A 57,172-nucleotide genomic window follows, 5' to 3' on the forward strand; every position below is an offset into this window, starting at 1 on the left:
TCGCTGTAGCCCGGGCACCGCCGTTTGGCCGCCGGCCGGGCGCTTTTCCTTGCGCCCGTAGAATCCGCCCCATGACCACTGAAAAGAAGCAAACCGCGTTCACGCGCGCTCTGACCCCCAGCAACGAACTGGCAGCCATCATTGGCGCCACGCCTCAGCCTCGTACTCAGGTCACCAAGCTGCTGTGGGACTACATCAAGGCCAACAACCTGCAAAACCCCGCCAACAAGCGCAACATCCTTTGCGATGCCAAGCTCCAGGCGGTGATGGGCAAGCCTGAAGTCACGATGTTCGAGATGTCCGGCCTGGTCGGAAAGCACCTTTCCTGATCCGAACCCGCAGTGCGGGAGACGACGCAGGAAGCCGCCGACGCCTGTCGGCCCGTGCTTGCATGCAGTATTGGCACGCGCTGATGCACAGACCCCGCCACTGTTGAGACACTGACTTCACGGCGCCGGCCAAGCCCTCACGGGTACCCCGGAGTCGCAGGGGCCCTCCGACCAAGACCACTTGGCGGAGGGCTTTCTGTTTTGTGGCGCCCTGAAAGCTGAACGCCGCAAAGTGGCAAGGCGTTACATCCCGGGTTCGCAAAGCCGAACACCCCATGACGCATGGCGTCCTAGACTTTTTGGCTGCCGCAAGGGCAGAACCAAAGAGAGACAAGACCCATGAGATCCAAGACCGCCACCCTGACTGTCACCTGCACGGCCATTGCCGCCGCATTCCTCTGCCTCAGCGCAGCCGCGCAGTCCCCCGCCCCGCTCGACGCCGCGGCCTCCGACCCGGCCGTGATGGGCTGGATGAAGGGCGCACCGCCGCCGGCCGACAAGACCATCCAGCGCGCCGACGCCAGCTACTACAAGTTTCCCCAGACCCGTTGGTCCTTCTCCAACTGGAGCCAGTTCATGCCCACCCACAGCGTGTGGCGCGGCGAAGGAGCGGTGGCCAAGCTTTCGGGCGCTTCTGACGGCAAGCTGGAGCAGCTGCACTTCAAGCCCATGAACGGCGGCCAGGACATGACCGTCGCGCAGGCCCTGGCCGCCGGCTATACCGATTCGGTGGTCGTGCTGCACAAGGGCAAGATCGCCTACGAGCGCTATTGGGGCGTGACCAGCGCGCACACGCAACACATCGCGATGTCGGTCACCAAGTCCTTCGTCGGCACCCTGGCCGCGACGCTCATCGCCGAGGGCAAGCTCGACCCCAAGGCCCTGGTCACGCAATACATCCCCGAACTCAAGGAGTCAGGCTTCGCCCAAGCCACGGTGCAGGACGTGCTGGACATGACCAGCGGCGTGCGCTTCTCCGAAAACTACGCCGACCCCAAGGCCGAGATCTGGACCTACGTGCGCGCGGGCGGCATCTTGCCGCGCCCCGCCGACTACAGCGGCCCGACCAATTTCTACGACTTCGCGAAGACGGTGGACAAGGCGAACGAACCCGGTTCGACCTTCGCCTACCAGACCGTCAATTCGGATGTGGCCGGCTGGCTGGTGCGCCGCGTCTCGGGCAAGAACGTGGGCGAGCTTTTGTCGGAGCGCATCTGGAGCAAGCTCGGCGCGGAGCGCGACGGCATCTTCGCGCTCGATTCGGCGGGCAACGAGTTCGCCGGCGGCGGCCTGAATGTGACCACCCGCGACCTGGCCCGCTTCGGCGAGATGATGCGCCTGGACGGCCGCTACAACGGACAGGTCATCGTGCCCAAGGCCGCCGTCGACAGCATCCGCGCCGGCGGCAACCGCGAAGTGTTCGCGACGCCGGCCAACGCGCTGCTTAAGGGCTGGAGCTACAAGGACATGTGGTGGATCTCGCATGACGACCACGGCGCCTACATGGCCCGCGGCGTTCATGGCCAGGCCATCTACATCGATCCGAAGGCGCAGGTCGTGATCGCCCGCTTTGCCTCGCACCCCGCGGCAGCCAACTCGGCGAGCGATCCGGTCATGCTGCCGATGTACCGCGCGATCTCGGACGAACTGATGCAGCACTGAGGCGAAGCGACGGCGCGGCCGGATGGGCGCCATCGCCCATACTCCACGCATGATCTGGATCGCACTCTACTTCGCCACCGGCGCCTTCGTGGGCTTTCTGGCGGGGCTTCTCGGCATCGGCGGGGGGATGACGCTGGTGCCTGTGCTGGCGGCGATGTTCACGGCGCAGCAGTTCGCGCCGGACCATGTGGTGCATCTGGCCTTGGGAACGGGCATGGCGTCGATCATGTTCACTTCCAGCGCCAGCGTGCGTGCGCACCATCGCCTGGGCGGCGTCGACTGGGCCCTGGTGAAGCGCCTGGGCCCGGCCATGGTCGTCGGGGCGCTACTGGCCACCGCGATGTCGGCATGGGTGCCGCAGCGCGCACTGGCCCTGGCCTTCAGCGCCATCGTCTACGCGGGGGCCACGCAGATCCTGCTGGGGCGCAAGCCGTCGGCCGCGCGCACGCTGCCGGGCACGCCTGCCCTGGTCGGTATCGGGCTCGTGATCGGCGTGATCTGCGGGCTCGTCTCGGCGGGCGGCGCTTTCCTCACCGTGCCGTTCATGCTGTTCTGCGGGGTCTCGATGACCACCGCGATCGGCACCGGCGCCGCCCTGGGCGTTCCGGTGGCCGTGATGGGCACGCTGGGCTATGTGTTCAGCGGCTGGAGCGTCCCGGGCCTGCCGCCCCTCGCACTGGGTTTCGTCTACGGCCCCGCGCTCGCCGGCATCGTGGCCGGCAGCGTGCTGACCGCGCCGATGGGTGCCCGCGCCGCGCATCGGCTGCCCATCGTCCTGCTGCGCCGCGTCTTCGCCGGCCTGCTCTACCTGCTGGCGACGAAGATGCTGTGGACCTACCTGTAGGGCCCGCCTGCCTGCAGTGCCCGCTGGGGCCGCCCCGTCAACGTCTTTCAGATCGTGCCGTGCGCTCAGTGCCGCCCGACAACGCCCGAATCCTCAGTCCAGGTTCTTGCGGGCCAGAAAGTCCGACATCAGATCGGCAATCTGCACGTTGTTCAGATCTGAAAATGGAAAGTGCGTGTTGCCCCGGATGCCGATCTGGGGCAAGTGCACCAAGGTGGCATCGCCCCCGTGTCGATTGATGGCCTCGACCCAGAGCCGGGCCATCGCGAGCCGAACCCGCCAGTTGTCTTCGCCGGGATTCGGCGAGGGCTGCGCGGGAATGTTGTCGCCATAGAAGACCACGATGGGGACGCGCGTCAGCTTGTCGAACTCGGCCTTTGCCACCTCGACCGCTTCGAGCGGCCCCGCCGCGCTAGGCATCGCGGGCGGCGCTTCGCCGGAAGGAAAGACGAAGCCGCTGCCGGGCTCATAGGCGACGACCCCGCGCACCTGCGGGTTCATCATGGCCACGGTCCATCCAAGTCCCCCGCTGTGCGAATGTGTCACAAGCACACCCGGCCCGATCTTGTCGAACAATGCGGACACCGCCTGGGTGGCCACCTGAGGGTCGAAGGGCCCTGTGTCGGGAACCATCTGGCGGAAATACTGATTGAGCGCCTCGGCGTCCCGCGAGAACTGCACACCCGCAAAAAACTCCGGCCAGCGGCCCAGCCTGAACATGTTGAACCAGCGCTGATCGTCGGGCGTTGCGCTGACACTCCCGGCGACCGTGCTCCGCCCCGCCCCTGCCCGGCGCGGCTGATCGACCAGATAAACCGGGAAGCCCCGACGCAGGAAGATCGTCTGGTAGCCCTCCCTGCCGTCAGCCGTGGTCTCCCACGTCTTTCCGAACTGGCCAAATCCATGCCACATGACGAGCGGAAGCTGGCGCCGGTTCTGCGGCACCTGATAGAAGACGCGCGCATGGTCGCCGTGCAGGGTCTGCCCCTGCGGCATGACGGGACGAGCCGGGTCAAACGTGCCCGGCTGCCGCACCACCGTGCCACCGACCGCAAAGCTGCCTTGTGCCTGAATCACCAACGGCGCCTGCTCGACCACCCTGCCAGGTGCAGTGACTGCAGCCATTGGCGCCGCCGCATTCTCCGCAGCGACTGCCACGCCGGAGAGGATCAGGCTGGCCGCCGCGCACGCGCGCAGGAACCTTGAAGCTTGCTCGCCAAGCGGCAGCCCGGCGATCAGGCAAATTGGGTTCGCCATCAGACGTCCAGCCGCCGTTCGCTCATCCACTTGACGATGGCCGGATCGCGGTGCGAGAAGAAGCTGCTCGTGCCTGCTTCCAACGTCCCGATCTGCGCCATGTCCTCTTCGGCCAACGCAAAGTCGAAAATGTCCAGGTTCTCCACGATGCGCTCCTTGCGCACGGATTTCGCCAGTGCCACGACCCCCCGCTGCACGAGCCATCGAAGCACAACCTGCCCGATCGACTTGCCATGCTTTTCCGCAATCGCCCCCAACACAGGGTTCTGGAACAGGTGGTTGCGCCCCTCGGCGAACGGTGCCCACGCTTCGGCCTGAACGCCGTTCTCACGCATGAAGGCAACGGCGTCTTCCTGCTGATGAAATGGATTGATCTCGATCTGGTTGACCGCCGGGGCAATCTCGTTGAAGGCCTTGATGTCCATCACTCGATCCGGGTGGAAGTTGCTCAGGCCGATCGCGCGCAGCTTGCCGGCCTTCTGCGCTTCTTCCATGGCGCGCCACGAACCATGGACGTCGCCGAAGGGCTGATGGATGAGGTAGAGATCGAGATGGTCGAGTCGCAACCGCTGCAGCGACTTGTCGATGGCCGCTCGCGTGCGCTCGAAGCCGGCGTCTTGCACCCAGAGCTTGCTCGTGACGAACAGCGACTCGCGTGGCACGCCGCTGGCACGCAGGCCGCGGCCCACGGCTTCTTCGTTCATGTAGGACGCCGCGGTGTCAATGAGGCGATAGCCGGCCGCGATGGCATCCGCAACGCTGCGCTCGCATTCTTTGGCGTCGGCGATCTGGAAGACACCGAAGCCGACGATGGGCATCTCGATGCCGTTGTTCAAAGTGACGTGTTGCATGGCATGTTGCCTCTCTCAGGGGTTGTGACGTATGTCGGCTATCGCCGAAAAGGTTGTTGGCGAAGCCAGTGATCCACGCGCTCCATGACCTGGCGCTCCTGCTCGCCCTGCATCACGAAGCCTTCCTGAAGGCGCGCCGCCGGCGCATGCCGGGCGATCACGTCGCGGCTGTTGCCCACGCCGTAGCCGCCATGCGTGATGAAGGGAATCAGCGTCTTGCCCGCCAGATCGTGCGCCGCCAGGAAGCTTCGGACAATCGGCGGCGCTGTCTCGCCCCAGATCGGAAAGCCCAACAGCACGGTGTCGTAGCGGTCGATGTCGGCCACCTTCGCCCTGAGCGCCGGCTGGGTGGCGCGGTCGCGCTCCTGACGTGCCTGTTCAACGGTGGCCAGGTAGTCCTCGGGATAAGCGGTCGCCGGTTCGATCTCGAACTCCTGCGCGCGCAGCGCGCGCCGAAGCAATCCGGCCACGACACGCGTATTGCCTGTGCGAGAGAAGCAGGCGACGAGTACGGTCGAGTCCGTCGTCGACGGCGCTGCGTCTTGCGCTTCGGCCAGCGTCGAGCGGCCGAACGCGACGCCTGCCAGCGAAGACAGCAGCAGGCGGCGAGTCGGGTCATTCATCGAAGGCATTCGCCGATCCCCGAGATCTAGCGGCCGACCCGAGCTTGCAGCGCAGCCGGATAGCGCTCGCCCTTCACCGCGACCTGCGCCAAGGCGTCGGCCATCTTCTTCAGGTCGGCCGGCGAAAGCTCCAGCCTCGCGGCGCCCATGTTTTCTTCGAGGCGCGGCAGCTTCGTCGTGCCCGGAATCGGCACGATCCACGGCCTTTGCGCCAACAGCCAGGCGAGCGCCACCTGCGCGGGCGTGGCCCCCATTTCCTTGGCAATGCTGCGCAGCAATTCGACGAGCGCTTGGTTGGCCTGCAGCGCTTCGCTGGCAAACCGGGGCACGACGCTGCGGAAGTCGTCACTGCCGAAGGTGGCATCCGGCCCTACCGTGCCGGTCAAAAAGCCCTTGCCCAGCGGGCTGAAGGGCACGAAGCCGATGCCCAACTCCTCCAGCGTGGGAAGCACGTCCTTCTCCGGCTCACGCCACCAGATCGAGTACTCGCTTTGCAAGGCGGTCACCGGCTGAACGGCATGCGCGCGCCGGATCGTCTGCACGCCGGCCTCGGACAAGCCAAAGTGCTTCACCTTGCCGGCCTGGATGAGGTCCTTGACGGCGCCGGCCACGTCTTCGATCGGCACGTCCGGATCGACGCGGTGCTGGTAAAGCAGATCGATGACGTCGGTCCGCAGTCGTTTGAGAGAACCCTCGACCGCCTTCTTGATGTGCTCGGGACGACTGTTCAGGATCTGCTGCTTGCCGTCGTCGCCAAAAGTGAAGCCGAACTTGGTGGCAAGCACCACGCGGTCGCGCACCGGTTCAAGTGCCTCGCCCACGACTTCCTCATTGAGATAGGGACCATAGACTTCGGCGGTGTCGAAGAAAGTCACGCCGCGTTCGACCGCGGCGCGGATCAGGGAGATGGCCTGCCTGCGGTCGGTCGCAGGACCATAACCGTGGCTCAGACCCATGCAGCCGAGGCCGAGGGCCGAGACCTGCAGGCCGCTACGGCCCAGTTGTCGAAGTATCACGAATCGACTCCTTCTCTTACTTTTTCTGAAAGACGTCCTTGGCCACCGAGATGGCGGTGACGGAACTTGGCCAGCCGGCGTAGAAGGCCAGGTGGGTAATGGTTTCGACGACCTCGTCCTGCGTCACGCCGTTGTCGCGTGCGCGGATCAGGTGCGAGCGCAACTGGTCGGGCCGGTTCATGGCAACCAGCGCACTCACGGTGACCAGGCTGCGGTCGCGCGGCGACAGTCCGGGGCGTTTCCAGACGTCGTCGTAGAGCACGTCGTCGGTCAGTTGCGCAAACTTCGGCGCGATGTCGCCGAACATGCGCTGCGCTGGCGTTTGCGTAGGGGCAACCGGCGCCTGGGCCTGCGCATTGGCGCCGAAGGCAACAGCCACGGCCAGTGTGCCGACGGCCAGGAGAATGGGATTCGATGTCATGGGCGTACTCCGTATTGGGCGTCGCTGACTTTTTCCAGCCAGTTGACCGACTTGCCATCGACCGGTTCGGTGATGGCCATGTGCGTCATGGCCGTGGTGGCGCTGGCGCCATGCCAGTGCTTTTGGCCAGGTGGAATCCACACCACGTCGCCGGGCCGGATATCGTGCACCGCGTCGCCCCAGCGCTGCACATGGCCCGAGCCTGCCGTGACGACCAGGGTCTGCCCCGCCGGATGCGTGTGCCAGGCCGTGCGGGCGCCGGGTTCGAACGTCACGTACGCGCCGGTCGCATGGGTCGTGGGGCGAGTCTGGAAGAGCGGATCGACCCGCACCGCGCCCGTGAACGATTGCGCGGGCCCTTTGAACGAAGCCTGTGTACCGTTGCGGCTGACCTGCACGCTGCTTTCGGACTGCGCGAATCCCGATGCCGCCATGGACAGGGAAATGGCCGTCATTGCCATGGATTTCAATGCATGCTCCTTGCTTGATGTCGAGGTGGGCTCAGGCGGACGTCACCGGCGGCATCTTGCCGATCAGCTTGTCCAGCGTGACCGGGTAGTCCCGCACACGCACGCCGGTTGCGTTGTAGATGGCGTTGGCCACGGCCGCCGCCACGCCGCAGATGCCCAGTTCGCCCACGCCCTTGGCCTTCATCGGTGAAGAGATGGCGTCGGTCTCATCCATGAAGACCACTTCCTGATGCGGAATGTCGGCATGCACCGGCACTTCGTAGCCGGCCAGATCGTGGTTGACGAAAAAGCCCAGGCGCTTGTCGATCGCCAGCTCTTCCATCAGCGCCGCGCCCACCCCCATCGTCATGGCGCCGATCACCTGGCTGCGCGCGGACTTGGGGTTAAGAATCCGGCCCGATGCGCACACGGCCAGCATGCGGCGAACCCGCACCTCGGCGGTGTAGGCATCCACGGCCACCTCGACGAAGTGCGCGCCGAAGGTGGACTGCTGGAAGCGCTTGTTCAGCTCGGCGAATTCGATGGTGTCTTCGGCCACGATGGGGGTGTCGCCGGCCAGGCCGGCCAGAGGCACGCTGCGTCCGCCCGCGGTGACCAGGCCATCGGAGAAGCTCGCACCCGACACGTCCACGCCCACGCGCGCCGCCACGGCTTCGCGCAGCTTCACGCACGCCGCATACACGCCGGCGGTGGAGCAGTTGGCGCCCCATTGGCCGCCCGAGCCCGCCGAAACCGGGAAGGTCGAATCGCCGAGCCGAACGACCACCCGCTCCAGCGGCACGCCCATCATCTCGGCCGCGGTCTGCGCGATGATGGTGTAGCTGCCCGTGCCGATGTCCGTCATGTCGGTTTCCACCGTCACCAGGCCCTGGCGGTCGAGCGCAACGCGTGCGCCGGACTTGGTGACCTGGTTGTTGCGGAAGGCCGCGGCCATGCCGGTGCCGATCCACCAGCGGCCTTCGCGCCGCTGCGCCGGCTTGGTGCTGCGCTGTGCCCAGCCGAAGCGCTCGGCGCCGACGCGCATGCACTCGACCAGTTGGCGCTGCGAGAACTTGCGTTCGGGCTTTGCCGGGTCGACCTGCGTGTCGTTGATCACGCGCAGTTCGAGCGGGTCCATGCCGAGCTTTTCGGCCAGTTCATCCATGGCGATCTCCAGCGCCATGAGACCGGGCGCCTCCCCGGGGGCGCGCATGGCGTTGCCCTCGGGCAGGTCGAGCGTGGCCAGGCGCGTGCCGGTCAGCCGGTTCTCGCCTGCGTAGAGCCAAAGCGTCTGCTGCACCGCGTTCTCCGGCTTGCCGCCGACGAGGTTGCCAGACCAGCTCTCGTGTCCGATGGCAGTGAGCTTGCCGGCCTTCGTCGCGCCAAGGCGGATGCGCTGGATCGTCGCAGGCCGGTGAGTGCTGTTGTTGGCCATCAACGGACGTTGCATCGCCACCTTCACCGGCCGCTTGACTGCGCGCGCGCCCAGGGCCGCCAGCAGCGCGTCGGCGCGCAAGAACAGCTTCGCGCCAAAGCCGCCGCCGACGTAGGGCGAGACGACATGCACCTTGTCGCGGCCGATGCCCAGCGTGGTCGCCAGCTCGGACGCGTTCCACTCGATCATCTGGTTGGAGGTCCAGATCGTGAGCTTGTCGCCGCTCCAGGCCGCCGTGGTGGCAAACGGCTCCATCATCGCGTGCGAATGGTCGGGCGTGGAATAGGTCGCGTCCAGTTGCACCTCGGACTTGGCGAACGCACCGGGGAAGTCGCCGATGGCGCTGTTGCGGTCGATCGTCTTGCGGTCGGTCGCGGCCCTCGCATCGGCCAGGTCGTAGACGCCGTCGGCGTGGGTGTATTGCACCTTCAGCAAGTGCGCCGCGGCGCGTGCCTGCTCGAAGCTCTCGGCCACCACCAGCGCGATGGCCTGATGGTAGTGCTCCACGTTCGGCCCGCCCAGCAGCCTCGCGGTGTTGTAGCTGCCCTTGCCGAGCTTGCCCGCGTTATCCGCCGTCACGATGGCCAGCACGCCGGGCGCAGCCTTGGCGCGCGCCTGGTCGATGGCAGCGATGCGGCCCTTCGCGACGTCGGCGCCGACGATATAGCCATAGGCGGCGTGGGGAGCCACGTCCTGGCGCTCGTAGGCATAGCGCGCCGTGCCGGTGGTCTTCAGCGGACCGTCGATGCGGTCCACCGGCTTGCCGACGACCTTGAGCTGATCGATGGGGTTGGTGGTGGCGGGGGTGTCGAACCTCATCGTTCAGCTCCTTGCTTCGGCCAGTACGGCCTCAAGCGTGCGCTCGGCCAGAGCCAGCTTGAATTCGTTGTGCTCGGTGGGCCGGGCGCCCGCGAAGAGCGCGGTGATCACGGCGCTGGCACCGCGTGGCAGCCGCGCTTCGGCGGACTCGAGCCGCCACGGCTTGGGCGCAACGCCGCCGAGCGCCACGCGGCCGGTGCCGCCCGGCTGCACGATGGCCGCCACCGACACGAGTGCGAAGGCGTACGACGCCCGGTCGCGCACCTTGCGATAGACGTGCTTGCCGCCCACCGGTGCCGGCAGCGTGACGGCGGTGATCAGTTCGCCCGGCAGCAACGCGTTCTCCACATCCGGCGTCTGGCCCGGCAGCTTGTGGAAGTCCGCAATGGGGATCACGCGCCGGGCGCCGCCGCCGCGCAGGGTTTCGACCTTGGCGTCGAGCACTCGCAATGCCACCGCCATGTCGCTGGGGTGCGATGCGATGCAGGCGCTGCTCGTGCCCACCACGGCGAGTTGGCGGCTGACGCCGCCGATGGCCGCGCAGCCGCTGCCCGGCTTGCGCTTGTTGCACGCCTGGGCGGTGTCGTAGAAGTACGGGCAGCGCGTGCGCTGCAGCAGGTTGCCGGCCGTGGTCGCCTTGTTGCGCAGTTGCGCCGAGGCGCCGGCGAGCAAGGCACGCGACAGCACGCCGTAGTCGCGCCGCACGCGCTCGTGCGCCGCCAGGTCCGTATTGCGCACCAGTGCGCCGATGCGCAGGCCGCCATCCGGCGTGGCCTCGACAGTGTCGAAGCCCAGGCCATTGACGTCGATGAGGTGCGTGGGCGCCTCGATCTCCAGCTTCATCAGGTCCAGCAGGTTGGTGCCGCCAGCAATGAAGCGCGCATTGGGCGAGCGGGACGCCGCACTGACCGCTTGCGCCGGCGAGGCCGCGCGTTCGTAAGTGAAGGCCTTCATGCTTTCTCCCCCGCGACTTCGGCGATGGCGTCAGCGATGTTGCTGTAGGCCCCGCAGCGGCAGATGTTGCCGCTCATCCGTTCGCGGAACTCGATGGTGCTCATCTCGGGAGCGCCGTTCAGGTCGACCGTGACGTGGCTGGGAACGCCCTCGGCCACTTCGGCCAGCATGCCCACGGCAGAGCAGATCTGCCCGGGCGTGCAGTAGCCACACTGGTAGCCGTCGTGCTTGACGAATGCCGCCTGCATGGGATGCAGATGGCCGGGTTGCCCGAGGCCCTCGATGGTCGTGACCTTCGCGCCTTCGTGCATCACCGCCAGCGTCAGGCACGAATTGATGCGCCGCCCTTCGACCATGACCGTGCATGCGCCGCACTGGCCGTGGTCGCAGCCCTTCTTGGTCCCCGTGAGATGCAGGTGCTCGCGCAAGGCGTCGAGCAACGTCGTGCGTGCATCGAGCACGAGCCGGTGCGTCTTGCCGTTGACGTCGAGCGTGACCGGCATGGGCGCGGGTTCGCCGGTGGCGCGCACGGGATTGGTCTGGGCGGACGGGGCGGCTGCGGCACCCGTCAGGGCGGGCACCGAAGCAGTGGCGGCACCCGCCTTCAGCAGGCCGCGGCGGGAGATCGTGAACTCGTCGGGGTGGGTCATGCGGGGGTCCGTTTCATCGAGGGCGGCGTATTGAGTGGTCGCTCAGGGCGCGCTGCACACGGATTGCCGGCGCAGCTGGAGGATCGGCCGCTTCGCCAACCCTGGGCAGGACTTTAGGACCGCGCTTGCGGTCCGACTAGACCACGCGGACTTGAAGGACTGACAAGGTGCTGTTGATAATGGGGCCGCTAGGATGCGCCGATGCCCATCAATGAACTGCGTTCGATCGCGACGTTTGCCAAGGCCGCCGAACTGGGCAGCCTGCGCCAGGCTGCCGCTGCCCAAGGCATGACGCCACAAGCGGCCAGCCAGGCCCTGGCGCAGCTTGAGCGCTACCTGGGCGTGCGGCTCTTCCACCGCACGACGCGCAGCCTGTCGCTCACTGACGAGGGGCGCCAATTCCTCGAAGGCGCGCAGCCCGCGCTGATCGGCATGCAGCGGGCGCTGCTCATGGCGCGGCAGTCGAAAGACGAGATCGCAGGACCACTGCGCATCGTCGGGCCGCACTCTGTCTTTGCGCCGGTGCTGTGGCCGGTACTCGACGAGTTCTGTCGCCTCTACCCGGAGGTGCAGCCGGACGTGCAACTGGACGACCGCATCGGCAACTGGGTCGAAGACCGCGTCGACGTCGGATTTCGCATCGGCCGATCGCCGGCGGAGGGGGTCATCGCGCGCAAGCTGTTTCCGCTTCAGCTCATCATCTGCGCGGCGCCCGCGTACCTTGCGGCGCATGGCGCGCCGGACAGCCTCCATGCGCTTGCCGTGCACCGCTGCAGTGTGTTTCGCAGTTCAGCGACCGGTAAGGTTCTTCCCTGGTACGTCAAGGTGGAAGACAGCATCGTCCAGCATGAGGTCGTGCCCGCGCTGTGCTTCAACGACGAAGTGCTGGAGACCGAGGCCGTGCTGGCGGGCCACGTGCTGGGCCTGCTGACCAGCGTGGCGGCGGCGCCGCACATTCGGTCGGGGCGACTGGTGCCTTTGCTGGTCGATCACGTGGCCGACCAGTCCAGCACCTTCGTCTACTACGGCAGTCGCGCCGAACAACCCAGGCGGGTGCGGGCGTTCATCGACCTGGCCGTCCAGCGGCTGACCGACAACCCGGACTATGTGTTGACCGCCAAGGAGTTGAGAGGCGCGCAAGCCAAGGGCCGCAAGGCCTTTGAGCGAGGGTAGCTGGCGTTCGACCGGGTCGCCCAGTGCCCGACTTGCTGCGCCGCGCTCCCTAGTGGCTGATCATCCAGGGCCGCTTGCTCGGAAACGCCTTGGCGCCGTTGGGTGCCGTCACCGTCGCCTTGCGCGTGCGTGACGAGTTGCTGCAGCACCCGCAGCCGGCCGGATGCTTGAAGCGCTGATAGTCGCGCGAGGTCTTGGGCTCGTGGCTTGCCCGCTCGTTCACGTCCATCGCGCGACGCGTGCTTTCCTCCAGCAACCCCAGTCGGGGCGCGCTGGCGAACACGCGCGGCGAGGCTGCGGCGCAGTGCGGGCAAGGCGCCGGCTCGTTGCGATCGCGCAGGGCGCGAATCGCATCGAAGCCGCCGCAGTCGCGGCATTCATAGTCGTAGGTCGGCATGCGCGGCTTTCTTCGCTCAGACCAGATCGGGCGACAGCGGCATGTCGATGCTGCCGTCCAGGAACTTGGTCGGGCCGGCGGCAGTGGGGTTGATGTCGAAGTCGAAGATCTGCGTGGGCAGCCACAGCGTGGCGCAGGCGTTGGGCACGTCCACCACGCCGCTGATGTGGCCCTGCACCGGCGCCGTGCCCAGGATCGAATAGGCCTGCGCGCCCGAGTAGCCGAACTTCTTCAGGTACTCGATGGCGTTCAGGCAAGCCTGGCGATAGGCCACGTTCACGTCCAGGTAGTACTGCTTGCCGCTCTCGTCGACGCTGATGCCTTCGAAGATCACGTAGTCGTTGTAGGTCGGCACGATCGGGCTGGGCTTGAAGATCGGGTTCTTGATGCCGTACTTGGCCATGCCGCCCTTGATCAGGCTCACCTTCATGTGGACCCAGCCGGCCATTTCGATGGCGCCGCAGAAGGTGATCTCGCCGTCGCCCTGGCTGAAGTGCAGGTCGCCCACCGACAGGCCCGCGCCATCCACATAGACCGGGAAGAAGATCTTGGAGCCGCGCGACAGATCCTTGATGTCGCAGTTGCCGCCGTGCTCGCGCGGGGGCACGGTGCGCGCGCCGGTGGCGGCCGCCTTGGCCTTGGCGTCACCCGTGAGCTTGCCCATGTGGGCCGTGCCGGCGAAGGGCGGGTTGGCCAGGCCGCTGGTGGCGGGGTCGGAGTCGATCAGCGCCTGCTCGCGAGTGTTCCAGGTCTCCAGCATCTTCGGATCGGGCAGGCAGCCGATCAGGCCGGGGTGGATCAGGCCGGCGTACTTCACGCCGGGAATATGGCGCGAGGTGGTGAACATGCCATGGAAGTCCCAGATCGACTTCTGCGCCTGCGGGAAGTGCTCCGTCAGGAAGCCGCCGCCGTTCTTCTTGCTGAAGAAGCCATTGAAGCCCCACAGAGAATCGTCCTTGGCGCCGATGTCCAGCAGGTCCACCACCAGCAGGTCACCGGGCTCGGCGCCCTTCACGCCCACCGGGCCCGAGAGGTAGTGCACCGTCGTCAGGTCGATGTCGCGAACGTCGTCGGCGCTGTCGTTGTTCTTGATGAAGCCGCCGGTCCAGTCGTAGGTCTCCAGCACGAAGTCGTCGCCCGGGTTCACCCAGCAGGCCATCGGGATGTCGGGATGCCAGCGGTTGTGCACCATCTCGTTGGTGGGCGCAGGCTTCGTCAGATCGACCTTGATCAGGGTATCGGGCATGTTCACGTTCTCCGGTTCGGGTTGGAAACTAGCGAGAAGAAGGCAGCGCTTCGCGGCGGGCGCGCAGCGCCAGATTCCAGAGGGTCATACCGACAGGTAGGCCTTGATGTGCGCCTCGTCGGTCTTGTCGCGCGCGGTCTCGTGCACCAGGCGGCCGCCCTCGATCACGAACAACCGGTCGGCCACCTCCATCGCGAAGGAAAGCACCTGCTCCGAGACGATGATGGTGATGCCCTTCATCTTGCGGATCTCGTTGAGCGCCTTGGCGATGTCCTTGATGATCGACGGCTGGATGCCCTCGGTGGGCTCGTCCAGCAGCAGCACCTTGGGTTCGGTCACGAGCGCGCGGGCAATGGCCAGTTGCTGCTGCTGCCCGCCCGACAGGTTGCCGCCCTTGCGCCGGCGCATGTCGAACAGCACGGGGAACAGCGCGTAGATCTCTTCGGGAATGCGCCGCGTCTTGCTGTTCTCCAGGCCGGTCTGGATGTTCTCTTCCACCGTGAGCGTGGGGAAGATCATGCGGCCCTGCGGCACGTAGGCAATGCCCTTGGCCACGCGGCGAAAGCTCTCGTCCTTCGTCACGTCCTGACCGGCGACCTCGATGCGGCCGCTCTTGGTGGGCAGCACGCCCATCAGCGCCTTGAACAGCGTGGTCTTGCCCATGCCGTTGCGGCCCATGATGGCCACCGTCTCGTTGGCGTTGGCCTCGAACGAAACGCCATGCAGCGCCTGGCTCTGGCCGTAGGCCACGAACAGGTCCTGGACTTTCAAACGCACGTTGCTCATGTTCAATGCCCCAGGTAGACGTCGATGACTTTCGGATCGGCCTGCACCTTCTCCATCGGCCCTTCGGCCAGGATCTTTCCCTGGTGCATCACGGTGACCTTGTGCGCGATCTGCTTGACGAAATCCATGTCGTGCTCGATCACGATCACCGCGCGGTTCTGGCAGATGCGCTTGAGCAGCTCGGCGGTCAGCTCTCGCTCCTTGGCGCTCATGCCGGCGATGGGCTCGTCGAGCATCAGCAGTTCGGGCTCCTGCATCAGCAGCATGCCGATCTCCAGCCACTGCTTCTGGCCGTGGCTGAGCAGGCCGGCTTCGGTCTGCAGCTTGTCGGCCAGGCCGATGTCCTCGGCCACCACCTGCACGCGCGCCTTGACTTCGTCGGTGCACTTGAAGGCCAAGGCGCCGAGCACCGAGCGGCCCGAGGGGTACGACACCTCGAGGTTCTGGAACACCGAGAGGTTCTCGTAGATCGATGGCGTCTGGAACTTGCGGCCGATGCCCAGGCGCACGCGCTTGTGCTCGGCCATGCCCGTCAGCTCGGTGTTCTTGAACTTGATGGAGCCGGCGCTGGCCTTGGTCTTGCCGCAGATCAGATCGAGCAGCGTGGTCTTGCCGGCGCCGTTGGGTCCGATGATCACGCGCAGTTCATTGCGGTCGATGTACAGGGTCAGCTGGTCGATGGCCTTGAAGCCGTCGAAGGAGACGGTCAGGTCTTCCACGGCCAATGCGAAGTCGGTGTTGCTCATGCGGTGGGCTTTCTGCTGCGTTGCGTGATTCAGGCGCTCTGGCCGCGCATGCCGTCATGCAGGCCGCCATGCTGTGAGCCCGGTTCGGCCGATGTCGGCTTGCCGGCGGTACGCGGCGGCAGCGGCTCCGGGTAGGCCGCGTGCGCAGCGGCCACGCGCGCCGCCTCGGTCTTGCGCGTCACGCCGCGCTGGCGCCACCAGGGCTTGATCTTTTCTTCCCACAGGCCCGCCAGGCCCATCGGGAAGGCCATCGTCACGCCGATGAAGAGCGCGGCCATGAGGAACAGCCACAGGTCCGGAAAGCTTTCCGAGAACAGCGTCTTGCCCGCGTTGACCAACAGCGTGCCGTAGACCGCGCCGACCAGGCTCATTCGCCCGCCCACGGCGGCGAAGATCACCATCTCGATCGATGGCACGATGCCCACGAAGCTGGGCGACATGAAGCCCACCTGCAAGGCGAACAGCGCCCCGCCGATGCCCGACAGCCCGGCTGCCAGGCAGAAGGTGAACACCTTGAAGTTCGACACGTCGTAGCCCGAGAAGCGCACGCGGTCTTCCTTGTCGCGCATGGCCAGCAGCAAGGTGCCGAGCTTGCTGGTCTGGATCCAGCGGCACAGCACGATCGAGCCGATGAGCAGCGCCACGCAGACGAAGTAGAGGATGTACTTGGCGCTGTCGGTGCGCGTGTCCCAGCCCAGCAGCGTCTTCAGGTCGGTCATGCCGTTGACGCCGCCGGTGTAGCCCTGCTGGCCGATGATCAGCACGGTCAGAATCAGCGCAACCGCCTGCGTGATGATGGCGAAGTACACGCCGCCCACCCGCCGCTTGAACATGGCGAAGCTGATGAGCCAGGCCAGCAGCATGGGCACCGCCACCACCAGGATCAGCGCCAGCGGCAGGCTCTTGAACGGCAGCCACATCAGCGGCAGCTCGGTGATCTGGTTCCAGTCCATGAAGTCCGGAATGCCGGGCGTGGACTGGATCTTGGTGCTCACGGGGTCGGAGGCTTCCAGCTTGAGGAACATCGCCATCGCGTAGCCGCCCAGCCCGAAGAACACGCCCTGCCCCAGGCTGAGCACGCCGCCGTAGCCCCACACCATCACAAGCCCCACGGCCACGAAGGCGTAGCACAGGTACTTGCCCACCAGGTTGAGGCGGAAGATGTCGAGCGACAGCGGCAGCACCACCGCGAGAAGCAAGGTCAGCAGCAGCAGGCTGCCCAGTTGATAGCGAAGCACGAGGGCCTTGATGGCGTTCATGGATATCTACTCCCGATGCGAGAAATCAGCGGCGGACCTTGGAGGCGAACAGGCCTTGCGGCCGCAACATCAGAATCAGCACGATCAGCGACAGCGTCAGCACCTTGGCCATCGAACCGGTCATGAAGAATTCAGAGATCGACTGCGTCTGGGCAATGCCGAAGGCAGAGACCACGGTGCCCAGCAGGCTGGCCGCGCCACCGAAGGTGACGACCAGGAACGAGTCGACGATGTAGAGCTGCCCCGAGGTCGGGCCGGTGGAGCCGATGGTGGTGAAGGCGGCCCCCGCCACACCCGCAATGCCGCAGCCGATGGCGAAGGTGAGCCGGTCGGTCTTCTTGGTGTCGATGCCGGTGGCGTTGGCCATCGTGCGGTTGGCCACCGTGGCGCGCACCCGCAGGCCCCAGCGGCTTCTGTGCAGCGCCAGCAGCACGCCGGCCGTGACGATGGCGGTGAGCGAAAGCACGAACAACCCGTTGATCGGAATGTCCAGCCCCTCGGCCGGCGCCCATGAGCCCATCAGCCATTCCGGCAGCGTCGGGCTCACTTCCTTGGGATTGATGAAGGTGCGAAAGCACTGCTGCAGCCCCAGGCTCACGCCCCAGGTGGCCAGCAGCGTGTCGAGCGGTCGGCTGTAGAGGTGGCGGATCAGCGCCCATTCCATGATCCAGCCGAAGATGAAGGCCACCCCGAATGCCAGCACGATCGCGATGGGAAAGTAGTAGGCCATCGCACCCGGCGCCATGTGCTCGGTGAACTGCGCCGACATGTAGATGGTGTAGGCGCCGATGGCCATGAACTCGCCATGCGCCATGTTGATCACCCCCATCTGCCCGAAGATGATCGCCAGCCCCAGCCCCATCAGCAGCAGCACTGCGAACAGCGACAGCCCCGCAAAGCCCTGCATCAACCCGATGTTGAGCATGTCCGAAAAAGTCATGGCGTACCCGAATAGCGAAGTGAATCAACATGGCGACGTCGGGGCTGCCTCGCGGCGAGCGAAGCGAAGCCCCTTCGGGAACACCGCGGAACTGGCTTTGCCAGACCGCAGGTGTTGCCCCCTCGAGGGGGGATGCGAGCTACACGAAGTGAGCGAGAGTCGGGGGTGGTTTACTGGTAACCCTTGGGAAACGGATCCGGCTTGATCAGCTCCGGCGACTCCGCCACCACCTTGAAGGTGCCGTCGGGCTGCCCTTGCGCAATGCGCGACTTGCTCCACAGGTGGTGGTTGGCGTCCAGCTTCACGTAGCCTTCGGGGGCAGTCTTCAGTTCGATGCCGGGCGATGCCGCCACCACCTTGTCCACGTCGAAGCTGCCGGCGCGCTCCACGGCGGCCTTCCACAGCCAGGGGCCGAGGTAGCCGGCCTGCGTCACGTCGCCGATCACCGCGTCCTTGCCGTACTTGGCCTTGAAGGCCTCCACGAACTTCTTGTTGTTCGGGTTGTCCAGCGTCTGGAAGTACTTCATCGACGAATAGAAGCCCGCGAAGTTCTCGCCGCCCACGCCGGTCATCTCGTCCTCGGTCACCGACAGGGTCAGCAGGAACTGCTTGTCGCCGGTGATGCCCGCCGCCTTGAGCTGCTTGTAGAAGGCCACGTTCGAGCCACCCACCACGGCCGCGAAGATGCAGTCGGGCTTGGCGATCTTGATCTTGTTGATCAGCGAGTTGAAGTTGGTGTGGCCGAGCGGGTAGTACTCCTCGCCCTTGACCGAGCCGAGCTTGCCCACCGTCTCGATGTGCTTGCGCGCGATCTTCATCGAGGTGCGCGGCCAGATGTAGTCGGAGCCGACGAGGAAGAAGGTCTTGGCCTTCTTCTCCTTGGCGCCCCAGTCCAGGCCCCAGATGATCTGCTGCGTGGCTTCCTGCCCGGTGTAGATCACGTTCTTGCTCTGCTCCAGGCCTTCGTAGAAGGTGGGGTAGTACAGCAGGCCGTTTTCCTTCTCGAACACCGGCAGCACGGCCTTGCGCGATGCACTGGTCCAGCAGCCGAACACGGCAGCCACCTTGTCGTTGACGAGCAGCTTCTTGCTCTTCTCGGCGAAGGTCGGCCAGTCAGAGGCGCCGTCTTCCTTGATCACCTTGATCTTGCGGCCCAGGATGCCGCCCATCGCGTTGATCTGGTCGATGGCCAGTTGCTCGGCCTGGATCGAGCCCGTTTCCGAGATCGCCATGGTGCCGCTGGAAGAGTGCAACTGGCCCACCGTCACTTCGGTGTCGGTCACGGCCAGCTTGGTGGTGTTGACCTGCGCGGTCGGCGGCGTCTGGGCCAGCGCCAGACCGCCCAGGCCCATGGCCGGAAGGGCTGCCGCGCCTTGCAGCAGTCGGCGGCGACGCAGGTCGAGTTGTTCGGCGGGATCGAGGGAACGAGGCATCAAATGACTCCAGGCAGTTCAACGAAAGGGCGCGCTGCACCATCGCAGTGCGGTCGTCGGTGCCGCGAAGCACCATGGCCGCAACTCTAGGAACGCCGCTGCGTAGGTCGAATACGTCATTCAACGTAGCGTTGCGCGCCGTCGTCGCGTCAGACTGCGCCGTATCGAGAGCTAGCGGCGCCGCGCCGGCACAAGGAGCGGTTCTTGCAGTACCAGGGCACCCTGCCGCTCCCGGCCTCGACGCTGTTCGCACACGCCATGTCTTCCTCACTGCCCGGCCAGAAAATCTTCCGCATCCGGCGCGACTACAACACCTGGGTCGCCAACGAGACGCTGGAGGACTACGCCCTGCGCTACACGCCGCGCAGCTTTCGCAAGTGGTCGGAGTTCCGGGTGGCCAACGCGGCATTCGGCGCCACGTCGTTCCTGGCGCTGGAGGCCATCGGCGGGTCGCTGGCGCTGTCGTACGGTTTCACCAACGCGATGTGGGCGATCCTGGTGGTGGGCCTCATCACCTTCCTCACGGGCCTGCCGATCTCGTACTACGCCGCACGCCACGGCGTCGACATGGACCTGCTCACGCGCGGCGCCGGCTTCGGCTACCTGGGCTCGACCATCACGTCGCTCATCTACGCGAGCTTCACGTTCATCTTCTTCGCGCTGGAGGCGGCCATCCTCGCGCTGGCAGTGCAGATGTACGTGGACTGGCCGCTGCCGGTGCTCTACCTGCTTTCGTCGCTCGTCATCATTCCGCTGGTGATGCGCGGCATCACCATGATCTCGGGCCTGCAGTTGTGGACGCAGCCCATCTGGATCGTGCTGTTCTTCCTGCCATTCCTGGCGGTGCTGGCCAAGAACCCCCGGCTGTATGCCGACTTCACCAGCCTGGTGGGACGCGTGTCGGGCAGCAGCGGCTTCGATCCGCTCATGTTCGGCGCGGGCGCCACGGTGGCTTTCTCGCTGGTGGTGCAGATCGGCGAGCAGGTCGACTACCTGCGCTTCCTGCCCGAGAAGACCCGCGAGAGCCGCTTCCGCTGGTGGACCGCCGTGCTCGTTGCCGGGCCCGGCTGGATCGTGCCGGGCATGCTCAAGATGATGGGCGGCGCGTTTCTCGCGTTCCTGGCCCTCCAGCACGAGATCCCGCCGGAGCATGCGGTCGAGCCCACGCGCATGTACCTGGCCGGCTTTGCCTACGTGCTGACCGACCCGGTCTGGGTGATGGCCATCACCGCGCTGTTCGTCGTGGTCTCGCAGATGAAGATCAACCTGACCAATGCCTATGCCGGTTCGCTGGCGTGGTCCAACTTCTTTGCGCGCCTGACGCACAGCCACCCGGGGCGGGTGGTGTGGCTGGTGTTCAACGTGATGATCGCCGTGCTGCTGATGACGCTGGGCGTTTTCGGCGCACTGGAGCGGGTGCTGGGCCTGTACAGCAACATCGCCATCGCCTGGGTGGGCGCGCTGGTGGCCGACCTGGTCATCAACAAGCCGCTGGGCTACAGCCCCAAGACCATCGAGTTCAAGCGCGCCCACCTGTACGACCTCAATCCCGTGGGGCTGGTGTCGATGGTGGTGGCGGCGGGGGTGGCGATCGTGGCCTACGCGGGCCTGCTGGGCGAATGGGCGCAGGCCTTTTCGTCGTTCATCGCGCTGACCGTGGCCATGATCGCCTCGCCGCTGCTGGCGCGCCACACGCGCGGGCGCTACTACCTGGCGCGCACCGACGTCAGGCGCTGGACGCCCGGCCAGGTCGTGCGCTGTTCGGTCTGCGAGAACCGCTTCGAGTCAGAGGACATGGCCTGGTGCCCCGCCTACGGCGAGCCGATCTGCTCGCTGTGTTGCACGCTCGAATCGCGCTGCCACGATCGATGCAAGAAGGACTCGCGCGCGGCCGAGCAGATCAGCGGCTGGTTGCGCGCGTGGCTGCCCGGCCGCATCGCCACGCGGCTGAACTTCCGCGTGGCGCACTACCTCGTGGTGGCCAGTTCGCTGGTGGCCCTGGTCGCGGGCATCATGGGCATCGTCTACGCGCAGGAGGGCATCACCGGCACCGGCACCGAACTGCTGCGCTCGCCCTTCCTGAAGGTGTTCGCGCTGCTGTCCCTGGTGGCGGTGGTGGGCGCGTGGTGGGTCGTGCTGGCCAGCGAGAGCCGGCACATGGCGCAGGAAGAATCCAACCGGCACAACCACCTGCTGTCCGAAGAGATCGAGGCGCACCAGCGCACCGATGCCGCGTTACAGGCCGCCAAGGAAGCCGCCGAGGCCGCAAACCAGGCCAAGACGCGCTACGTGGCCGGCATGACGCACGAGCTTCGAACCCCGCTCAACAGCATCCTGGGCTATTCGCAGATCCTGCTCAAGGGCGGCGCGCCGACGCCGCCGCCGCGCGAGGCGCTGTCGACCATCCACAAGAGCGGCGAACACATGCTGGGCTTGATCGACGGCCTGCTCGACCTGGCGCGCATCGAAGCCGGTCGGCTTCAGCTCGAGCCCGCGCCGCTGTCGCTGCCGCAGTTCCTCGACGAGATCGTGCACATGGTTCGGCCGCAAGCCGAAGACAAGGGCCTGGCCTTCGTCTACACCGTGGCCGGCGAACTGCCGCCCTGGGTGCTGGCCGATGCCAAGCGGCTGCGCCAGATTCTCATCAACCTGCTGGCCAACGCGGTGCGATTCACCGAAAGCGGCACCGTCACGCTGCTGGTGGACGCGCGGCGCGAGGTGCTTCGCTTCGACGTGATCGACACCGGCATCGGCGTGGCGCCGCAGGACCGGCAGCGCATCTTCCTGCCCTTCGAGCGCGGCGCCGCCGGCCGCCGCGCTGGCGTGCCGGGCACCGGGCTGGGCCTGACCATCACCGGGCTGCTCACATCGCTGATGGGCGGCGAGCTGACCCTGGCCGACAGTTCGTCCAAGGGCAGCACCTTCAGCGTTCGCATCTATCTGCGCAAGGTGGCGGACCCCGGGCCGCAGGTGGAGGCCCGGCGGCCCATCTCGGGTTACTTCGGCCCAAGGCGCACGCTGCTGGTGGTGGACGATCAACCGGTGCAGCGGCAGATGCTCGCGGGCATGCTGATGCCCCTGGGTTTCGACGTGCGCGAAGCCGCCAGTGGCACCGAATGCCTGGACAGCCTGCGCGAGAACCTGCCGTCGGCCATCCTCATGGACATCAGCATGGACGAGATGGACGGCTGGGACGCCGCCTCCCGCGTGCGCCAGGCCGGCTACACCGAAGTGCCGATCCTCATCGTCTCGGCCAACGTCTTCGAGAACCAGGCCGAGCGCCTGCAGGCCGCCGGATGCCAGGCCTTCATCGGCAAGCCGGTGATCGAATCCGAGCTGATCGCCGTGCTCGAACGCCACCTGGGGCTGGAATGGTTGTCGCACCCGCCGGCTCATGGCGTAGGCACTGCGCAGATCGCCGACCCCGCCCCTGCGGCAATGCACTTGCCCGACGAAGCGCGCGCCGAGTTACTGCGGCTGGTGCAGTTGGGCCATGTGCGAGGCCTGCAGCAGTCGCTGGACCGCTTGGCCCAGGCCCACCCCTCTTTGGCTGCGGCCTGCAGCCACCTGCGCGGCATGGTCGCGCGATTCGAATTCGACAAGCTGCGCGCCGCGCTGGCCCAACCACATGCAGACCACACGCTCAATGCCTGAAGATCCCATCGTCCTCGACGACGACCCCGCCGAGCGCCCTGTGGTGCTGGTGGTGGACGATGCGCCCAGCAGCCTGGGCTTGCTGTGCGATGCGCTCGAAGGCGCTGGCTACACCGTGCTGGTGGCCGCGGACGGCGAATCGGCGCTCGAACGCCTGGACTTCGTCGCGCCTGACGCCATCCTGCTCGACGGCATGATGCCGGGGCTGTCGGGCTTCGACACCTGCCGGCGCATCAAGGCCAACCCCGCGCATGCGCACATCCCGGTGCTGTTCATGACCGGCCTGTCGGAAACGCCGGACGTGGTCGAAGGCTTTGCCAGCGGCGGCGTGGACTATGTCGTCAAGCCGATTCGCGTGCAGGAAGTGCTGGCCCGCCTGCACACCCACACGCGCAACGCCCGCATCACGCGAATGGCCCGCGATGCGGTGGACGTGGCGGGCATGGGCACCGTGTTCGTCGATGCGCATGGCCGCATCGCGTGGCGATCGCCACAGGCCGCGCAGTGGCTGCCGCTGCTCGGACCCGTGGAGCACGCGGGCCACCTGCCGCGTGCGCTCACGCCGGCGCTGAAGGCCGGGGCTGCGCTTCGCGCCACCACCAGCACCGGCACGCGACTGTCGGTGCGAAACCTCGGCAGCGCCACGCTGGGCGAGACCATGCTGCTGCTGGCCCAGGAGCGCGGCGCTGGCGCGGGCCGGCTGGCCGAAGCGGCCCTGACGCCGCGCGAGACCGAGGTTCTTTCGTGGCTCGCCAAGGGCAAGACCAACCGCGACATTGCCGAGATCCTGGGCATGAGCCCGAGGACCGTGAACAAGCATCTGGAGCACATCTTCGAGAAGCTGGGCGTGGAGACCCGTGCGGCAGCAGCGGCGCTGGCCAGCGGCCAGCTGGATTGAGGCGACTCCTTCCTACACGCGACGCGCCTGGCGTCGGCGACGATCTCGTCTTGCCCAGGACAAGTGAGAGGGAAGATTTGCCCCTGAGTCGCATCAAGGAACGCCTGGCCCACGCCTTCAAGCGTCTGCGCCATCTGGTAATGGCCACGCCCGGCATCAACGTCATCGCGCGGGCCATCCGCAACTACATCCTTCATCAGAGCGCCAACCAGGCCGGCAGCATGGCGTTCTCGTCGGTACTGGCCATGTTTCCGCTGCTGATCCTGCTGTCTGCCGGCGCGGCCTACATCGGCGAGCCCGGCGACGCGGCGGCATTGGTCTCGCGCGTGCTGAGCTACGCGCCGCAGCTGGTCTCCGACGCGATGCGCCCGGTGATCGAACAGGTGATGGCACAGCGCAACCAGGCGCTCCTGGCCATCGGCTTCGTCGCGACGCTGTGGACCGCGTCTTCGGGCATGCAGTCGGTACGAACGGCGCTCAACCGCTCCTATGGCATTCAGCGCGGGTTGTCGTTCTGGAAGGCGCGGCTCAAGGTGACGCTGTTCACCGTGGTCGTCGGCGGCGCGGTGATCGTCACCTTCAGCTCGGTGATCATCATGCCGTACGTGTGGAAACTGCTGGAGACGCAGGTCGGCGTCGGGCAGGACGTCATCTGGGCGCGCAACAGCGTCCGATATGGCTCTGCCTTCCTGGTGCTCACCGTGCTCTACGCCCTGCTCTATGCCTGGCTGCCCGACATCCGCCAGCGCGTGCGCACCGTCCTGCCCGGCGCACTGGTCGGCGCGGCGATGTGGGTCGCATTGGCGGCCACGCTGTCGTACACGCTGCGTTCGGCCGGCAACCTGGCGCTGTTCTATGGCAGCTTTGCCGGCGTGGTGGCGACGCTGGTCTTTCTCTACCTGAGCGCGAGCACCCTGATCTACGGCGCGGAAGTCAACGCGGTGCTGCACGAGAAGGTGCAAGAAGGCGAACGAGGCGCCCAGCAAGACGCATCGGCCGACCAGGCCACCGGCGACCCGGCCAGCCCACCTTCGCCCGCCTGAAGCAAGCCGGGCGAGCAATTCACTCGGGCGCATCGGGCCCGGCCTGCACGCATCGCCCGGCGGCGAGACAATCGGCGCTGGCCGATCCGCGCAACTCTCCGCGACCGGCGCGCCACCGCTGCAGCCCCTGCTCATTTTCATGTCGTCCCACCCCGCCCCGTCGGCGCCCGCCGCTTCCCCCGAGTTCTCGCTTCGCAAGATCGCCGTTCCCGCCTTCGGGCCGTCTCTGCTCTTCGGGCTGGGCGAAGGCGCCATCCTGCCCATCATTCCGCTGACCGCGCGCGATCTGGGCGCCTCGGTGTCGATGGCGGCTCTGATCGTCGGCCTCATCAGCCTGGGCTCGCTGCTCAACAACATTCCCGCCTCGCTCATCACCATGCGCTGGGGCGAACGCTGGGCCATCGTCGCGGCCGGCGTGTGGAGCGCCATCGGCATGGCCTTGGCCGTGATGACGTCGCACCTGGGCCTGTTCGCCGCCGGCTGCGTCATGGTGGGCATGTCGCAGGCGGTCTACAACCTCGCGCGGCAAAGCTACATGACCGAGGCCGTGCCCATCATGTACCGGGCTCGCGCGCTCTCCACGCTCGGCGGCGTGATGCGCATCGGCATGTTTGCCGGGCCGTTCCTTTCGGCGGCGGCCGTGCATGCCTTCGGCTTGCAGGCAGCCTATGTCATCGGCATCGTGGCGGTTCTGGGCGCGGCGGCGCTGGGGGCGAGCATGCCCGACCTTCCGCCGCTGCAACTGCCACCGGGCCAGGCGGCGCCCACGGCGGTCACGCTGCGATCCACGCTGCAGGACCACCGGCGCCTGTTCCTCACGCTGGGCATCGGAGTGCTGCTCGTGAGCGCCGTGCGCGCATCGCGCCAGGCGGTCATTCCGCTGTGGGCAGACCACCTGATGCTGGCGCCGGCCGTTGCGTCGCTCATCTATGGCCTGGCGGGCGGCATCGACATGCTGGTGTTCTATCCCGCCGGCAAGGTGATGGACCGCAAGGGTCGCGCATGGGTTGCCGTGCCTTCGATGCTGATCATGGGCCTGGCGATGCTGGCGATGCCGCTGACCACCGGCTTCGTCAGCCTGCTGATCGCCGCGCTGGCCGTCGGCTTCGGCAATGGCATCGGCTCCGGACTGATCATGACGCTGGGCGCCGACCACTCGCCCCGCCATGGGCGCGCCCATTTCCTGGGCGTGTGGCGTCTGCTGTCGGACATCGGCGCCTCCTGCGGGCCGGCGCTGCTCTCCTTCCTGGCGGCGAGCCTGTCGCTGGCGGCGGGCATCGCCAGCACCGGCTTGCTGGCGCTGGCTGCGGCCGCGGCCTTGGCCATCTGGATTCCGCCGCGGCGCCGCAGCCCCGACAAGGAACACTGACGCCACAATGGCACACCACCATGTGCCCGATCGCTCGTCGCCAGTTCGCCCATCCTTCGACCCGCCCAGGCCTTTGGTCATGCGCCTTGAGGTGGATGGCCGTCGCGCTGCTTGGCGCCAACCTCGCGCTCTTGTCCGGATGCGCCCTGCCGCCACTGGACGGGCGCCCTTCATCGCAGGCGCTGCCGCAGGTCGAAGCCCGCACCACGTCGCTCGGACGTGAGATCGGCGCCGTCGCGGCGCAGCACCCGCAACAGACGGGCATCCATGCACTGCGCGACGCACGCGAGGCCTTTGCCGCCCGCGTGCTGCTCGCACGCCAGGCCGAGCGAACGCTGGATGTGCAGTACTACATCTGGCGCGACGACACCACCGGTCATCTGCTGCTGGACGAACTGCGCCAGGCCGCCGATCGCGGCGTACGCGTGCGCCTTCTGCTGGACGACAACGGCATCGCCGGCATGGACGATGCGCTGGCCGCGCTCGACGCGCATCCGCAGGTGGACGTGCGCCTGTTCAACCCCTTCGCGTTCCGGTCATTCAAGCCGCTGGGCTTCGTCACCGACTTCCAGCGCGCCAACCGGCGCATGCACAACAAGAGCTTCACCGCCGACAACGTTGCCACCATCGTCGGTGGGCGCAACGTGGGCGACGAGTACTTCGGCGCCACCGACGGCGTGCTGTTCGCCGACCTCGACGTGCTCGCGGTCGGCTCGTCGGTCGACGAAGTCTCGGCCGCCTTCGATGCCTACTGGTCCAGCGCGTCGGCCTATCCGTTGTCGTCGCTGGTGAGCATGCCGTCGGCGCAGGCGTTGCAGGCCATCGAGGACCGCGCCGCGCGCATCGACCGGTCCGAACACGCCGCCAGCTACAAGCAGGCCGTGCGGGCGTTGCCGTACTTTCAGCACGACTCGAAAGCCGATGTGCCCTTCGTGTGGGCGAACGCACGTGTGCTGGTCGACAACCCGGCCAAGGGCCTGGGCGAGGCCGCGCCCGAGCAACTGTTGCTGCACCACATGGGCGAGGCCATCGGCGAACCGCAGCGCAACCTCGACCTCGTGTCGCCGTACTTCGTGCCGACGCGCCAGGGCGCGGAATACTTCGTGGGGTTGGCGCAGCGCGGCGTGCGCGTGCGCATCTTGACCAATTCGATGGCAGCCACCGACGTCCTTGCCGTGCATTCGGGCTACGCGCGCCATCGCGAGCAGCTCGTGCAAGGGGGCGTGACGCTGCTCGAGCTCAAGCCCGACGCGCAGGACCGATCCGGCGCGTCGTCGTCCAAGGACACATCGCTCGGCAGTTCCGGCTCCAGCCTGCATGCCAAGACCTTTGGCGTCGACGGGGAGCGGGTCTTCGTGGGGTCGTTCAACTTCGATCCACGCTCGGCGAGGCTGAACACCGAGCTGGGCCTGGTGATTCAAAGCCCTCAGCTGGCAGCCACGATGGCCAAGGTGTTCGATACCGCCGCCCCGCAGAGCGCCTGGGAGGTCCGGCTCGATCCGCAGACACAGGCATTGCGGTGGGTCGACACCGCCCGGCAACCCGAGCAGATCCTGGAAACGGAGCCCTTGACCCATTGGTGGCAGCGCGCCTGTGTGCGGCTGCTCGGCCTGCTGCCGATCGAATGGATGCTCTAGCGTCGCATGCGGGGCCGCATTCAGCGGCGCAGCCAGGACGCGAAGCGGCTGCACCAGCTGCGCGCCTGCAGCAGCCGACGCTGATCGCGCTGCTGCGCAACCCACTCCAACGTACGTGCCACGCGTTCGGCGCGTTCGGCGTCATCGCCCATCGGCTCGGCGCGCCAGCGAGCGGCCAATTGCCTCAGCTCGGCACTGGAGTGAAGGTGGGTCTTGTTGGGGCCTGATGAAGACTCGCCGCCGTCGGCTTCGTGGCAAGCGTGGAGCGATGAAGACGCGACGGCGAGTTGCATGACCTGATCCCGGTTCCTGGTTGAGCAGCGAAGAAGCCGCTACCGTAGCCGCCGCTGTTCGGCAGGCTTGCAGGTTGAGGGGGTCAGGTGATGCGGGGGTTGTCCTACGCGTCCTACGTCAGCCCTGGTGTGCTCGCTTGCCGACGTTCTTCTTGCTGCGCGTTGCCGGGCCGCGCTCCAGGCTGCGGCGCTGGCCCGTTCCGTGGCGGACCGCGGGGTAGCCTTCCAGTGGCTTCGGCGGCTTGGTGGCTTTGCGGTCTGCTTCGGTGACGATCTTGTTGCCCATGGTGTTTCCTTGACAGTTTCGGATGAAGCCGCGAATTGTACGGAGGGCGCCGGAGTCAGCCCTTCAACGCCGTCGCAGCAAGCGCCTCAGCCAACGCGGCCAACGCCTTCCCCGACCGATCGCCACTTCGCGGAACATGGCGCGATGTTCTTCCAGGGCCTGCTCCAACGCGCGCAAATTCGATTCGTTGTAGATCCACGCACCTGACACCACGATCTTCCCCGACTGCGCAGCCTTGACCTGGATGTCGGTGGTGCCGATGCGCTCCACCACCGCCACGCGTGCCGAAGCCTGCATGGCCGGGTCGCCCTCGGATGGAATAGGCCGCGACAAGTCGAAGCTGATCATCTGCACACGCGGATGGAAGTGTGCGATGTGCGCACAAGCCTCGTACAGCAGCAAGGCGCCGACGTTGCGCGGCTCATCCTGCACGACCGACGTGGGCGCGAAGGTTTCGAAATGCACGTCCGCGCCGCCATTGCTCACCACCACAGGGTCGACGCGCCCCAGGAACACCTGGCCCGCGAACATGAGCATGGGCTGACCCAGTCGATACGGCCCGCCACCGGGGCCGCTGATCTGAACGAGTGGAGCTTCCATAGGAACGGTCCGCAGACTGCGGACAGTGACCTTGCATCATAAGTTGCGTCGGTCGCTGGACACTTGCAAACCGCTCGGTTATGGTCGGCCCGCGTTTGAAACACGAGACATTCGTGCCCCGACTTGTTTATGGAGGAATGCTTTATGCCGCTTTTCAGGCTCAATGCGATCTGCCTGGCCGTCTTGCTCAGTGCCTGCGCCAGCTCGCCCCCCTCGGCCACCGGCGCCTCGTCGTCGAACATGGCGGGCAGCATGACATCGACGGGTGCGGTTGTCGCGCCTCAGGCCGCCACCGCCAGCGCGAATGCGGTCGACCCCGCAGCCGTCCAGGCGGTCAAGAGCATGAGCAGCTATCTGCAGACGCTGCAGCGCTTCGCCGTGACGGTGGACCTGACCGGTGAACGCGTTCTGTCCGATGGCCAGAAGCTCATGCACTCGGCCGAGGCCGACATGCAGGTGGCACGCCCGAACCGCGTCGCCGTGCAGACCGCCACGGCCACGTCGCGCCGCAACCTCTACTACAACGGCAAGAAGGTCACGCTGCAGTTCCCGGACGCCAACTACTACTCGAGCGTCGACTACACGGGCACGGTGGCCGAACTCATCGACCGCCTCAAGGCCAACTACGGCGTCGAGTTTCCTGCGTCCGACCTGTTCCTGCTCGGCACGCCCGCCGCGCCGCTGGACAACCTGACCTCGGCCATGAACGCCGGACAGTCGCTCATCGACGGCGTCGTGTGCGACCAATACGCTTTCCGTCAACCTGGCATCGACTGGCAGATCTGGATCTCCACCGGTCCCAACCCGTTGCCGCTGAAGCTCGTCATCACCGACCTGACCGACGATGCCCGACCACAATCGGTCACGCATTTCAGCTGGACCATGCGGCCGTCGTTCCCCGACTCGCGGTTCACCTACGTCCCCAGCAGCAGCGCCAAGGCCATCGAGATGGTCCCGGTCAAGAAGTGAGGTGCATGCCATGAAGACTCGACTCCATACCCTTTCCCTGATCGGCGGCGCGCTCGCCATGGTGACTGCCTCCGCACTCTGGTCGCCTGAAGCGGATGCGCGTCCTGCGCGCGGCGGCGGCGGCGGTGCACATGCGGGCGGAGGCCACGCAGGCGGTGCACGCGCAGGCGGCGGCCGGCCGCAGGTCAACAACGCGAGGGCCGACTCCCGGACGAGGGATGTGCGCTCGAACAGCGTCAACAACGTGTCGAACCGCAGCGCCAACGTCAACCGCAACACGAACATCAACAGCAACCGCAATGTCAACGTCAACGTGGACAGAGGCGGTTGCTGCGGCTGGGACAACGACTACCACCCGGTCGCCACGGCGGCTGCAGTCACGGCCACGGTGGCGGTCACCTCTGCGGTGGTCGGTTCGATCGTGCGCACGGTGCCTTCGGGCTGCTCGGCCGTGAACTATGGCGGCATGATCTACCAGCAGTGCGGCGCTACCTGGTATCAGCCGCAGGGTTCGCAATACATCGTGGTGAACCCGCCGTATTGATAGGAGCTCGGCATGCCGCAAAGCGGCGAGCCGCGCTCGCCTACTGACGCAACTGCGCCCTTCGCGCTTCCAGCTCGAGCGCTTCGTACGAGGCCTTTTCGACGGTGATGGCAACGCCCTGAATCGAGCCGCCGTGGAAGGCGCCAGGGGTTTTGTACTCTCCGCTGACGGCGTCGCCGCTGTCGTAGCCAACGCACAGACCGTCGCCGGACAGGGTGAACTTGGCCGGCTGGGTCTTCATCTCCCCTTGGGCGACGACCTTGTCGTTGACGTAGAGCTTCATCGTGCCGAGCGATTCCTTGTGCGGGCCAGCCCCGGTGCGTGTGAACTCCATGCCCAAGGTGTACTTGCCTGGCTTCAGTTCCTCCGAAGAGACGAACTTCTGCTCGGGCTTGATGCCAAGGAAGTTGTAGACGTAATAGAGTTTGTGATCCTTGATGAACAGCGCATGTCCGCCGAAACGCGACCCATGGGCAAAGATCACCCCGCCCGCGTCCGCCTCGGTGATCTCCACATTGGCCAGGATCTTGTATGAGCGGTTTCGCACGCTGACCGCTGCGCCTTCCGGGACAGGCGCGGTGTCGGGGTAGTAGACGTAACGGTCGCGCACGGGTTCGCCCGACGGGCGCTCGATCAGCAGGATCTCGGAGGCTGTGCGGTCGTCCACCGGCAGCGCCAGATTGATCCTGGCCTCTTCGTCCCACGCCTTCTGAAGCGCCGCGAGCTTCTCCGGATACTGCTTTGCCAGGTCGGTGGATTCCGAGCGGTCCGCATCGACGTGATACAGCTGCCACTGGTCCTTGTCGAAGTTGCCTTTTCCGGTGAACGGTGCATGCACGGCCGCGGCCAGCCATCCGTCCTCCCAGATTCCGCGCGTACCAAGCATGCTGTAGAACTGCCGCTTCTTCTGCGTCGGCGCATTCGGTGCGGCGTCGAATGTGTACTTCATCGAGATGCCCGAGAGCGGAAACTGCTCGACCCCACGATAAGTCTTGGGCATCTCCAGCCCGACGATGTCGAGCAGCGTCGGCACGATGTCGACCGAATGGTGGTACTGGTCGCGCATCTCTCCGCGCGCCTTGATGCCCTTGGGCCACGAGATCACGAGCGGGTCGGCCGTGCCGCCGGAGTACTGGGCATAGCGCTTGAACATCTGGAATGGCGTCGAGAAGGCAACCGCCCATCCGGTGGGAAAGTGGTTGTAGGTATCGGGACCGCCGAGTTGGTCCATCAGTTTCATGTTCTCGGCAAGATCGTCCGGATAGCCGTTGAAGAACTTGTTCTCGTTGACCGAGCCATTGGGAGTGCCTTCGCCAGAGGTGCCGTTGTCGGCCGCATAGAGGACGACCGTGTTCTCAAGCTGCCCCGTCTTTTCGAGGTATTCGACGACTCGCCCCGTTTGCACGTCGGTGTATTCGGAAAGGCCAGCGAAGACCTCGGCCATGTGCGAGAACAACTTCTTCTCGTCGGCGTTGAGCGTATCCCAAGGGCGCACGGCGTCGGCCGGGTTGGCCTGTGACTGCGGCAGCGGGTTGATCGGCGTCAGCTTGGTCCCCTTGGGCAGCACGCCCTTTTCGATCATGCGCGCCAGCACCCAGGTTCGGTAGGCCTCGTAACCGTCATCGAACTTGCCCTTGTACTTGGCGATGTACTCCTTCGGGGCGTGGTGCGGGGCATGATTGGCGCCCGGGTTGTAGAACATGAACCACGGCTTGGTAGGGCTGGTTGCCTGCTGGTTCTGGATCATCTTGATCGCCTGGTCGGCAAGATCCTTCGACAGGTGGTAGCCGTTCTCCGGTCCATATGGCGGCTCGATGAACCGGTTGTCTTCGACAAGATCGGGGTACCACTGGTTGGTCTCGCCGCCGATGAACCCGTAGTACCGCTCGAAGCCCTGCCCGAGCGGCCACGTCTTCCGGTCTCCGCCCTCGGCGACATCCTGCTCCGGGACATTGTGGTTCTTGCCCAGCCAGAAGGTGCTGTAGCCGTTGTCCTGAAGCACCTGTGCGAGCGTGGCGGCTTGCGGTGGAATGCGGCCAGCCCAGCCAGGGAATCCATTGGAAGCCTCCGTGATGGCGGCCATTCCGTTCAACGTGTGGTTGCGCCCTGTGAGCAGCGTCGCGCGTGTCGGCGAGCACAGTGCAACCGTATGCCATTGCGTGTAGGTCAGCCCCCGGTCCGCCAGCTTTTGGAGCGTGGGCATGTTGATTCGCCCGCCGTAGGGGGACCAGGCGGCAAGGCCCGTGTCGTCATAGAGCACGAACAGGATATTGGGCGCGCCTGAAGGTGCTTTCTTCGGCGTGAATGGCCCCCAGTCAGGCTTCGAATCCCGGACATCGAGATTGATGGTCCCCTTGAAGTCCTTGTAAGGCCCCACAGGCGCTGGAGCCTGCTGTGCCATGGTGGTGGAGAGGAACAGCGCGGCGAACGCGCCGACCATTCTGCGGCACAGCAATGTCATGATGAGGCCCTGCGTTGGTCCGATTTCTCGGTATGGCTCGGTCACTTCTCAAGCATTGGACTGGACGCCGTTGCGTGAATGTTTGATCTGGCGCAAGGATGTGAACGATGCAGGGGCTTCCTGGGTTTGCAGTTCACTAGCGCCAGGCATTCCCCACCTGGATGTACCAAGCGCTTTCCTCCGGACCTTTGGCAACGTCGATCCCAACCCAGAGCCCGAGTTGCTTGGCGAGCAGGTAGCGAAACCCGACCCCTTTCGATACCTGGCTGGTGCTGTCGCCGAAAGCTTCCTGCCGCCCCCAAGCGCGCCCCGCGCCCATGAAGCCGATCAGGGCCCACCGCGGTGTGACGTTCCAACGCAGTTCCGTTTCCAGTACCGCGGTGTTTTCATCTTGATAGCGAGCCGCGGGAATGCCACGCAGATCGATGAAGGGCAGTTGGTAGTACGGCACGCGGCCACGCGCCGCGCGGCCGTCGACTCGGCCTCCAAGCACCACTTCCTTGCCGATAGGAAGGTACGCAAACACATGGCCACGGTAGGCCTGAAACCGCGTGCTGCTGCCCCAGTCGGGGTCATAGAACATGGCGTCTACCGCACCGGTCCAACCCTTGTTCGGCGTAAAGATGTTGTCGCGCGAGTCGTACTCGAGGGTCAGCCCGAGCCCCGAACTCTTTCTGCTGACCTCTTCTGGCAGCAGCTTCGAGAGGCGCCCATCCAGATCCACCTTGCTGTTGAAGTCCAGGTAGATCCAGCGCGCGCCAAGCCAGGTATTGCTGTGACTGTCGCCCAGGCGGCGCAGGATCTGCTGGCTCGACATCCAGCCGTCCAGCGAATAGGCGAGGCTGCGCGTTCCACTTTCCAGCTGGCCGCCGGCGCCGTAGAAATCGAGGTTGACGTCGGTGCGCCCCACCCCGCCTCGATAGCGCCAGCGGTCTTCGTCGAAGCTTGCCATTCCGCCACCGAAGACAGCGCGCGTGCCGTTCTCCGTTCCGGCCCCGCCAAGCACCCAGATGTCGGGCGGCGTAAGGTGGCCGGTTTCCTTGGCCCGCTTGGCACTTTCGCCCAGGGAGTTGCGCACGAACATGAGCGCAAGCCCACCCCCGTAGCCCACCGCTGGCTCGGTGATGACGAGGGGGATGGGCAGAAAGCCCTTGCGATTGACCAGCCAGTCGGACATGTCCAGATAGCCGTCGCTCGGGTCGATGAAGCCTTCCATGAAGGCTTGGCTCGGGGTACCGCAAGCGAACAGCCCAAGAAGCACGGTTGCTTTGCGGGCCAGTCTTCGAGCCTTGGTCAGCGTAGTCATTTGCAGCAAGCGCTCCTCCACATGGTCGATTTCCAAGCTGACTCAACATGCACGAACGATGTGCACACCGTCACCGCCGGCCGCGAAAACCGCCGCCGCCCCGGAAGCCTCCGCCATGAAAGCCGCCGCCGCCGAAATTCCCTCCACTGATTCGCCCGCCGCCGAAGCCATGGCTCACGCTCGAGCGTTGCAATTGGTCGTTGCGCTGGATGCCCTGCAGGCGGGCGTCGCGGGCTTGGTCGAGTTGCTGTTGCAGCTCGGGCCGCGCACCTGCCGCCGCCGCGGCGCCGCCACCATTCACGGGCTGCCAACCGTCGGTCCCATGCTTCTCCCAACCGTCCCCGGTATTTCGGTAGACATTGCCATCATGGCCGGCATACACATCGTCGCCGATGCGAGCCGCCGCGCCACGGTCTCCCGAAGCGGCGGAAAAGGTTGTTCCTTTGCCAGTGGCCGGGTCGTAGATGAATCCGCGGTTCGCGTGCATGCTGTCGCCGCTGATCGCGTTGCCGGCGGTGCCGCGCGCACCGCCCGCGATCACCCCGTCGGGGCCGCGCGCCACCCCACGCGCGCCTGCTGCATAGTTGCCGGTATACACATTGCTCACGACGCCGCGCTGCCCAGCGGCGATGGCGCCGGTGCGGGAGTTGTAGGCGATGCCTGTGCGCCCGGCCCAGCGGTTGCCACTCCAGGCGTCGAAGCCGCCGCTCACACGCGAGACGCCGGCCACGTCGCCCCAGCGACGGTAGATGGGCCCCGAAAAGCCAGCCCACCCGCCGGGCCCCCATGCCGCTGCGCCCCCTGCAGGGCCATAGGCCACGCCGCCCCACCAACCGCCCCAGCCATAGGCCCAGGGTCCCCAGTATGGGTACGGTCCCCAGCCCCAGGACCAGGCCGACGTCACCGCGCCCCACGCCCAGCCGAAGCAAAAGCCAAAGGCCCAGCCGATCCATGGCGTGTAAGTGACTGCCGCGCCGTAGCCGTATGTGGCGGGCCAGCCGATCCAGCTGGCGTCCACCCAGGGTTCGTAGACGTAGCCGGTCCCATACACCACAACACCGCTGACAGGGTCCACGTACTCGCCCAGGTAGCCGCCGGTGTAGCCCACGTACACGTAGTCGCCTGAGACGCCGTAGATGCGCACGTAGGTGACGTAGTGGATCGGCGAGCTGGGCGGGATCCCATAGATCGCGGCGGGCACAGTGGTGGCGACCTCCCATGGCCCTTGAACGCTCGCAGCTGTGAACCACACGCCATCGTGCAGCGCGTAGTAGCTTCCTGCCGCCCGAATGAGGGGCGTCGAGCTGTTGGGCGCCCACTCGAGCGAAGTGCCTGCAATCGGTGCCCAGCGCGGCGACCCGCCGTCGAATCGCAGCGGCGGCAGCTTCGCCTGCGACATCCGCACGGCGGCCGTTTGAGGAACGTTGGTGGCGATAGCCGCCTCGCGCGCCTGACTTGTGCCGGCGATGGATGCCTTGACGTTCTCCTTCTCGCTGTCATCGGGAATCCTGGAAAAGTCGGTTGGCAATGCGTTGGCCGCGACGAAACTCCAAGGCCCTGCTTCGTCCGGTGCTCGGAACCAGCGGCCAGATGCGAGCAGATAGATGTGCTGATCGACGTTGTCACGGAAGATGTTGCCCGTGGTGTTCTTCACGTACAACAACCGGGTGTCGGCAATCGGCGCCCACGACCAATCGCCCTCGCTCACGATCAGTTCCGTGGGCTTGGTAGCGACATAGATGAGCGGCGGCGTACCTTTCTTGAGAGACGGGGGCGTCTGGCGCACGTCGCTTGCCTTGTCGCTGGTGGCCGCCGTCTCGCCCGAAAGAAGATCTGCGGCGCGGTTGCTCTGCGCCTCGGTGCGAAGCTTGCGAAGGTCGGCAGTTTCTGCAGGCACGACCCGCCAGGCTGCACGACTGTCGATGGCGTCGGCCATCATCCAGCCATCGAAGACGTGAAGGTAGTGCCGGCCCTGTGCATCGCGCACAAGCAGCACGCGGGTATTGAGCACGCGCTCCAGCGCAGTACCTTCGGCGCGCACGTAGCGCGGCAAGCCGTCGATGTTGACGAGGATGGCGGCCTGGCGCGAAAAGATGAATGAAGGAGCCTCGTTCTTCAAAGGCAGGCTTGCATTGCGTTCGGCGACCTGCACGCCTTGCACCTGCGCCTCCAGTCGATCGAGGCTGATGGTTCGCTGCTTGCCCGCCGCGTCCTTTTGAAGCGCATCGACCCAGGCCTGAGCTTCCCGGCCTGCGGTGGGGAACTGCGCTTTGGTGACGGTGTATTGGTCAAGGACAACACGACGCGATCCCTTGTCGACCAAAGTTCGGGCAGCGAGTTCGACCACGCCGTAGGTTGCGCGTGAGCTGTCCTTGCCGGTCTTGCCGCCGCCCTCTCTCACAACAACGGCGGCGCGCCCATGCAACTGCAGCCCATCCCAGCTGTCGATCTGCGGCGGGTAGACCTGCAGTACGTCCTTGGCATTCAGGCGAACCGTGTAGGGCCACGGACTTTCGCTCTCTGCTCGGACCGCAGTCGGCTTGCCCGCCCCCTGCGCGGGCGCCGCATGCAGCGCACCTGATTGCCAGGCACAAGCGACAAAGAGAATGCAGACGGCTGCTCTTGCCCAACCGAATTGCTGTCGTTGCTTCGAGAACCCCATTGGCTGACTCCATGTGGCGACCATGAGCAATGTATCTGTCGGGGTGGAGCCATCGCAAGGTGCGGATGAGTTTTCGGTGCGTCGCCAGCGACTTTCAGTGCCTCGAACATATGAAGTCCATCTCCATGCGTAGGCGTCGTCCTACGTCGCATCACATCGACCAAACTTGAGGTTGCGCGCATGTCGTGCCGCGCTTAGATTGCGCACTTCACGTCGAAGCGAATCCTTTTAGGAGAGAGCAGTATGGAGAAGCGATTCAAGTCTCGTTGGCAGGTGATGGGCTGTGTAGCGCTGACTGGCGCTTTGGTCTTCTTGGGGTCATCCCAGGTCTTTGGCCAAGCCAAGCCTCCTGCAGCCACCCCGGCTCAACCAAGCACCACTCAGGCTCCAAGCCAGGGCTCGCCGACAGCGCCTCAGACGTCCAAGCCCAACATCCTTGTGATCTTCGGCGACGACGTGGGGATCACCAACATCAGCGCCTACGGCGGTGGCGTGGTCGGCTACAAGACGCCCAACATCGACCGCATCGCCAAGGAAGGCCTGCGCTTCACCGACTACTACGCCGAGAATAGTTGCACCGCTGGGCGCGCGACGTTCGTTACCGGCCAGACTGCCAAGCGAACCGGGTTGAGCAAAGTGGGTGTGCCGGGTGCGCCGGTCGGCCTGCAGGACCGTGACGTCACCATTGCCGAGGCTCTGAAGGCCCAAGGCTATGCCACCGGACAGTTCGGCAAGAACCACCTTGGAGACCGCGACGAATATCTGCCCACCAAGCACGGCTTCGACGAATTTCTGGGCAATCTCTACCACCTGAACGCCGAGGAAGAGCCCGAGCGCCCGTACTGGCCGAAGGACAAGAACGATCCGTTCGTCAAGAACTTCTCTCCGCGCGGCGTGCTGCACACCTTTGCCGACGGCAAGACGGAAGACACTGGCCCCCTGACCCGCAAGCGCATGGAGACCATCGACGACGAGACCACCTCGGCCGCGATCGACTACATGAAGAGGCAGACGGCTGCTGGCAAGCCCTTCTTCACCTGGATGAACTTCACCCGCATGCACCTGTTCACCCATGTGCGCGAGTCGATGCGAGGTCAGGCGGGCATGCCGGGCAACGAGTATGCGGACGGCATGATCGAGATGGACAACAACGTCGGCAAGCTGCTGCAGGCAGTCGACGACCTGAAGATCGCGGACAACACGATCGTGATCTTCACGACCGACAACGGGCCGAATCAGTTCAGTTGGCCCGATGCCGCGACAACGCCGTTCCGCAGCGAGAAAGATACCAACTGGGAAGGCGCCTTCCGCGTGCCGGCGATGGTGCGTTGGCCCGGCAAGGTCAAGGCCGGCGAGGTGACCAACGAGATGTTCTCGGGCCTCGACTGGTTCCCCACGCTGTTGGCCGCCGCGGGCGACACCGACATCAAGGACAGGCTGTTGAAGGGCGCGACGATTGGTTCGAAGACGGGCAAGATTCACCTCGATGGCTACAACCAGCTCGACTTGTTGACCGGCAAGTCTCAGAAGGGCGCGCGTGACGAGTTCTTCTACTTCAACGACGACTCCGAATTGGTTGCTATGCGCTTTGGCGACTGGAAGGCCGTGTTCTGCGAACAGCGGGCGCCGGGCGGCATGCAGGTCTGGGCCAACCCATTCACTTGTTTGCGCCTGCCCAAGCTGTTCAACCTGCGCATGGACCCGTATGAGCGGGCGGACGTGGTGTCCGACCAGTACTACGACTTCCAGACCAAGAACGTCTACCTGCTGATGATGGCTCAGACTAAAGCCATCGAACACCTGAAGACCTACGTCGATTACCCGCCGAGCCAGTTGCCGGCCGAGTTCGGCATCAACGAAGTGCAAAGGAAGATCAACGAAGAGATCGAGCAGAAGATGAAGAAGCCTGCTGCGCCGGCTGGCGGGAAGTAGGTTCAGAACACCCTGGGGCTTGGCGAGTGTCGATGTTCGGCCCGCAATGCCTCAGGGATGCTCAGCGCCGGCGCCGCGGCACGGGCGGCCTCCGACATCAAGTGGCGTCGAGATCTCAGACAGAGTCATTCCGGCGAGCCGCAGTTCGTCGATGAGCCCGAGCGTTTCAATGTCCAACCTCCTGGCGTGCTTGGGGCTGGTCAGGGCGGTGAAGCGACCCGGCACCTTTCGCGGCAGGCTTCTCACTCTCCCGAGATTCGAAGCCCGGTAGTCAGACCCCAGGCCTGCCTCTTACGTGTCGAGCCTTGGATGCCCCCTACGGGCCCGTGACTTTTCATCTTGGCTCAATGGAGACGAACATGACCAAGAGCAGTGCCCCGGCCAATAGCAGTCCATTTGATTGGAAGGCTTCCGGGCGGACAACCTCTTCTGACCAGGAGCGCATGAGCGCGCGCAAAGCGGAAGACTTGCGGCGCAAAGGTGCTGCGCGTGTGCAAAGCACCAAGGGCGACCTGCACGGCAGTGGCGCCCCTTCGCAGGTCAAGATTCGCTCGGACAAATGAGGCGGTATCCGAGGGTCGTCTTTCTCTGGATGCCTCTTGCCTGGCTGGATCTTCGCGCCAACGTGGAACATCGGGCGGCAGCCACGCAAATCGGTTCCATAGGCACTTGGGCTTTGGCGAGCAAGGACCGGTGAGCTTGCATGGGCGGCTTCTGAATGCTTTCGTCGAGCAGTGGCCGAGATCGCCCAAGACAGCGAACGCCAAAGTCAACCAGCAGGAGCTGAACATGCCCCCGCCCCGCACGAAGTTGTGGCACCGGCGATTGAGCGAGCGGCTGCGACCCCGATACAGCCCTTTCGCCTTGGCCATCGGATGCGTCGGCCTGTGCCAGACGTCCGCGAGCCTTGGCCAGACCGCGACGTGGACCGGTTCGACGGCCTATGGCGACTGGTTCGATCCAGCGAACTGGAGCACTGCCGCCGTCCCCGTTGCACCGACGCAGGCCCTGGTGGGTGGCTTCGCCACCGTTGTCATCGGGCAGCCGGGCGCAGCTGCCGCCGGCGTGGATCTCATCGACTACAGCGGCTTGCTCTTCCAGGGGAGCGCCAGCGCCGGCGCGATGAGAATCAACGTCTTCAATCACGAGGGCAACAATGGCCCGGCTCTGATCTTTCAGGATTCTTCGACCGCGGCGCAATCAAATATCAACCTGACCGGCGTCGCGGCCACGACGTTCGCCGACGCGGTTGCCAACTTTGAAGCGGCTTCGACCGCTGCGGATGCGGTGATCACGATCGGCAACGGCGCGCAGGTCGGGTTCTATGGTTCAAGCACGGCCGGCCAGGCGACCATCATCAACAACGCTGGCGGCATGACGGGCTTCGTCGGCTCGTCCTCGGCAGGAGCTGCCACGATCACCAACAACGCCGGCGGCGTGACGGTGTTCTGGCAGCAGTCCACTGCCGACACGGCCAGCATCATCAACAACGCTGGTGGGTCCGTTGATCTTTCCTTGAAGGACGCTTCGTATGGCGGCGACGGCGCACTCACGGTGGGCTCGCTGTCCGGCGCGGGCAACGTCTACCTGGGGTCGTCTTCGCTCACGCTGGGAACACTGAACCGCAACGAGACCATCAGCGGGGCGATCGCCGATGGATTCTCGCCGCAGTTGCTGGCCTATCTGGATGAGAACGGCCTGCAACCGCCGCCCTTGTCGGGCGGCTCGTTGGTGAAAAGCGGGACGGGCACGCTCACGCTCTCCGGTGCCAACACATACACGGGCGGAACCGCCGTCAATGGCGGCGTCCTCGCCGTCAGCAGCGATGCCAATCTGGGCGCAGCGGCCGGGCCTCTGCGTCTGGACGGGGGCAGCCTGCGAACAACGGCCAGCATGTCGACAGCACGTGCCATCACGCTTGGAGCGGCAGGGGGAACGTTCGATACGGGCCCCGCCACCAACCTGATCCATGGCGGCACCATTGATGGCGGCGGAGCGCTCTTCAAGACGGGCACCGGCACCCTGACCTTGGGCGGAAGCAGCACGTATTCCGGTGCGACCAGCCTGAACGCCGGCGTGCTTCGCGCGGCGGCCCCCAACGTGTTCAGCGCGGGGTCGGCGCATGCGGTAGCGCAGGGCGCCACGCTCGATCTGGACGGCCACAGCCAGGTATTGGCGTCGGTGACGAACAGCGGAACGGTCAATGTTCAGGGCGCGGCGCCTGGAGCCACACTCACGGTCCGAGGCCCATGGATCGGCAACGGGGGGACCTTGCGCTTGGGTACGGCACTGGGCGACAACGCGAGCGCCAGTGACCGATTGGTGCTCGATGGCACTTCTGCGAACGCGAGTGGCATCACCAGCTTGCAGATCGTCAACCTCGGTGGCTTGGGCGCATTGACGTCGGGAAACGGGATCGAGGTGGTCAGCGCTGTCAACGGCGCGACCAGCAGCGCGCAATCCACGCGCGACGCCTTTGCACTCGCAGGGGGGCATGTGGACGCCGGTGCTTACGAGTACCGTCTCTATGCCGCGGATGCCAGCGGGGCCGGTGAGAACTGGTACCTGCGCTCGACCACCCCTGCTCCTGCCCCACCACCCGCTCCACCACCCGCTCCGACACCCGCGCCAGCACCGGCGCCCGAGCCATCGCAACCGCTGCCCGATTCGCCACCACCTGCTTCGAATGCTCCGCCACCACTACTGCCGGCGCCGACGGGGGCGGTCCAGAACGTGGTGCCGACGTATCGTGTCGAGGTTCCGTTGATAGCTGCCCTGCCCGAGCAATGGCGGCAGGCCAGTTTCACCGCCCTCGGCAACCTGCACCTTCGCGTCGGTGACGAAGGCAGCTCCCAGGCGTCGGGCCCTCGGGCATGGGGCCGCTTCATCAGCACCGATCGGCATGTCGCCCAAAGTGGCACCGTCGAGCCGTCGAGCGAGGGCCGGCTCTGGGGCGTCCAGGCAGGCACGGACCTATGGGCACGGCCCGGCTTGCGTGCCGGTCTCTATGTGGCGCAACTCGATGGCAAGGTCGATGTCAACGGCTTCGCGCGAGGCATCAGGAACTATGCGGCGGGATCCGACGATCTGCGCAACGAGTACCTTGGAGCCTACGCGACATGGATGGACCAGCAGGGGGCCTACGTCGACGCAGTGCTCCAAGGGGGTCGCCATCGAGCGGGCCTGGAACCCGCGACGGGAAGCGGAGGATCCATCCGAGGACACAGCGTCCTCGCATCGATCGAACTGGGACAAGCTATTGGCATCGCCCCAGGCTGGATCGTGGAGCCTCAGTTGCAGGTGGCTTATCAAGGCATGGACGTCGACGATGCACACCTCCCCGGATCGACGGTGCACCACGATGTCGATGGCAGCTGGATGCTGAGGCTGGGCGCAAGGATGGTCGGCGAGCTCGCGACATCCGCTGGTTTGTTGCAGCCTTACGCGCGGCTGAACTACTACCGTGCCAGCGGTGGGAACGACATGGCGACCTTCATCGGACCGAGCGGCTCCACTGCCATCGTGACGCAAAGCGGCGGCGCGAGCGTCGGACTCGCGGCCGGTGCCACCTGGCACATCTCGGCCCGCACGAGCGTCTACGGCGAGGTGGGCAAGCTCTGGGGCACGAGCGGCAGCACAGACCTCGGCGGCGGCCTGAATGCCAGCCTCGGGTTGAAGGTTCAATGGTAGGTCCAGGTCTCTGATCAGCGCAGTCCGCGGATCTCCACATCCGGCAGCCCCGACGACCCGGTGGCGGCGGCACGCATCAGCTTCTGACCGTCGCGATAGAACTGCCAGCAGCCACTTTCAGGCCGGCGCGCCTGGTTGGGCTGCGCCGGAGGCGCGGCATTGAAACGGACGCACAGGCTGCCATCGTCCTTGAACTCCCATCGGCCCGATCCGTTGGTGCCCGCGCGCCCCAGCGACAGGCTGTTGTAGTAGACCGTCCCGCCACCGCGCAAGTCCCATTGCTGCACGTCGCGGATGCTGCCGTCCTCGAAGCTGTGGGACTTGCCGACCAGCAACTGCTGCAACTCGTCGCGGGCCAGGTACTGGCGCTCAGAAGTCGCTGCAGGCAATGCTGTCGGCGCCGCCAGCGCAACGACGGGGGCCGGTGGTCGAGGCTGCAGCGTCTGCGCTTGGACCGCAGGTGGCACCACTGGCAAGGGCGCAGGCGCCACCTGCGAACCAGGCGGCGCGGCATTGACCGCCTCGCGCTCGCGGCGCGCATTCGCAATCGCCGTCTCGATGTCCTTCGGCACGGCCTGTGGCGACGGGGGTGAGGTCGCTGGCGAAGCCAGCGCCAAGCGGGTGTCGCGCCCAGACGGATTGAAGCTGAAGTTCGACGTGAGCGACGTGTTGACCCAAGGCAGTTGTCGACCTTGCGTGTCGCGCAGCACACGCACCCGCACGTTCTTGAACATCTGCTCGACCTCGATGCCCGGCACCACCATTTCCTCGGCGAGGCTCTTGGAGTAGACGCTGTTGCCGCCATCAGGGCCGTCTTCCGCAGCAGCGCCGGGCGACGATGCGAAGGCGATCAGCGTGCCTCGCGCACCCATTTCCGCCAGGCCGCCGGCCGCGTTGATGTTGCGCGTCTTCTTGGCGAACGGGTTGTTGCGACAGGCATCGAGGATCACGATGCGCGGATAGGAGCCGACCTTGTCGATGCGACCGATGAACAACTCGTCGATGTCGACGGACTCGTCCTTCACTTCTTCCTGGTCGCGCAAGTCGACATCCACCGGCAGGAGGAAGTTGCGTCCGTCGATCTGCACGCCGTGGCCAGCGTAGTAGAGCACCGCGATGGCATCGTCCTGCTGCACCCGCCTTGCAAACTCGCGCAGCGTCCGCCTGAACTGCACCACGCCGAGGTTGTATTGCTCGGTCACCTGAAAGCCCAGGCCGCGCAGGCGGGTGGCAATGAGGCGCCCATCGTTCTCCGGATTGGCCAACGGAAATTTCGGATACCGCGCATTGCCGATCACCAGCGCGATGCGCTGTTCGGCACCGGCGGGCTGCGCCAGCGCCAGCGTCGGCACCGACACCGCGCTGGCCACGAGCATCAGAAGGCAAAGCCATGCCCGCAAGGCGGCCAGCAGGTGCGCGCGGCGTGGGGCGATCATGAGCCGCAATATGGGCCGATGCTTTGCAGGATGCAAGCTTCCAGGGCCAGGCGCCTGCGTTGAGCATTCCCGCAAGGTGGTGGATCATGCGCGCGGTTCGACCATCCGACAGGAGTGTTCCCGATGAGCCCCCCCAGCGTCCGCACCGAAGTGCATGGCCCCGTGGCCACGATCATCCTGAGCCGCCCGCAGCAACGCAACGCCGTCGACCGGCCGACCGCCGAGGCACTGCATGAAGCCTTTGCGGCATTCGAAGCGAATGCCGATCTGCGCGCGGCCGTGCTGTGGGGTGAGCACGGCACCTTCTGTGCCGGTGCCGATCTGCGCGCCGTTAACGATCCGGCGCGCCGCAACGAACTCGATCCGGAAGGCGGTGGCCCCGGTCCAATGGGCGTGAGCCGCATGGCCCTGTCCAAGCCGTTGATCGCTGCCGTAGCCGGTCACGCGGTGGCCGGCGGCCTGGAGCTGGCCTTGCTGGCCGACATGCGCGTGGCCGAGCAATCGGCCGTGTTCGGCGTGTTCTGCCGCCGATGGGGCGTGCCGCTGATCGACGGCGGCACGGTGCGCCTGCCACGCGTGGTCGGCATGGGGCGCGCCCTGGACATGATCCTCACCGGCCGCGCGGTGGACGCCTCCGAGGCGTTGCAGATGGGGCTGGCCAACCGGCTCGTGCCCGACGGCCAGGCGCGAATCGCCGCCGAGGAACTGGCGCTGCAGATCTCGCAGTTCCCGCAGATGTGCATGCGCGCCGATCGTCACTCGGCCTATGCGCAGTGGGACTTGCCGCTTGAACAGGCCCTGCGCCAGGAGGGGCGCCTGGGTGTGCCGATCGTCGAGGCCGAAGGCGCAAGCGGCGCAGCCCGTTTCGCCCAGGGCGCCGGGCGGCATGGCCGCTTTGGCGAAACGAACGTCGATGCCGCGCCAGAGCGCAGCTGACAGCTTGCTCAGCGACGCGCAAACAACGGCTGCTCGAAATGCGCGACGCGTGTCGCCCTGTCCGCGATGCACACCTCGCGAAACTGATAGATGAACGCCGCCGTCGGTGCGGCAATCCAGCTGTGGCCGACGGGCATGCGCAGGACGGGCTGGTCGCTGTCTTCGATCGCGTCGAGCCACGGCGCATCGGCCCGCATGAACTCGGTCATCGGTATGCGATGGATGCTCTCGACCTCGGCTTCGCTGCGCACCAGGTCACGCGCCGCACCGGCCCAGACCACGACGGGCGTGATGGCGAAACCGGAGCGCGTGACGAAGTCGTCCAGCCGGCCGAGAACGGCGTCTGCTTCCAGCCGCAGGCCCACCTCCTCTTCCAGCTCGCGCAACGCGGCCTGTTCGGGCGTTTCGTCACCGTCGATGCGGCCACCCGGCATGGCCCATTGCCCGGCGTGGTTTCGAAGCTGGGAGGAGCGGCGAGTCAACAGCAGCGCTGCGTCTGGGCTCCATCCATTTGGCGAGGCGATTCCGGGGAGCATGGCGCCTTCGCCCTCCTCGATCAGCGCCACGGCCACCGCCGCGCGGCGAAGTCCCGGGGCACTGAGGCTCAGCACCTCGAAACGCCCCAGGCGTTCGGCAATGAGCAGTCGCAGGGTGTCGTCGAGCCGCATGGTGGCCGCGAATGCTGTTGTGGCTAGACGCCCAGCGCCCGGACCATGGCCGATGGCGTGAGCGATGTCGGCTTGTCGGGCCACACATCCAGCAGTTCGACCATCTTGGCGTTGCGCGGCGCGTGCGTGCCGTGTGCCTGTGCCAGCCGGACCACCTCGCCGCTCAGCGCGTCGACCTCGGTGCGGCGCCCGAGCGCAAGATCGTCGGCCATGCTCGAACGCGCCTTGGCGTCGATGCGCAGCATGCGCGCAGCCACCAGACGGAACAGCGGCGTGGGCAGGCGCAGCACCATGATCAGCTTGCGCCAGGGCAACGCCGCCACGGGCGCAGGCGTGATGCCGGCGCTGGCCATGACGGACAGGGCTTCTTCCATCAAGGCTGCGAAACATCGGCGGTAGCCACGCTCCATCAACTCGGCACGCAGCGGCAGGCCCGACAGCGCATTGACCGGGTTGTTCAGGTTGAGCAGCAGCTTGCCCCACTGGATGGACAGCACGTCGGGCAACACGTCGAGCGGCACGCCGGCGCGATCGAAGACAGCCGGCCATGCATCGACGGCGGAATGCGACTTCGCCACCAGCCGTCCCGCTGTGCCGCGGTGATACACGCCCGGTGCGATCTCGGCCACGTTGTAGGGCACCATGCCCGGCAACAGGATCAACTCCGGCGCCACCTGCTGGGCCAGTTGGGCATTGCTGATGCCGTTCTGCATGGAGATGACGGGGGTGCCCGCCGGCAGCGCCGCCGCCAGTTGCGCAGCCGCCTCGGCCGTGCCCCCGCTCTTGACGCACAGCAGCACCAGCGCGGGTCTTGCGCCTTGGGGCACCTGTGTCGCCAGCCGCACTTGGCCGAAAGGCACGTGGCGCTTCGCGCCGTCGAGGTCGGTCACGGTCAGGCCATGCTCCGCCAGCGCGTTGAGCGTGCGGGGCCGGCCTACCAGGGTGACCGGAATGCCGGCGGCCGCGAGGCAGCCGCCGAGGTAGCAGCCGATGGTGCCGGCGCCCATCACCAGCACTTCGCCGGGAATGGCGGCGCCGGATGCGGAGCCGGTGCCGCCAGGCAGGCTCATGCGCGTTCTGCGACCCAGCCCGCCACCGATTCGAGCGCCTTGGGCAGTGCGGCTGCGTCGCTGCCGCCGGCCATGGCCATGTCGGGCTTGCCGCCGCCCTTGCCGCCCACCTGCTGGGCGACGAAGTTGACGAGCTCGCCCGCCTTCACCTTGCCCATCACGTCGGCCGTGGCGCCGGCGGCCAACTGCACCTTGGCGCCGTCGACAGCCGCCAGCACGATGGCGGCGGACTTGAGCTTGTTCTTCAGTTGGTCGAGCGTGTCGCGCAGCGTCTTGGCGTCCGCGCCGTCCAGTCGGGCAGCCAGCACCTTGATGCCCTTGATGTCGACCGCCTGGCCGGCCAGGTCGTTGCCTTGCGACGAAGCCAGCTTGCCCTTGAGGGCGCCGACTTCGCGCTCCAGCGCGCGCACTTGTTCGAGCACCTGCGCCAGGCGCGGTTGAAGTTCTGCGCTGGGCGCCTTCAGCGTCGCGGCTGCCCGCTGCACCGTGGATTCGAGCTGCTGGACGTAGGCCAGCGCGTTGGCGCCGGTGATGGCCTCCAGGCGGCGCACGCCGGCGGCCACGCCGCCTTCGCTCACGATCTTGAACAGGCCGATGTCGCCAGTGCGCGAAACGTGCGTGCCGCCGCACAGCTCGCGGCTGGTGCCGATGTCCAGCACGCGGACCGTGTCGCCGTACTTCTCGCCGAAGAGCATCATGGCGCCGGTCTTCTGCGCCGATTCGATGTCCATCAGGCGCGCTTCGGTGGCCGCGTTGGCCAGGATCTCGGCATTGACGCGGCGCTCGATCTCGGTGATCTGCTCGGCCGTCATCGGCGCGTTGTGCGCGAAGTCGAAGCGGGTCTTGTCGGCATCGACCAGCGAGCCCTTCTGCTGCACATGCTCGCCCAGCACCTCGCGCAGCGCCTTGTGCATGAGGTGGGTGACCGAGTGGTTGCGCATGGTGGCGGCGCGGCGCGCGGCGTCCACGCTGGCCTTGACCTTGTCGCCCACCTTCAGGATGCCCTGGGTCTGCACGCCGTGATGGCCGAAGACGTCGGCCTTGATCTTCTGCGTGTCTTCCACGCCGAACTGCATGCCCTCGCCCGCGATGACGCCGGCATCACCCACCTGGCCGCCGCTCTCGGAATAGAAGGGCGTGGTGTCGAGCACGACGATGCCGCCCTGGCCCTCGGTCAATTGCTGCACGGCCGTGCCTTCGTGATAGAGGGCGAGCACCGTCGCGTCTTCGCTCAGGTGCTCGTAGCCGGTGAAGGTGTTGGCGGCGCCGCCGTATTCCACGGCGCGATCCATCTTGAACTTGCCGGCCGCGCGGCCGGCGGCCTTCTGGCGCTCCATGGCGGCGTCGAAGCCGGCCACGTCGACCTGCAGGCCGCGCTCGCGGCAGACGTCCTGCGTCAGGTCGAGCGGGAAGCCATAGGTGTCGTGCAACTTGAAGGCCACATCGCCCGGCAGCGTCTTGGCATCGCCGGCCAGGGTGGTGTCCAGAATCTCCATGCCGTTGGCCAGGGTCTCGAAGAATCGCTCTTCCTCGGCCTTGAGCACGTCGGTGATGCGCTGCTGGTCGGCCACCAGCTTGGGATAGGCGTCGCCCATGAGCGCGACCAAGTCCTTCACCAGTTTGTGGAAGAAGGGCTTCTTGCAACCGAGCTTGTAGCCGTGGCGGATGGCGCGGCGCACGATGCGGCGCTGCACGTAGCCGCGGCCTTCGTTGCTCGGCACGACGCCGTCGGTCACCAGGAACGAGGTGGCGCGGATGTGGTCGGCGATCACGCGCAGGCTGCCGTTGCTCAGGTCGGAGGTGCCGGTCTCGCGCGCGGCGGCCTTCACCAGGGCGTCGAACAGGTCGATCTCGTAGTTGCTGTGCACGTGCTGCAGGATGGCCGCCAGGCGCTCCAGGCCCATGCCGGTGTCGACGCAGGGCGCGGGCAGCCGCTTGACCGAGCCGTCCTCGGCCATGTCGAACTGCATGAACACGTTGTTCCAGATTTCGATGAAGCGGTCGCCGTCTTCATCGGGGCTGCCGGGCGGGCCGCCCGGGATCTCGGGGCCGTGGTCGTAGAAGATCTCGCTGCACGGGCCGCAGGGGCCGGTGTCCGCCATCATCCAGAAGTTGTCGCTCTTGTAGCGGCCGCCCTTGTTGTCGCCGATGCGGATCACGCGCTCGGGCGGCAGGCCGATCTCCTTGGTCCAGATGTCGTAGGCCTCGTCGTCTTCCTGGTAGACGGTGGCCAGCAGGCGCTCGGGCGGCAGCTTGTAGACCTGGGTGAGCAGTTCCCACGCCCACTTGAGCGATTCGCGCTTGAAGTAGTCGCCGAAGCTCCAGTTGCCCAGCATCTCGAAGAAGGTGTGGTGCCGCGCGGTGTAGCCCACATTCTCCAGATCGTTGTGCTTGCCACCGGCGCGCAGGCAGGCCTGGACCGAAGCGGCGCGAACGTAGGGGCGCTTGTCGGTGCCCAGGAACACGTCCTTGAACTGCACCATGCCCGAGTTGGTGAACATCAGCGTCGGGTCGTTGCCCGGCACCAGCGGGCTGGACGCCACCACCGTGTGGCCCTTGGAGGCGAAGAAGTCGAGAAAGGTCTTGCGGATTTCGGCGACGGTGAACGTGGGGCTGCTGCTCATGCGAGGGCTTCCAGAACTACTGGCTAAGTGCTTGATTTGATTGGAGTCGACTCGACCGAGCCGAACGTTCCATTATAGGTTTGGGGCAGCACCGCGGCGGCCGCACGGCCATTGCCCAATGCGCGCATGACCGCGGCGGTGCGCGTTTCCACGCCAAGCTTGATGTAGACGTGTTCCAGGTGCTTTTGCACCGTCCGCGCGCTGATGGACAGCAGCGCACCGATCTCGGCGTCGGTCTTGCCCGCCATGAGCCAGCGCATGACATCGGCCTCGCGTGCGGTCAGGCCGGCGGGCCACTGGGGCCCGGCAGCGTCCATCGGCGCATTCGCCTGGGCTTGCCCGCTGTGCGCAGCGCCTTGGCGGGAACGGGCGGCCCTGCCGTAAAGGAAGGCCAGATGCGGCCGCAGCAGTTCCAGGCGCTCGCGGTCGCGCGGCCCGAAGTCCGCGCCTCGACGGGTCAGGACCACGCTGACCACCGTGCGCTGCCCCGCGAAAAGCGGAACGGCGACGGACCTGTCCACCCCGCCCCCTCGGGGGCCGGCGTCGGGCACACGCACCTCGTTGCGCAGGTCCGGCAGACATGCGAGCGCCCGCTGAACCTTTCCCAGACTGCACACCGAGACGGCCGCCCATTCACAGGGGACGAAATCGCTCAACGCCTGCATCACCGCCTGGACGAAGGTCGGCAAGTCGGCGCAGGCCGACTCCAGCTGGCCCAGCACGACCAGCGCCTTTGCATAGTCGCTTCGCGTGAGGTGGTTCATCGCACCGCCCAGGTACCGGCACGTCCCTGCGCGGCTTGTCGCGTGCCGCGCGTACGCAAGGCTGCGTATTGGCTTTGGCTTGCCGCGAAGGGACGATCCCGTGGCGCACCGATGCCAACTTTTTCAGTATAGGCACCAGCCGCCTGCGCCGCCACTTCTTTGCGGGGGAATTGCCATGGCCATCTCGGAAGACAAGCTCAATGCTTTCATGGGCGAATTCGTGCACGACATCGGCGCCGTGATGCATGCGGCCACGGTGGTCGTGGGCGACCAGCTCGGCCTGTACAAGGCGCTGGCGAAAGGCCCTGCCACGGTAGAGGAACTGGCGCGAAGGGCCGAAGTCGATTCGCGCTACCTGCGCGAATGGCTGTGTGCTCAGGCAGCCAGCGGTTACGTCGGTTACGACGCCGACAGCCAACAGTTCTCCTTGAGCGAGGAGCAGTCCTTTGCACTGGCCGAGGAAGGCAGTCCCGCCTTCATCCCGGGCGCATTCCAGATCGCCGTGGACCAGTTCAAGACCATCCCGAAGATGATGCAGGCCATGCGCACCGGGCTGGGCCTGGGCTGGCACGAACACGACAGCGCCCTCTTCCATGGCACCGAGCGCTTCTTCCGTCCCGGCTATGCCGCCAATCTCGTGTCGCAGTGGATTCCGGCGCTCGAAGGCATGTCCGAACGCCTGACGAAAGGCGCGAGCGTCGCGGACGTGGGCTGCGGCCACGGGTCGTCCACCCTGCTCATGGCACAGGCGTACCCCAACTCGAGCTTCGTTGGCTACGACTACCACGAACCCTCCATCGAGCAGGCAAGAGCGCGGGCGGCCGAAGCCGGCGTCGCTCAGGACCGCGTGCGCTTCGAGGTGGCCAGCGCCCAGGACTTTCCGGGCAAGGACTACGACATGGTGGCCTTCTTCGATTGCCTGCACGACATGGGCGACCCCGCCGGCGCTGCCAGGCACGTCAGGTCCAGTCTCAGGCCGGACGGCTGCTGGCTGCTGGTCGAGCCCTTCGCCAACGACCGCCTCGAAGACAACCTCAATCCGGTCGGCCGAGTGTTCTTTTCCGCATCCACCTTCATCTGCACGCCCGCGTCCCGCGCACAGAAGGGCGCGGCCTGCCTGGGTGCACAAGCCGGCGAAGCGCGCACGAGGGAAGTGGCGATGCAAGGCGGCTTCTCGCACTTCCGACGTGCCACCCAGACGCCGTTCAACCTGGTCTACGAAGCACGTCCCTGATCCGTGGACGACAAGGAGAAGCACATGACTCGCCAATACATCGACTGCCGTGCCTTCCCGAGCGAGAAGAACTGCAGCGTGGCCATCGCGGCCGACAACGCACAGGAGTTGCTGGAGGCGGCGGTGCAGCATGCCGTGGCCGTGCACGGCCACACCGACTCGCCGGAACTGCGCCAGCAGATCAGCGCCTCGTTCAAGGAAGGAACGCCGCCGGTCGAAGCGCCCAAGCAGGTCGCGGCCTGATGGCGCCGCAGCGCGCCACAGGCGCGCACGGCGCGATTTGCCCAGCGAAAGCGCAATGAAAGCCATGCCTGCCCGGCTCGCGTATAACGCGGACTTCGGGTCCGGCCTGCGCATGCCTCCAGCGGGCGGGCCCATGTGCCTCTTGCCCACAGTCCCATGCGCATTCTCCTGGTCGAAGACGAAGCCGAACTCGCCGCCTGGCTCGCGCGCGCCCTCAAGCAAAGCGGCTTCGTGCCCGACCACGCGCCGGACGCAGCCACCGCCGACGCGCTGCTCGCGGCGAACGAATACGACGCGATCCTGCTCGACCTGCGCCTGCCCGATCGCCACGGCCTGACCGTGTTGTCGCGCATGCGCGATGGCGGCGATCGCACGCCAGTGCTGGTGTTGACGGCCGAAGGTGCCCTGCAGGACCGCGTGCGCGGCCTCAACCTGGGTGCCGATGATTTCCTGACAAAGCCATTCGCGATCGAGGAAGTCGAAGCGCGCCTGACGGCCCTGGTTCGACGCAGCCGTGGCGTGGCCACGCCGCGCGTTCAGCTCGGCTCGCTCAGCTACGACAGCGCCAGCCGCGCCTTCATGCTCGCCGACCAGCTGCTGGCCCTCACGCCACGCGAGCATGCCGCCCTGACCGCCTTGCTGATGGGCAGCGGCATGCCGGTGGGCAAGCAGCGCCTGGCCGGCAAGGTGTTCCCGCACGACCGCGACGTCGGCCCGGCCGCCATCGAACTGGTGCTGCACCGCCTTCGCCGCAAGCTGGCCGGCAGCGACGTGCGCATCACCACCGTGCGCGGCCTGGGCTACATGCTCGAACTCGGCGCGGCCCCCGATGCCGACGCGACGGCCGGCGAAGCGCCCACGGATTCGCCCGCCTCCGACACCGACCATGCCTGACCGGCACGGTCCGCAGGCATGACCGACCGCAGGCGCCTGGGCATCCGGGCGTTGCTGCTGGCGCTGCTGCTGCCGGTCCTCGTCGCGCTGCTGGCGCTGGACGCCTGGAACGACTACCGCACCATCTCGCAGGTGACGTCGGACGCCTACGACCAGGTGCTGCTCGAACCCATCCAGGCACTGGCCGAAAGCATCACGCCCGATGACAAGGGCGAGCCCCTGCTCGCGCCGGCGTTCTCGGTGCAGGCGATGTTCGAATCCACCCGGTCGCGCCACAAGCACCTGCACGTGAGCCTGCGCGCCTTGCCGGACGGGCCGGAGCGCACGCTGATGGGCGTCGACGACCTGCCGGCGCCGCCTGCTTCCGAACCCGGCGTCCCGGTGTTCTACGACGCCCGCTACCGGGACTATCCGGTGCGCATCGCCGCACTGCGCCAGCCCTTCGATCTGCCGTCGGGCGCGCGGCAGGAGCTGCTGATCCAGGCCGCCGAAAGCAGCAGTCTGCGCGAGCAGGCGCTGGCCGACTCCTGGCAAAAGGCCCTGTGGAACGACACCCGCCTCGTGCTGCTGATGGTGCTGGTGGTGTGGCTTGGCGTGTGGCTGTCGCTTCGGCCGCTGGAGCGCCTGCGCCGCGCGCTGGCAGGGCGCCGCCCTGGCGAGCTGGCACCGCTGGACACGCGCGGCGTGCCGCGCGAGGTGATGCCGCTCGTGGAGGCCGTCAACCAGCACATCGAGAGCCAGAGCCGGCTCCTGGCCGCGCAATCGAGCTTCCTGGCCGATGCCTCGCACCAGTTGCGCACGCCCCTGGCCATCATGTCGACCCAGGTCGGCTATGCGCTGCGCGAGCCGGACACCGCACCGCAGCGCGAAACCCTGCAAGCCATCTTGCAGCAGCTCGGACGCGCAAGGCGCCTGAGCGAGCAACTGCTGGCCCTGGCGCACGCCACCGAACTGCCCGCAGCCGCCGCCCCCGCGAGTGGTCATGCCGACCTCAATGCCGTGGCGCGCGAAGTGGTCCTGCAGCACCTGCCGCTGGCCCTGGAAAAACAGCAGGACCTGGGATGGGTGGACGCACGCGGCGAGGCCGCCGCCGACGCACAGGACGCGGATGCGGACACGGACGCTGGCGAGCCCGCCGACCTCGATGCGGACGCCGAGGAGCACGATGTCGCGCCCGTCAGAGCCGACCCCGCGCAGTTGCACGAGCTGCTGTCGAACCTGGTGCACAACGCGATCCGCTACACGCCTCGACGAGGACGCATCACCGTATCGGTGACGCTGCAGGACGACATGGTCGTGGCCGAAGTGAGCGACACCGGCCCTGGCATCGAGCCCGAGCGCCGCAGCGCCGTGTTCGAGCGCTTCCAGCACGGCACCACCGCGGGCACGGCCAAGGGCGGCGGCGCGGGCCTGGGACTGGCCATCGCACGGGCCTACGCGAGGCGCATGGGCGGCGATGTGGTGCTCGAAGACGCCCCGTCGATCGACGGCATGCACGGCGGCTTGCGCGCCGTGCTGCGGCTTCCTCGCCTCGGGTCCGACCCGATTCGTGATAACACGTATTTTGAGGACCGCCGCCCGATCTGAAAGAGGATCGGAAGCCTGCCTTCCTAGACTGGATTGCGAATGGCGCGCATGTCGCAGCGCCTCTTGGAGACATTCGCAATGCAACGCTCGACAGGACCGGCAGGCCGCAAGCGGGAGGCGTTCCGATGAACGCGCCGACATCTTCAGCCACGCGCAAGGACTACTACGGCGGCGGCCTCATGATCATCGTGGGCCTGGCGGCCGCATACGCGGGCCTGAGCTACCACGTGGGAACGCCCGCGCACATGGGCCCTGGCTTCTTCCCGGTGGCCATCGGCGTGCTGATGGCCATCACCGGCGCCATCATTGCCCTGGGGGCACGCAACCAGCCCGACACCGGCAAGGAGCCGGCCGGCCACGGCCACGGCGACGGAATGCCTGACGTGCGGGGCGGCATCTGCATCATCCTCGGCGTGCTGGCCTTCCTGCTCTTCGGGGTCTATGGCGGACTGGTGCCTGCCACCTTTGCCATCGTCTTCATCTCGGCGCTGGGCGACCGCACCAACACCGTGGTGCAGTCGGTGCTGCTGGCACTGGCCATGTGCATGGTCGCCATCGTCGTCTTCTGGTGGGGTCTGCAGTTGCAGATGCCGCTGTTCCAGTGGGGGATGTGAGCGATGTCGCAAGCCTTGCATGACCTCTGGTTCGGCTTCGGAGTCGCCTTCCAGGGCTCCAACCTGATGTGGTCCTTCTTCGGCGTGCTGGTGGGCAACCTCATCGGCGTGCTGCCGGGGATGGGCGCGCTGTCGGCCATCTCGATCCTGCTGCCGCTCACCTATGCGATGCATCCGGTGCCGGCGATCCTGATGCTGGCGGGCATCTTCTACGGCTCGCAATACGGCGGCGCGATCGGCGCCATCCTGCTGAACCTGCCCTCGCATCCTCCGCATGCGGTGACCTGCCTGGACGGCTACCCGATGACACGCGCCGGCAAGGGCGGCACGGCGCTGGGCATCACGATGATCTCGTCGTTCTTCGCGGCGTCGGTCGGCATCCTGGTGATGATCTTCGCGTCGCCCCTGCTGGTGTCCATCGCCTTCAAGTTCGGGCCTGCGGAGATCTTCTCGATCATGCTTCTGGGCCTGCTGGCCGGCTCCACCATGTCGCGCGGCTCGCCGCTCAAGGGCGTGGCGATGACGTTGTTCGGCCTCTTGTGCGGCGTGGTGGGCACCGACGTGAACACCGGCAGCTTTCGCTTCTCGTTCGGCATTCCGGAGCTGAGCGACGGCCTGGAACTGGTGGCCATCGCCATGGGCCTGTTCGGCATTGCCGACTTCCTGCTCAACGTGAACCGCATGGCGGTCATCAGCACCGACACCAAGCTGCGCATCCGCGACATGCGACCGAGCAAGGAAGAGCTGAAGGAAGCCTTCTGGCCGATGGTGCGCGGCACGCTGGTGGGCACGATCTTCGGTGCCATGCCGGGCACCGGGCCGACGATCACCACTTTCATCGCCTATGCGCTGGAGCGGAAGGTGTCGAAGACGCCGGAGAAGTTCGGCACCGGCATGATCGCCGGCGTGGCCTCGCCCGAAGCCTCGTCGCACTCCAAGACCCAGGTGGATTTCGTGCCCACGATGAGCCTGGGCATTCCCGGCGACGCTGTCATGGCGCTGATCCTTGGCGCGCTGATGATCCAGGGCATCACGCCCGGCCCCCAGCTGATCACCGAGCATCCGGACATCTTCTGGGGCCTGATCGCCAGCTTCTGGATCGGCAACGCACTGCTCATCATCCTGAACGTGCCCATGATCGGCGTGTGGGTGAAGATGCTGCAGGTGCCCTATCGCTACCTGTACCCCTCGGCGCTGTTCTTCATCGCGGTGGGTGTCTTCAGCACGCAGAACAGCCTGTTCCAGATCTGGGAGGTGCTGGCGTTCGGCATCATCGGCGCGCTGCTGATCTGGCTGCGCTTTCCGGTCGCACCCATCCTGCTGGGCTACGTGCTGGGGCCGATGGTGGAAGAGAACTTCCGCCGCGCCATGCTGCTGTCGCGCGGCAGTTTCGCCGTCTTCGTCGAGCGGCCGATCAGCTGCGCCTTCATCGTCCTGTCGAGTTTGCTGCTCATCGGCGTGACCTGGTCGAACCTGCGCGGGCGAGCGCTCAAGAAGGTAGAGCGGCAGGCCGACCGCTTGGGGACGGAGGCGGTGTCCGACGCCTGAGCGGGACTTGTCTTGGTCGGCACGCATCTTGCCGTTAGGATTTGGCCCCGAACATTCTGCCGGGCAAAAATCCCAGGTCGTCGATGCCGCCAAGCCTTGTCCACACCCTGCTTTCTCGCCCGCTCGGCCTTCTGGCCCTCCTGACGGCGGGCACCATGGTCGCCAGTTCCGTCCAGGCGCAGGTCCTGAGCGGCCTGCGCCAGGCACGCATCAAGGATCACGCCGACGGCATCCTGTCGCTGATGGCCTATTCGGTGGTGCCCGACCTGGCCTCCAGCAACCTGTCGATCAAGAACGGCGCGACCGAGAACCCCTCGGTCTTCATGACGCAGTTGGGCGGCGGCGACACCATCAGCAAGAGCATCCCGGTGTATCTGGAGGGCGCCATCGCCTACAGCCGCTACGACCCGACCTTCATCGCCAGCGCCGGCGGCGAGACGCGCACCTTTCCGACCCGCTGGAATTCGATCACCGGCACCGGCGGCATCGGCTACGACTTTCACATCACCGACGAATGGGTGATCCGGCCGATCTTCGATTTTTCGCTCGGCAAGGTGGCCAGCGACCTGCGGGTGGCCCAGGCCTTCCTCAACTACCGGACCGACCTGGACCTGGACTTTCTGGACGGCGGGACCCTCAATGCCTACGGCCTGGGCGGCGCCGTCATGCTGGACTGGGAGCACATCCGCACCAACTACCAGATCGACCTGGAGCTGCGCTACACGGACATCCGGCTGCGCACCTTCGGCAACACGTCCGCCGCGGTCGAAGGTGAGGCCTCGGCGCGCACCGCCAACGTGTACTTCCGCTACCGTGCGCCGACCGGCTTCTATTCGATGGGCCGGCCGTTGCGCTACGTGACCGAGTATTCCTACTCGCGCTACATGGGCAGCCAAGCGGAAGTCCTGGGCTTCAACCAG

Annotated in this window: 50 protein-coding genes (2 of these 50 cut by a window edge); 23 read left to right on the top strand and 27 right to left on the bottom strand. The window is 66.3% G+C overall.

Annotated elements, in window-relative coordinates; genetic code table 11:
* The 4 genes from QTH91_RS15370 to QTH91_RS15385 form a co-directional block, all read left to right on the top strand.
* On the top strand, positions 1–9 hold the final stretch of the coding sequence (locus QTH91_RS15370; RefSeq protein ID WP_286660973.1) for a hypothetical protein. The gene continues 480 nt to the left of window position 1, outside the view; the window shows 9 of its 489 coding nt (coding positions 481–489); the start codon falls outside the window, past its left edge; the stop codon is at positions 7–9.
* Between the two features lie 62 nt (positions 10–71).
* Positions 72–329: an SWIB/MDM2 domain-containing protein gene (locus QTH91_RS15375; protein ID WP_286660974.1), complete on the top strand. Its 258-nt coding sequence runs from the start codon at positions 72–74 to the stop codon at positions 327–329.
* A gap of 339 nt (positions 330–668) precedes the next feature.
* Positions 669–1,991: a serine hydrolase domain-containing protein gene (locus QTH91_RS15380; protein ID WP_286660975.1), complete on the top strand. Its 1,323-nt coding sequence runs from the start codon at positions 669–671 to the stop codon at positions 1,989–1,991.
* 49 nt (positions 1,992–2,040) lie between these two features.
* Positions 2,041–2,835 carry a sulfite exporter TauE/SafE family protein gene (locus QTH91_RS15385; protein WP_286660976.1) on the top strand — a complete coding sequence of 265 codons (795 nt, stop codon included), beginning with the start codon at positions 2,041–2,043 and terminating at the stop codon, positions 2,833–2,835.
* 93 nt (positions 2,836–2,928) lie between these two features.
* Here QTH91_RS15385 and QTH91_RS15390 read toward each other — a convergent pair whose 3' ends face one another.
* From QTH91_RS15390 to paoA, 9 genes are all read right to left on the bottom strand, one after another.
* Positions 2,929–3,960, bottom strand: coding sequence for an alpha/beta hydrolase (locus QTH91_RS15390; RefSeq protein WP_286661589.1), 1,032 nt, complete (start codon positions 3,958–3,960; stop codon positions 2,929–2,931).
* A gap of 131 nt (positions 3,961–4,091) precedes the next feature.
* Positions 4,092–4,943, bottom strand: coding sequence for an aldo/keto reductase (locus tag QTH91_RS15395; RefSeq protein WP_286660977.1), 852 nt, complete (start codon positions 4,941–4,943; stop codon positions 4,092–4,094).
* A 38-nt stretch (positions 4,944–4,981) separates the two neighbouring features.
* Entirely contained in the window at positions 4,982–5,566 is a 585-nt protein-coding gene (locus tag QTH91_RS15400; protein ID WP_286660978.1) for a flavodoxin, read from the bottom strand.
* 26 nt (positions 5,567–5,592) lie between these two features.
* Positions 5,593–6,582, bottom strand: a complete 990-nt coding sequence (locus QTH91_RS15405) for an aldo/keto reductase (protein ID WP_286660979.1) — start codon at positions 6,580–6,582, stop codon at positions 5,593–5,595.
* 16 nt (positions 6,583–6,598) lie between these two features.
* Positions 6,599–7,003 carry a carboxymuconolactone decarboxylase family protein gene (locus tag QTH91_RS15410; protein WP_286660980.1) on the bottom strand — a complete coding sequence of 135 codons (405 nt, stop codon included), beginning with the start codon at positions 7,001–7,003 and terminating at the stop codon, positions 6,599–6,601.
* Complete coding sequence (locus tag QTH91_RS15415; RefSeq protein ID WP_286661590.1) at positions 7,000–7,464, bottom strand: (R)-mandelonitrile lyase; 465 nt, start codon at positions 7,462–7,464, stop codon at positions 7,000–7,002. Before QTH91_RS15415 ends, QTH91_RS15410 begins: the two co-directional genes overlap by 4 nt.
* A gap of 40 nt (positions 7,465–7,504) precedes the next feature.
* The gene (paoC, locus tag QTH91_RS15420; RefSeq protein WP_286660981.1) at positions 7,505–9,706 is read right to left on the bottom strand and encodes an aldehyde oxidoreductase molybdenum-binding subunit PaoC; all 2,202 of its coding nucleotides are present in this window, start codon (positions 9,704–9,706) and stop codon (positions 7,505–7,507) included.
* A gap of 3 nt (positions 9,707–9,709) precedes the next feature.
* The gene (locus QTH91_RS15425; RefSeq protein ID WP_286660982.1) at positions 9,710–10,660 is read right to left on the bottom strand and encodes an FAD binding domain-containing protein; all 951 of its coding nucleotides are present in this window, start codon (positions 10,658–10,660) and stop codon (positions 9,710–9,712) included.
* Positions 10,657–11,310 carry an aldehyde dehydrogenase iron-sulfur subunit PaoA gene (paoA, locus tag QTH91_RS15430; RefSeq protein ID WP_286660983.1) on the bottom strand — a complete coding sequence of 218 codons (654 nt, stop codon included), beginning with the start codon at positions 11,308–11,310 and terminating at the stop codon, positions 10,657–10,659. The genes QTH91_RS15425 and paoA overlap by 4 nt, the downstream gene beginning before the upstream one ends.
* Before the next feature lie 201 nt (positions 11,311–11,511).
* Here paoA and QTH91_RS15435 point away from each other — a divergent pair, with 201 nt between their 5' ends.
* Positions 11,512–12,483: a LysR family transcriptional regulator gene (locus QTH91_RS15435; protein WP_286660984.1), complete on the top strand. Its 972-nt coding sequence runs from the start codon at positions 11,512–11,514 to the stop codon at positions 12,481–12,483.
* Positions 12,484–12,532: 49 nt separating this feature from the next.
* Here the strand turns inward: QTH91_RS15435 and QTH91_RS15440 are convergent, their stop codons facing one another.
* The 7 genes from QTH91_RS15440 to urtA form a co-directional block, all read right to left on the bottom strand.
* Entirely contained in the window at positions 12,533–12,880 is a 348-nt protein-coding gene (locus QTH91_RS15440; protein ID WP_286660985.1) for an FmdB family zinc ribbon protein, read from the bottom strand.
* Between the two features lie 16 nt (positions 12,881–12,896).
* The gene (gene fmdA / locus QTH91_RS15445; RefSeq protein WP_286660986.1) at positions 12,897–14,126 is read right to left on the bottom strand and encodes a formamidase; all 1,230 of its coding nucleotides are present in this window, start codon (positions 14,124–14,126) and stop codon (positions 12,897–12,899) included.
* Positions 14,127–14,210: 84 nt separating this feature from the next.
* On the bottom strand, positions 14,211–14,912 hold the full coding sequence (urtE, locus tag QTH91_RS15450; protein ID WP_286660987.1) for an urea ABC transporter ATP-binding subunit UrtE: 702 nt from the start codon (positions 14,910–14,912) through the stop codon (positions 14,211–14,213).
* Positions 14,913–14,914: 2 nt separating this feature from the next.
* Positions 14,915–15,658: an urea ABC transporter ATP-binding protein UrtD gene (urtD, locus tag QTH91_RS15455; protein ID WP_286660988.1), complete on the bottom strand. Its 744-nt coding sequence runs from the start codon at positions 15,656–15,658 to the stop codon at positions 14,915–14,917.
* Between the two features lie 29 nt (positions 15,659–15,687).
* Positions 15,688–16,917 (bottom strand): urea ABC transporter permease subunit UrtC, encoded by a 1,230-nt coding sequence (gene urtC, locus QTH91_RS15460; protein ID WP_286660989.1) that lies wholly within the window; start codon positions 16,915–16,917, stop codon positions 15,688–15,690.
* Positions 16,918–16,942: 25 nt separating this feature from the next.
* The gene (gene urtB, locus QTH91_RS15465; protein WP_286660990.1) at positions 16,943–17,857 is read right to left on the bottom strand and encodes an urea ABC transporter permease subunit UrtB; all 915 of its coding nucleotides are present in this window, start codon (positions 17,855–17,857) and stop codon (positions 16,943–16,945) included.
* Between the two features lie 170 nt (positions 17,858–18,027).
* Positions 18,028–19,290 (bottom strand): urea ABC transporter substrate-binding protein, encoded by a 1,263-nt coding sequence (gene urtA / locus QTH91_RS15470; RefSeq protein WP_286660991.1) that lies wholly within the window; start codon positions 19,288–19,290, stop codon positions 18,028–18,030.
* A 258-nt stretch (positions 19,291–19,548) separates the two neighbouring features.
* On the opposite strand from urtA, the gene QTH91_RS15475 reads away from it, so the two are divergent.
* From QTH91_RS15475 to QTH91_RS15495, 5 genes are all read left to right on the top strand, one after another.
* Complete coding sequence (locus QTH91_RS15475; protein WP_286660992.1) at positions 19,549–22,944, top strand: hybrid sensor histidine kinase/response regulator; 3,396 nt, start codon at positions 19,549–19,551, stop codon at positions 22,942–22,944.
* Positions 22,937–23,842: a response regulator transcription factor gene (locus QTH91_RS15480; RefSeq protein WP_286660993.1), complete on the top strand. Its 906-nt coding sequence runs from the start codon at positions 22,937–22,939 to the stop codon at positions 23,840–23,842. Before QTH91_RS15475 ends, QTH91_RS15480 begins: the two co-directional genes overlap by 8 nt.
* A gap of 77 nt (positions 23,843–23,919) precedes the next feature.
* Positions 23,920–24,885, top strand: a complete 966-nt coding sequence (locus tag QTH91_RS15485) for a YihY/virulence factor BrkB family protein (RefSeq protein WP_286660994.1) — start codon at positions 23,920–23,922, stop codon at positions 24,883–24,885.
* A 139-nt stretch (positions 24,886–25,024) separates the two neighbouring features.
* The gene (locus tag QTH91_RS15490; RefSeq protein ID WP_286660995.1) at positions 25,025–26,254 is read left to right on the top strand and encodes an MFS transporter; all 1,230 of its coding nucleotides are present in this window, start codon (positions 25,025–25,027) and stop codon (positions 26,252–26,254) included.
* Positions 26,255–26,349: 95 nt separating this feature from the next.
* On the top strand, positions 26,350–27,891 hold the full coding sequence (locus QTH91_RS15495; RefSeq protein ID WP_286660996.1) for a phospholipase D family protein: 1,542 nt from the start codon (positions 26,350–26,352) through the stop codon (positions 27,889–27,891).
* A gap of 20 nt (positions 27,892–27,911) precedes the next feature.
* Here QTH91_RS15495 and QTH91_RS15500 read toward each other — a convergent pair whose 3' ends face one another.
* From QTH91_RS15500 to QTH91_RS15510, 3 genes are all read right to left on the bottom strand, one after another.
* Positions 27,912–28,184, bottom strand: coding sequence for a hypothetical protein (locus QTH91_RS15500; RefSeq protein WP_286660997.1), 273 nt, complete (start codon positions 28,182–28,184; stop codon positions 27,912–27,914).
* Positions 28,185–28,302: 118 nt separating this feature from the next.
* On the bottom strand, positions 28,303–28,470 hold the full coding sequence (locus tag QTH91_RS15505) for a hypothetical protein (protein WP_286660998.1): 168 nt from the start codon (positions 28,468–28,470) through the stop codon (positions 28,303–28,305).
* Between the two features lie 63 nt (positions 28,471–28,533).
* Positions 28,534–29,070, bottom strand: coding sequence for a hypothetical protein (locus tag QTH91_RS15510; protein ID WP_286660999.1), 537 nt, complete (start codon positions 29,068–29,070; stop codon positions 28,534–28,536).
* A 144-nt stretch (positions 29,071–29,214) separates the two neighbouring features.
* Between QTH91_RS15510 and QTH91_RS15515 the strand changes: the two genes are divergently transcribed.
* Together QTH91_RS15515 and QTH91_RS15520 are read left to right on the top strand one after the other, a co-directional pair.
* Positions 29,215–30,039, top strand: coding sequence for a DUF2092 domain-containing protein (locus tag QTH91_RS15515; protein WP_286661000.1), 825 nt, complete (start codon positions 29,215–29,217; stop codon positions 30,037–30,039).
* A gap of 10 nt (positions 30,040–30,049) precedes the next feature.
* A complete protein-coding gene (locus tag QTH91_RS15520) occupies positions 30,050–30,583 on the top strand; it encodes a hypothetical protein (protein ID WP_286661001.1) in 534 nt (177 codons plus the stop codon).
* A gap of 40 nt (positions 30,584–30,623) precedes the next feature.
* Here QTH91_RS15520 and QTH91_RS15525 read toward each other — a convergent pair whose 3' ends face one another.
* The 3 genes from QTH91_RS15525 to QTH91_RS15535 form a co-directional block, all read right to left on the bottom strand.
* A complete protein-coding gene (locus tag QTH91_RS15525; protein WP_286661002.1) occupies positions 30,624–33,044 on the bottom strand; it encodes an arylsulfatase in 2,421 nt (806 codons plus the stop codon).
* A 136-nt stretch (positions 33,045–33,180) separates the two neighbouring features.
* Positions 33,181–34,350 (bottom strand): BamA/TamA family outer membrane protein, encoded by a 1,170-nt coding sequence (locus QTH91_RS15530; RefSeq protein ID WP_286661003.1) that lies wholly within the window; start codon positions 34,348–34,350, stop codon positions 33,181–33,183.
* 70 nt (positions 34,351–34,420) lie between these two features.
* Positions 34,421–37,012, bottom strand: coding sequence for an autotransporter (locus QTH91_RS15535; protein ID WP_286661004.1), 2,592 nt, complete (start codon positions 37,010–37,012; stop codon positions 34,421–34,423).
* Between the two features lie 243 nt (positions 37,013–37,255).
* Here QTH91_RS15535 and QTH91_RS15540 point away from each other — a divergent pair, with 243 nt between their 5' ends.
* The 3 genes from QTH91_RS15540 (at position 37,256) to QTH91_RS15550 (ending at position 42,634) form a co-directional block, all read left to right on the top strand.
* The gene (locus QTH91_RS15540) at positions 37,256–38,944 is read left to right on the top strand and encodes an arylsulfatase (protein WP_390367335.1); all 1,689 of its coding nucleotides are present in this window, start codon (positions 37,256–37,258) and stop codon (positions 38,942–38,944) included.
* Positions 38,945–39,303: 359 nt separating this feature from the next.
* Positions 39,304–39,507: a hypothetical protein gene (locus QTH91_RS15545; RefSeq protein ID WP_286661005.1), complete on the top strand. Its 204-nt coding sequence runs from the start codon at positions 39,304–39,306 to the stop codon at positions 39,505–39,507.
* A 226-nt stretch (positions 39,508–39,733) separates the two neighbouring features.
* The gene (locus tag QTH91_RS15550; protein WP_286661006.1) at positions 39,734–42,634 is read left to right on the top strand and encodes an autotransporter family protein; all 2,901 of its coding nucleotides are present in this window, start codon (positions 39,734–39,736) and stop codon (positions 42,632–42,634) included.
* A gap of 14 nt (positions 42,635–42,648) precedes the next feature.
* Here the strand turns inward: QTH91_RS15550 and QTH91_RS15555 are convergent, their stop codons facing one another.
* On the bottom strand, positions 42,649–44,070 hold the full coding sequence (locus QTH91_RS15555) for a caspase family protein (RefSeq protein ID WP_286661007.1): 1,422 nt from the start codon (positions 44,068–44,070) through the stop codon (positions 42,649–42,651).
* Positions 44,071–44,193: 123 nt separating this feature from the next.
* Here QTH91_RS15555 and QTH91_RS15560 point away from each other — a divergent pair, with 123 nt between their 5' ends.
* Positions 44,194–45,006: a crotonase/enoyl-CoA hydratase family protein gene (locus tag QTH91_RS15560; RefSeq protein ID WP_286661008.1), complete on the top strand. Its 813-nt coding sequence runs from the start codon at positions 44,194–44,196 to the stop codon at positions 45,004–45,006.
* Between the two features lie 8 nt (positions 45,007–45,014).
* On the opposite strand, the gene QTH91_RS15565 is transcribed toward QTH91_RS15560, so the two are convergent.
* Genes QTH91_RS15565 through QTH91_RS15580 form a run of 4 tightly spaced genes read right to left on the bottom strand, consistent with a single transcriptional unit; the run spans position 45,015 to position 50,132 of the window.
* Entirely contained in the window at positions 45,015–45,674 is a 660-nt protein-coding gene (locus QTH91_RS15565; RefSeq protein ID WP_286661009.1) for an NUDIX hydrolase, read from the bottom strand.
* 23 nt (positions 45,675–45,697) lie between these two features.
* On the bottom strand, positions 45,698–46,744 hold the full coding sequence (locus tag QTH91_RS15570) for a 2-dehydropantoate 2-reductase (protein ID WP_286661010.1): 1,047 nt from the start codon (positions 46,742–46,744) through the stop codon (positions 45,698–45,700).
* Positions 46,741–49,368 carry an alanine--tRNA ligase gene (gene alaS, locus QTH91_RS15575; RefSeq protein WP_286661011.1) on the bottom strand — a complete coding sequence of 876 codons (2,628 nt, stop codon included), beginning with the start codon at positions 49,366–49,368 and terminating at the stop codon, positions 46,741–46,743. Before alaS ends, QTH91_RS15570 begins: the two co-directional genes overlap by 4 nt.
* Positions 49,369–49,391: 23 nt before the next feature.
* Positions 49,392–50,132: a helix-turn-helix transcriptional regulator gene (locus QTH91_RS15580; protein WP_286661012.1), complete on the bottom strand. Its 741-nt coding sequence runs from the start codon at positions 50,130–50,132 to the stop codon at positions 49,392–49,394.
* Positions 50,133–50,307: 175 nt separating this feature from the next.
* Here QTH91_RS15580 and QTH91_RS15585 point away from each other — a divergent pair, with 175 nt between their 5' ends.
* From QTH91_RS15585 to QTH91_RS15615, 7 genes are all read left to right on the top strand, one after another.
* Complete coding sequence (locus tag QTH91_RS15585) at positions 50,308–51,366, top strand: class I SAM-dependent methyltransferase (protein ID WP_286661013.1); 1,059 nt, start codon at positions 50,308–50,310, stop codon at positions 51,364–51,366.
* A gap of 24 nt (positions 51,367–51,390) precedes the next feature.
* Complete coding sequence (locus tag QTH91_RS15590) at positions 51,391–51,609, top strand: DUF1059 domain-containing protein (RefSeq protein WP_286661014.1); 219 nt, start codon at positions 51,391–51,393, stop codon at positions 51,607–51,609.
* Between the two features lie 156 nt (positions 51,610–51,765).
* On the top strand, positions 51,766–52,503 hold the full coding sequence (locus QTH91_RS15595) for a response regulator (RefSeq protein WP_286661015.1): 738 nt from the start codon (positions 51,766–51,768) through the stop codon (positions 52,501–52,503).
* An 18-nt stretch (positions 52,504–52,521) separates the two neighbouring features.
* A complete protein-coding gene (locus tag QTH91_RS15600) occupies positions 52,522–54,090 on the top strand; it encodes a sensor histidine kinase (protein WP_286661016.1) in 1,569 nt (522 codons plus the stop codon).
* 125 nt (positions 54,091–54,215) lie between these two features.
* The gene (locus tag QTH91_RS15605; RefSeq protein WP_286661017.1) at positions 54,216–54,704 is read left to right on the top strand and encodes a tripartite tricarboxylate transporter TctB family protein; all 489 of its coding nucleotides are present in this window, start codon (positions 54,216–54,218) and stop codon (positions 54,702–54,704) included.
* A gap of 3 nt (positions 54,705–54,707) precedes the next feature.
* Positions 54,708–56,252, top strand: a complete 1,545-nt coding sequence (locus QTH91_RS15610; RefSeq protein WP_286661018.1) for a tripartite tricarboxylate transporter permease — start codon at positions 54,708–54,710, stop codon at positions 56,250–56,252.
* An 83-nt stretch (positions 56,253–56,335) separates the two neighbouring features.
* Positions 56,336–57,172: the 5' portion of a hypothetical protein gene (locus QTH91_RS15615; protein WP_286661019.1), read on the top strand. 141 nt of this gene lie beyond the right edge of the window; the window shows 837 of its 978 coding nt (coding positions 1–837); it begins with the start codon at positions 56,336–56,338; its stop codon lies off the right edge, out of view.

The organism is Variovorax dokdonensis, assembly GCF_030316895.1.
Lineage (GTDB): Bacteria > Pseudomonadota > Gammaproteobacteria > Burkholderiales > Burkholderiaceae_C > Variovorax > Variovorax dokdonensis.

Coding starts and splice junctions, on each gene's coding strand:
- fmdA (WP_286660986.1), bottom strand. CDS start 14,126: ATGCCCGATACCCTGATCAAGGTCGATCTGACGAAGCCTGCGCCCACC.
- QTH91_RS15560 (WP_286661008.1), top strand. CDS start 44,194: ATGAGCCCCCCCAGCGTCCGCACCGAAGTGCATGGCCCCGTGGCCACG.
- urtB (WP_286660990.1), bottom strand. CDS start 17,857: ATGACTTTTTCGGACATGCTCAACATCGGGTTGATGCAGGGCTTTGCG.
- QTH91_RS15565 (WP_286661009.1), bottom strand. CDS start 45,674: ATGCGGCTCGACGACACCCTGCGACTGCTCATTGCCGAACGCCTGGGG.
- urtA (WP_286660991.1), bottom strand. CDS start 19,290: ATGCCTCGTTCCCTCGATCCCGCCGAACAACTCGACCTGCGTCGCCGC.
- QTH91_RS15610 (WP_286661018.1), top strand. CDS start 54,708: ATGTCGCAAGCCTTGCATGACCTCTGGTTCGGCTTCGGAGTCGCCTTC.
- QTH91_RS15375 (WP_286660974.1), top strand. CDS start 72: ATGACCACTGAAAAGAAGCAAACCGCGTTCACGCGCGCTCTGACCCCC.
- QTH91_RS15600 (WP_286661016.1), top strand. CDS start 52,522: ATGACCGACCGCAGGCGCCTGGGCATCCGGGCGTTGCTGCTGGCGCTG.
- QTH91_RS15535 (WP_286661004.1), bottom strand. CDS start 37,012: ATGGGGTTCTCGAAGCAACGACAGCAATTCGGTTGGGCAAGAGCAGCC.
- QTH91_RS15515 (WP_286661000.1), top strand. CDS start 29,215: ATGCCGCTTTTCAGGCTCAATGCGATCTGCCTGGCCGTCTTGCTCAGT.
- QTH91_RS15595 (WP_286661015.1), top strand. CDS start 51,766: ATGCGCATTCTCCTGGTCGAAGACGAAGCCGAACTCGCCGCCTGGCTC.
- QTH91_RS15480 (WP_286660993.1), top strand. CDS start 22,937: ATGCCTGAAGATCCCATCGTCCTCGACGACGACCCCGCCGAGCGCCCT.
- QTH91_RS15545 (WP_286661005.1), top strand. CDS start 39,304: ATGACCAAGAGCAGTGCCCCGGCCAATAGCAGTCCATTTGATTGGAAG.
- urtE (WP_286660987.1), bottom strand. CDS start 14,912: ATGAGCAACGTGCGTTTGAAAGTCCAGGACCTGTTCGTGGCCTACGGC.
- QTH91_RS15425 (WP_286660982.1), bottom strand. CDS start 10,660: ATGAAGGCCTTCACTTACGAACGCGCGGCCTCGCCGGCGCAAGCGGTC.
- alaS (WP_286661011.1), bottom strand. CDS start 49,368: ATGAGCAGCAGCCCCACGTTCACCGTCGCCGAAATCCGCAAGACCTTT.
- urtD (WP_286660988.1), bottom strand. CDS start 15,658: ATGAGCAACACCGACTTCGCATTGGCCGTGGAAGACCTGACCGTCTCC.
- QTH91_RS15380 (WP_286660975.1), top strand. CDS start 669: ATGAGATCCAAGACCGCCACCCTGACTGTCACCTGCACGGCCATTGCC.
- QTH91_RS15400 (WP_286660978.1), bottom strand. CDS start 5,566: ATGAATGACCCGACTCGCCGCCTGCTGCTGTCTTCGCTGGCAGGCGTC.
- QTH91_RS15530 (WP_286661003.1), bottom strand. CDS start 34,350: ATGACTACGCTGACCAAGGCTCGAAGACTGGCCCGCAAAGCAACCGTG.
- QTH91_RS15475 (WP_286660992.1), top strand. CDS start 19,549: ATGTCTTCCTCACTGCCCGGCCAGAAAATCTTCCGCATCCGGCGCGAC.
- QTH91_RS15540 (WP_390367335.1), top strand. CDS start 37,256: ATGGAGAAGCGATTCAAGTCTCGTTGGCAGGTGATGGGCTGTGTAGCG.
- QTH91_RS15385 (WP_286660976.1), top strand. CDS start 2,041: ATGATCTGGATCGCACTCTACTTCGCCACCGGCGCCTTCGTGGGCTTT.
- QTH91_RS15390 (WP_286661589.1), bottom strand. CDS start 3,960: ATGGCTGCAGTCACTGCACCTGGCAGGGTGGTCGAGCAGGCGCCGTTG.
- QTH91_RS15510 (WP_286660999.1), bottom strand. CDS start 29,070: ATGGAAGCTCCACTCGTTCAGATCAGCGGCCCCGGTGGCGGGCCGTAT.
- urtC (WP_286660989.1), bottom strand. CDS start 16,917: ATGAACGCCATCAAGGCCCTCGTGCTTCGCTATCAACTGGGCAGCCTG.
- QTH91_RS15415 (WP_286661590.1), bottom strand. CDS start 7,464: ATGGCAATGACGGCCATTTCCCTGTCCATGGCGGCATCGGGATTCGCG.
- paoC (WP_286660981.1), bottom strand. CDS start 9,706: ATGAGGTTCGACACCCCCGCCACCACCAACCCCATCGATCAGCTCAAG.
- QTH91_RS15410 (WP_286660980.1), bottom strand. CDS start 7,003: ATGACATCGAATCCCATTCTCCTGGCCGTCGGCACACTGGCCGTGGCT.
- QTH91_RS15525 (WP_286661002.1), bottom strand. CDS start 33,044: ATGACATTGCTGTGCCGCAGAATGGTCGGCGCGTTCGCCGCGCTGTTC.
- QTH91_RS15570 (WP_286661010.1), bottom strand. CDS start 46,744: ATGAGCCTGCCTGGCGGCACCGGCTCCGCATCCGGCGCCGCCATTCCC.
- QTH91_RS15585 (WP_286661013.1), top strand. CDS start 50,308: ATGGCCATCTCGGAAGACAAGCTCAATGCTTTCATGGGCGAATTCGTG.
- QTH91_RS15440 (WP_286660985.1), bottom strand. CDS start 12,880: ATGCCGACCTACGACTATGAATGCCGCGACTGCGGCGGCTTCGATGCG.
- QTH91_RS15590 (WP_286661014.1), top strand. CDS start 51,391: ATGACTCGCCAATACATCGACTGCCGTGCCTTCCCGAGCGAGAAGAAC.
- QTH91_RS15555 (WP_286661007.1), bottom strand. CDS start 44,070: ATGATCGCCCCACGCCGCGCGCACCTGCTGGCCGCCTTGCGGGCATGG.
- QTH91_RS15490 (WP_286660995.1), top strand. CDS start 25,025: ATGTCGTCCCACCCCGCCCCGTCGGCGCCCGCCGCTTCCCCCGAGTTC.
- QTH91_RS15550 (WP_286661006.1), top strand. CDS start 39,734: ATGCCCCCGCCCCGCACGAAGTTGTGGCACCGGCGATTGAGCGAGCGG.
- QTH91_RS15505 (WP_286660998.1), bottom strand. CDS start 28,470: ATGGGCAACAAGATCGTCACCGAAGCAGACCGCAAAGCCACCAAGCCG.
- paoA (WP_286660983.1), bottom strand. CDS start 11,310: ATGACCCACCCCGACGAGTTCACGATCTCCCGCCGCGGCCTGCTGAAG.
- QTH91_RS15500 (WP_286660997.1), bottom strand. CDS start 28,184: ATGCAACTCGCCGTCGCGTCTTCATCGCTCCACGCTTGCCACGAAGCC.
- QTH91_RS15395 (WP_286660977.1), bottom strand. CDS start 4,943: ATGCAACACGTCACTTTGAACAACGGCATCGAGATGCCCATCGTCGGC.
- QTH91_RS15520 (WP_286661001.1), top strand. CDS start 30,050: ATGAAGACTCGACTCCATACCCTTTCCCTGATCGGCGGCGCGCTCGCC.
- QTH91_RS15605 (WP_286661017.1), top strand. CDS start 54,216: ATGAACGCGCCGACATCTTCAGCCACGCGCAAGGACTACTACGGCGGC.
- QTH91_RS15435 (WP_286660984.1), top strand. CDS start 11,512: ATGCCCATCAATGAACTGCGTTCGATCGCGACGTTTGCCAAGGCCGCC.
- QTH91_RS15580 (WP_286661012.1), bottom strand. CDS start 50,132: ATGAACCACCTCACGCGAAGCGACTATGCAAAGGCGCTGGTCGTGCTG.
- QTH91_RS15495 (WP_286660996.1), top strand. CDS start 26,350: ATGGCCGTCGCGCTGCTTGGCGCCAACCTCGCGCTCTTGTCCGGATGC.